Genomic DNA, 57671 nt, shown 5'->3' with positions numbered 1-57671 from the left:
GCTGTTCTTCCTGCACATATCTTTTTACAGAAATACCATGCCCCCAGAGAATGACTTTCTGTTTCAGGAAAGGTTTCAATAAAAGGATCATCCAGGTAGACAAATGCGCGAAGTTCAGCATCAGCACCAGCACCTTATAGTCGCGGTTAAAAAAACGCAAAGGGTTATATAACACAAACGGCCCTACGCTCCACGCTGGCAACTGTTTGATAGTAGTACTACCGGCAGCCAGGTTTCTTTTCTGCAGTGCATCTGCCCCATCATAACAATACAGGTCAAACGGCGCCTGCTCCTGCAGACGGTTAAAAAAATGTTCCCTGTAATGCGGCACCAAAGGCTGCAGAATCGCTATCATACCAACACATTTTTATTTGCATGAATAATACTGCTCACATCATAACCATAGATGAGCCGGTTACCTTCATGAATAGAGTCAAAAGCTACCAGGCTACCATCCCGCTTCCAGCGCGGATGCAGATCGCAATGCAATCCGCTGCGCGTAAAAGCCATCTGCTCCAGTGAGAATGCTTTCAACACTCCTTCGTCTACTCCTTCCAGCAGCACATCTGCCAGTTGCAAATCCGGTTTGGTATCAATCATACGGTAAGTACCCAACGTAGTTTTCTGTTGCGTGCTATATTGAAAAAGAAACAGTTTCCGGATGCCCTGCTGATTGGGATAGGTATCACAAATCATCCAGTCGCGGTTGGCCGGGCAAAACATAGGATGACCATCTTCCGTAATAATGTCTTTTGCCAGCATAGCAGGGACCGCATCGTTCACGTCTTCCAGCAACAGCCAGTTAAAAGGAGCTACCGCCTTTGCGCCCTTCTGACCATTGTATAATAATTTCTTCAACACCTTTTTGCCGTTGGCGATCAAACCTGCAGGCATCATTTTGTAGAGAAGGGAGCCGCGCAGTTTTTCAATACCACTGCCGGTTCTGCCCCAGATAGCAATATGCGTATCATCTTTCCAGTCGAAGTGACTGAGAAATCCGGTGGCCAGGCATCGCAGGTCATTGCCATCCGTACTGATGCTCATCAGCCGCGTAGTTTCGCCGCCGTCTTTCAATTTATACCGGTGTAAAAATGCCAGTCTGTTCTGCGAAGGATTCAGCAATAAATGCGTGATGTAATGATGCTGCCCCAGCGAAGGATTCATCCTGTAATTAGCCACTGTGCCGATAGACAGCAACAATGACTGTTCACCCGTATATACATTATGTTTTATAATGCCGGAGTCCACAGGCGCATGGAGATGCGCCTGCTTGTCTGGGAGTCCGGTATAACCATATCCACCTACACGGAAGAGTCGCGCATAATCAATGCTGAAAGCGATGCCCTCATCCGTTATAACATGTGCGGGGAGTGGCAGCGTTGACACACACTTATCCACACTCGCATCATAAATCCTGGCGCCCCACTTATCTCCCACGCGATCGTTCACAATAAAAGTATCCGTATCCCCAATCCATTGCTGCCGGGCACCCTGCGGATAATTGTAAGCATATGTTTTGCCCAGCTGATGAAATTGTTGCGCGGCATCAAAATAGCCGATGCCACAGGCTACGCGGGGATCCGGCGGCACTGTAATATCAGGTGACTGCAAGGCCAGGAGTTTATCGCCGGCAAAGTTCCACGCCACCAGGTCATGAAAACCAAAAAAGAAATCCCCTTCTCCCGCTGATAATATAAATTCCTGTTGCATAGTTAATGTGTTGTAATGAACGATGAGGTGTCCAGGCTTTTTTCTTTGCGTAATAAAAAAGTATGATCATGAATCTTATTATCAATACGCCGTATCACATCTTCTTCTGATAAATAAAATTCTGATATACCATGTAATGTTTTCAACAGGTCTGCCTTCACGATATCCGGTGCCAGGAACTCTGCACTGATACGGTTTCCGGAGAATGATTTTATTTTCTGATGCAGAAATGATTTGCGGTACAACTTCACCACGGTAGCATTGATATTATATAACTGAATGGCAGCCTGCCAGTCCATCCACTTAAACTCTGATACGCCGCTACCTTCCGTATGTGGCGTAGACAACACAAACCGATGCCAGGGCACCCGCAGTGCATCTGCCAGAATAGCGCCGTGCATGGCCTCTGCAATCACAAACTGCGAAGAAGCGATCTCCTGTAACGTATGCTCCACGCCGTTTTCAGACCTTGGTGAAATATAATTGAACCCCAACCGGTAACACAAACTCTCCCAATCGAAATAAGGCACTGACTTAAAATAGGGGATYACACTCACTTTATGCTTTTTCTCTACGTGCAGAAATTTGTCAAACTCCGGCAGTTGGCGAATAGCATAAGCAGCATCCGCTACGTAAGGAAACTGGTTATTGAAAGCATAGGCAGATAAAGGCCCGCGCAGGAAACGGATATCCCAGCTATTATCCAGATGAAATGTTTTATGAGCAGGTCTTACACCTGTACCAAATACAATCTTTCGTTTGTCCGTCAGATCACGGAACAACGGGGAGCTGTCGTACAGTATGGAACCTATGCCCAGGAAAGCTTCCGGGTCAGTTATATTGCCTGCACCAAATAACTTCGGCCATAGCCATCCGTTCAGGTCATCGCCGAAATTACCTTTCGGATCTTTATAATAAACATAGTTCACAGTGCAATCATTTACAGGTTAGCAATACGTAATACCTTGGCAGCATAATGGCCATTGATCCATTCCGTAAAATCAACTGCTCGTTTCTCCCAGCTATGTGCTGCCTTATTCACCTTTACAGGCGCCAGTTTACCGGCAGCCAGCTGACTGATCAGTGCGGCAAGTGAGGTCGGTGCATTGTTGTTAAAATAATATCCCTGCTCTCCAAATATTTCCAATGGTTCCCCTATTCTGCAGGTGAATACCGGTTTATTAAAAGGAATGTACATGTAGATCTTACTCGGACAACGGGCCCAATCCTGTATCGTGTCATTCAACGGAGAAATAAAAGCATCTGCAGCGGCGAAGTAGGAACTCAGTTCTTCTTCCGCTGTATACCCCAGGAACTGTACCTGCAAGTCCAGCTCCTTCTCTTTCACAAATGCCTTTGCTTCTGCCAGGTGCCTCCCCTGTCCCAGCAACAGCAGGTGAACATCCTTGCGTTCTTTACTGATCATTTCCATGGCCTGCAGCATGGTAAACAAACCATAATTGCGTGTCATAGTACCCATATAAATAAGCATGGTTTTACCGCTGTAGGTATCCGCCAATTCTTCGAAGCGGATCCGGGGTGATTCTACCACCTCATTATTAAATGCGTATGGGGAGTAAAGCACCGGTAACTGCTTGCGGAATAATTGTGCGGCCCTTTTAGTATATGTCTTACAGAGATACTTACTGGCACACAACAACCCATCAGCATATAACACAGACCAGTATTCCAGGGCCAGCATAGCATATTTACGCAGGCCCTTATTATCGGGAATACCAGATGGCAATTCTGAGTGTTCAATGAGTACCGTGGGTTTTAGCTTTAACTTATTTTTTAAGATGCGGTTGCGGAAGCTGAAAGAACAAAACAAAATATAATCAGGTGCAATCTCATTCACCAATGCTGTTTTAGTACGTACTTCCTCCCCTGCCGTACCTTCGGGATAGTAGTATACTTTTACGGCATCACTACATTCCATGGCAATCCGTTTTCGGTTCTCTTCACTGTCCTGCACAATGATCGCCACTTCCCAACCCATTGACAACAGCGGATCCGCCATACCGATGGCTCTTTTCATGGTGGCAATGAATTTAATATCGCCGAGTGTGATGAAGCATATTTTCATAGCTGTTCTTATTTTACCATTTATATTTTCCCTTCGGGAGAAATGAAAGCAATGGAGTCATTTATATGGTCCGTATCCCGTACTTCGTTTTCCTCCTCTGCTAATTCATAGTACGCGCGCAACAGGATAGCACCGATCGCCGGAATATTAAATCGCAACTGCTGTATAGGTGAAAAAAGGAAAGTCCAGATCACCCCGATGGTCATCAACACCAGCACCGGATACAACGCCGTGTCAGCGGCATGCCGGATGAGATAAAAACCCATTCTCAGCAGGAGAATAAATACCAGCAATACGGCCACAAATCCACCTACACCAGCGTTTACCCAGGCCCCCAGCAATATGGAATGGCTGGGAATCAGGTGATCCGTTGAGGTAGCCAGTTGTTCATTCATCTCCTCATTCTGGTACAACAACAGGATGCGGTAATATTTCAGGTTATCATCTTTGGCCCAGGAACCATGGCCAAACAAAGGCGCATCACCAATCGCTGCAAGCGCAGCAAATGTTTCACCTCTACCAGTCATCAGTAACTCCAATGGATTATAAGGATTGTCCAGCCGGTCTATTTGCTCCGAAGCATGCTCTCCACCAATCTCATGATTCATTACTCCATTCACGTAACTCACATATGCAAACTGAAATAAGATAGCACCGGCCAAACCGAATACCAGCAGCCGGTCACGGGTGAGGTACATGCCACTGTTGAAGCAATAAATAATAATAGCTCCGATGAAAAACACCATTCCGGTGGACCGGGAGTCACGCGCAAAGCACAGCAAACTATAACCTAACAGTAACGCCAGTACGGCTTTCCACTGCCCCTTGCGATACAATAAAAAGGACAGGATATATACGCCATATGACAGGATAGGTACCATCTTGAATTTGAAATACGACATATCCGTGTCGGCGTTCTCATCTGTCCAGATAATATTTTTGATGAGGGTCATACAGAGAAAGAAAAAAATGGCTTCATCATCTTTCAATGTTTTAAATAAAAAAAGGAAAGACAGGATAGACATGATAATCGCCGCCCAGCCCCGCATAAAGTTTTCGGAGGAGCTTTTTACAACAAACAAATCTGTGATCGCCTGGAACACAAAGAGTGCTACCAGGGCAACAATAATTTTCCGGAATAGTGGATAAGCTTTGAAATCACGGGTATCAAATACAAAAGGTGCAGATAACAGTACCATGATTTCATTGAGCTTCAATTGCCCTACCAGTGCTACGTTAACACCGCTCAACAAGGTGTACATGGCGATTTTAAGCCGGTTGAACATAGGCAGGTGTTTTACCGCGCACGGCGTAGTTAACAATCTGTTGCAGTCTTTGCTGGTTTACTTCCAGGCTGTATTCCTGCAGGAAGTCTTCCCGCAGCCTTTCGCCCTTGTCTGTTTCATTATCAAAGTTGAGCAGTGACTGTTTAAATGCTGCGGGTTCATCAGCCACAATAAAATGTTTGCTCTTCACCCCTTCTACTCCTTTAGCGGTGCTGATAATGGGTGTTCTCAGGGCCATTGCTTCCAGGCATTTCAAGCGGGTACCACTGCCATGTACCAACGGAATAATCACCGCGCTGGCCACCGATATATACCACTTTACATCATCTACCTTTCCAAAGGCAACTATGTTCTGATATTCTTCTTTGCCGGTAATACGTTTCAACGCTTCCTTCGATCCTCTGCCCACCAGCCACAGGTCATACTTTCCGGCCAGCTCCTGATCCCATACATTTTCAATGAACCATTTCAGCCCCGCAAAATTCATATATACGCCGAAGTTAGCCGTCATCACCAGCACCCGCTGCTGCTTTTTGCCAAACAGGTGATAATCTTTCTGGTCCAGGAAATTAGGTACAGTGAACACCTTTTGTTTGGCCAGGAACCGGGTATGATAAACATGATCATCCTCACTCACTACCAACACTGCCGCCGCCTTTTTAAAATACAGTCGCTCATGTAATTTTTCCATGCTGAACAGTTGCAGTTTCCTCAACTTATCCAACAGGTTTTTAGAAGGTAATTGCCAGGTGATCATGGGTTGTGCATTATGCGTACCCAGTATCACCGGTATGTTCCTGCTACTGAAAAAAGAAATGTAATGACCTACAAAGCCGTAATCCAGTATGGCAGCAGCCACAGGATATTCGCGGCATATTTCCTCAAACATCCCCAGTACATCTCCCGAACGCTGGAAGTATTGCTTACCGGTAATCCGGGTCAGCAGATCAAAAGGCTTTGCTTCATAGGTATAAAAAGTAACATTAGGGAGATGATATTGCTCCAGATCTACTTTTTCCACATTCCGCACAACGGCAATTACCTCATAGCCCAATTGTGACAAAGCTTTGATCAGGTAATAACTTCTGATTCTTTCCCCTCCGTTCTGCGGAAAAGGCGATATATCTGTGAAGAAGAGTATATACATATACGTTAGTTCGCTTTTAGTACTACCAGTCTCGCCTGTAGTTTTGAAAAAATCCGGTTGAATAGTTGTTCCATCTTAGCTGTTTCATCAGGTGTTAATCCTATTAGTCGTATCCATAAACACATAGACAGCATGCCGGTCAGCGCAGTAATGCCTAACCTTATAAACCCCTCCGGCATCAGCAACTGTGGTACACCGGCCAGTGCTACTGATAAAAACACGGGTATTACTGCCTTTACAATCACCTGTTTGGTAAATACGGCTGGTGACAAACCCGTAATATTTTTAGCGGCGATCATGCGATAAATGCCACTCACCACCTCTATGCCGATGGCGCTGGTTAATACAGCCGACACCGGGTAACCCATTTTCAGCAATAACCAGGCAATAGGTAAGTTGAGTAGCACCATGGTACTTACTACTACCTGGTACTTTTTAATTTTCCCGACAGATTGCACCGCGACCTGTATGCCGGCAGATAGTTGGTTGATGAGTGTGGCAATAATAATTAAGCGACACATCATGACTGTGTAGGCAGGTACTTGCTTGAGCCAGCATTGCAGCACAAAAGGCATTTCTATCATCATGGGAATGGCAAAAAAGCTCAGCAGGTAAAAGGAAAATTTACTGGCAATCATGGCCAGGCGCAACATTCGCGCCCGGTCTCCGCTGCCTTCGCTTTTAATGATCTGCGGATTCAATGCCCTCAGCATGGTCACAGAAAAATAACTCAGTTGTGCATTCACCTGGTTGGCAATACCATAGGCGGCATTCACGATGGTTCCAAAAAATACGTTGAGTAATAAAGCAAGTCCCTGGTTACGGGCTACTACGCTGCCCGCACCAAACATATTCCAGCCGGCATAGGCGAACATCTCTTTCAATAAATGCCTGTCGAAATAACTACGGATCCTGATCCTGCTTTCTTCATACTTCATGGCGCAGTATACCTGCTTAAAAAGCAGGAGTAGTACGGTTAGCAAGGCCGTCAATCCGCCGTATACAATCAGCTTATCGTAAGCGGTGTATTGCAGCATCACGGCAATCAGCAGTTTACCCAATGCTTCCACAATTCCGAGGATGGCTACCATCACCATGTTTTCCTGCGCAATCAGTGTAGCATCATAGGGCACAGAAATAATCGTAAAGAAAGCGCTGACTACCATGAACTGAAAAATGAGTTTAGCGGCAGTGGTACGCGATGCAGGAAAGTTCAGCACATGATCAAACAGGTAGCTGCCGGCTACTTCAAACAACAACACCAGCGCCAGCCCCAGTATAAAATGCAGCAACACACTGGAATTGAATACCAGCTTTAGCTTGTGATGGTCTTTTGTACCCAGGTGAAAAGACATATACCTTTGTGTGCTGATGGTCATGGCAATGTTCAGAAATGATAACATGGCAATCACGCCGCTGATCAGGTTAAACAAGCCATAATCCGCCGCTCCCAGCAGGTTCAATACCAGCCGGGTGGCATATAACGAAATAAAAACGGTGATAAGCATCCGTCCGTAGAGCGCACCCGTATTCAATATCACCCTGTTTGCTACCTGCATCTTTAGTATATTATCCGATTAAGTGTTCCAGTTGTGTTACTTCTTTTTTGGCAAATAATTCCACATCACTGGCCATCATTTCTTTTACCAGTGCCGGTAAATCATAAGCAGGTTCCCATCCCAATACCGTCTTTGATTTGGTAGGATCTCCTATGAGCAATTCTACTTCCGTAGGGCGGAAATATCTCGGATCTATTGCCACTACTTCCTTTCCTATCGGCAACGCATACACTTCATTGGTGCAGGCAGTGATTACGCCAATCTCTTCTACGCCATTTCCCTGGAAAGTAACCGTGATGCCCAGTTCCGCAAACGCCATGCGTACAAACTCACGCACGGTAGTGGTGATGCCGGTAGCAATTACATAATCATCTGGTTGTTCCTGTTGCAGGATACGCCACATTGCTTCCACATAATCTTTGGCATGTCCCCAGTCGCGCTGTGCATCCAGGTTGCCGAGGTATAATTTTTCCTGCAGCCCCAAAGCGATAGCAGCGGCACCCCTCGTGATTTTGCGGGTTACAAAGGTTTCTCCGCGTAACGGGCTTTCGTGGTTAAACAGGATACCATTGCAGGCAAACATGCCATAGGCTTCCCGGTAGTTGACCGTTATCCAGTAAGCGTATAATTTGGCTACCGCATAAGGACTGCGGGGATAGAAAGGCGTTGTTTCCCGCTGTGGTACTTCCTGCACCAGTCCATATAATTCAGAGGTGCTGGCCTGATAGATGCGGGTTTTCTTTTCCAGCTTCAGGATGCGCAGGGCTTCCAGTAACCGCAATGTGCCGATACCATCTGCATTGGCGGTATACTCAGGTGTATCAAAGCTCACACGTACATGGCTCATGGCCGCCAGGTTGTAGATTTCATCAGGCTGTGTTTCCTGTATAATGCGTATCAGGTTGGTACTGTCTGTCATATCGCCATAGTGCAAGCGGAAGCGCACATTTTCACTGTGTGTGTCCTGGTACAAATGGTCAATCCGTTCTGTATTGATTAAAGAGGCACGACGTTTAACTCCATGTACCATATATCCCTTTCCCAGCAGTAATTCTGCCAGATAAGCGCCATCCTGGCCGGTAATACCTGTTATCAGGGCTACTTTCATACGATCGATATTTTAGTGGTAAAAGAAATAATTTGTTATTGCATCAGTGCATTGACTGCCGAGGCTGCGGCATTGCCAATACCGTAATAAGTGAATCCCTGTTTGACTAATTGTACATCGTCATAAATATTTCTGCCGTCAAAAAGCAACGGCGTTGCCATCAGGCCATGCAGGCGTTTCCAGTCGGGCATCCGGAAAGCATTCCACTCTGTTACCAGCAGGATAGCTGCCGCATCTTCTGCAGCGGTATACATATCATCCGCAAAGGTGACACTGCTGCCCAGGTAAGGCAATGCTTCTTCCATCGCTACGGGATCATACACACTCACAACAGCGCCCGCGTCCAGCAGGTGGCGGATCAGCACCAGGGAAGGTGCTTCCCGCATATCATCGGTGTTAGGCTTGAACGACAAACCCCATAGGGCGAACTTTTTATCTTTGATGTCGCCGTCAAAGTGACGCAACACTTTATGGAAGATGACTTTCTTCTGGTCTTCATTCACTGCTTCCACCGCATCCAGGATACGGAGCTGATAGCCATATTCCCGTCCCGTTTGCATGAGGGCTTTTACATCTTTCGGGAAACAGGAACCACCGTATCCCATGCCCGGATAAAGAAAGTGTTTACCGATGCGTGGATCACTGCCAATACCCTTGCGCACCTGGTTGATATCAGCACCTACCAGTCCGCATAAATTGGCGATGTCATTCATATAGGAAATCCGCGTGGCCAGCATAGCATTGGCAGCGTATTTGGTCATCTCCGCAGAGGCGATGTCCATAAATAAAATAGGATGACCATTCAACAGGAAAGGGCGGTATAATTGCTCCAGTGTTTGACGGGCCTGGGCGGTATTAACGCCAATGACTATACGATCTGGCTTCAGGAAATCATTTACAGCTGCTCCTTCTTTCAAAAATTCCGGGTTAGATGCTACATCATAATCCAGGATCAGTTGCCTGGCAGATAGACTTTCCTTTACCGCACGATTCACCCTGGCTGCAGTACCTACCGGCACCGTACTTTTTGTGACTACCACCAGGTAGTCCTGCATCAATGCGCCTATCTGATGGGCCACCTGCAATACATACTGCAGATCAGCACTACCATCTTCCCCCGGCGGCGTGCCTACCGCAATAAATACTACCGCTGCCCCCGGCAATGCAGTGGCCAGGTTGGTGGTAAAAGACAATCGCCCGCTTTGCTGATTGCGCATCACGATCTCCTGTAATCCGGGCTCATAAATAGGTAGTACACCGTTTTGTAAACGGGCAATTTTAGCAGCATCCACATCTGCACAAATCACTTCTGTTCCTACTTCTGCCAGACAGGCGCCGGTTACCAAACCAACATATCCTGTACCTACGATCACTACTTTCATACCTATAGTATTTAAGATTGTAATTTGAACTGATCCTGCTGCAGGAAATCTCTGTAAGCCATCACCAGACCTTCTTTCAGGCTGATACTATGTTTCCATCCCAGCCGATGCAGCCGGGATACATCCATCAGCTTACGAGGCGTACCATCCGGTTTGGAGGCATCAAAAAGGAGTTCTCCTTCATAGCATACCACTTCTTTAATATATTCTGCCAGCTGCTTTATCGTCAGGTCTTCTCCTTTACCGATATTCACCGGCTCCTTTTCATTGTAGTGTTGCATGAGGTATACGCAGGCATCGGCCAGATCATCAGCGAACAGGAATTCCCGTTTAGGCGTACCCGTTCCCCACACTGTTACTGATGGTTTGTTATTTACTTTTGCTTCATGAAACCGGCGGATCAGCGCAGGCAACACATGTGCATTTTCGGGATGATAGTTATCGCCAATGCCAAAGAGGTTTGTTGGCATCACACTGATGAAGTTGCAGCCATACTGGTCGCGGTAAGCCTCACATAATTTGATGCCGGCAATTTTAGCGATAGCATAAGGTTCATTGGTTTGTTCCAGCAAGCCTGTCAGTAAAAAACTTTCTTTGATAGGTTGTGGTGCCATACGGGGATAGATACACGAACTACCCAGGAATTGTAGTTTAGTCACTCCGTATTTCCAGGCAGCATGTATCACATTGGAGGCGATCATCAGGTTATCATACAGGAACTCCGCCCGGTAAGTATTATTCGCATGAATACCGCCTACTTTGGCCGCTGCGAGGAATACATATGCCGGCTTTTCCGCCGCAAAAAAATCATCTACTTCTGCCTGTTTGCGTAAATCAAGACTGCCGGAATTACGGGTAATGATGTTATGATAGCCCAGTGTTTCCAGTCTCCTTTTGATGGCGCCACCCACCATACCGCGGTGCCCGGCTATATATATCGGATCATTTGCTTCCATATTTATTCATTATTTGTGTCGGTGTTTATAGTAATTCCGGGCGATTTTCTTTCACCCATTTATGCAATTGCTTGATATCCTGTCCCCGGCCCCGTTGCATGATCAGCAGCGCGCTGGCAGTATTTACCACCACCATATTCTCTACTCCTACCAGCGCTACCAGTTTATCTTTTCCGATGACCATATTTTTTTTCGGGTCGCTTTCAATAAATACTGCCTGGTGATTACGGTATTGATAATGCTGAGAAAGCGCATCTGCCAGGGCTTCATAGCTACCCACATCACTCCAGTCCATTTTTGTGGGCACCACTTTTACGATGCTGCTTTTTTCCAGTACAGCATAGTCGATGCTGTCTGATGGAATGGCTTCCATGGTTTCTCTTGACAATGCGCCGGTGCTTTTCCATTCTGCTGCTGCAATGGCAGCGGCTTCATAAATAGCAGGTGCATGTTGTTGTAATTCCTGCAGCATAATGCGGGCCTTGCAGCAAAAGATGCCACTGTTCCACAGAAAGCCACCTGCAGCCAGCATGGCCTCTGCTACGGGACGATCCGGCTTTTCAATAAAGTGCAGTACATCATGACCGGAATAGCTGATATAGCCGAATCCCGTTTCCGGATAAGTTGGTACCAGGCCGATGGTCACAATATGATTGCCAGCTGCCAGGATGCCTGCCGTTTCAATAGCCATGGCGTATCGGTCCGGCGTACCGATGAGGTGATCGGCAGGAGTGATCAGTAAAATGGCCTCGGGATCGGCGGTAAAAGCAGCCAATGCGATGGCTGCGGCTGTATTACGGCCCACTGGTTCTGCGATGCATACGGGTGCCGCAGCTCCTGCCTGCTCCAGTTGTTCGGTAACAATGGCTGCCTGTTGCTCATTTACGATAGCCACTACTTTGCTGCAGGCAAAACGATTACGCCGGAAGGCCAGTTGCAGGAGACTGTAGCCATCGAACAGGGTTAATAACTGTTTGGGCGTTTGCTGGTTAGACAAAGGCCATAACCGCGTGCCGGAGCCGCCGCAAAGAATAATATGCTGCATCATAAATAAGGTTGGTTGTTTTATCAGTAATGATGTCCGTTCACGATTTTACTGCCAGCAATGACGGTGATCTCTCTGGAAGGAACGGTGGCCTCCAGTATGCACCCTAAACTGCTCAATTCTACTTTCACCCGGTTTCTGCTGATGGCTATAATTTTACCCCCGGAAGAGGTTCGTTGCTCTCCTTCGCCAAGTATCGGTACCTGTGCCACAGATACATCTTCATAATCCCTCAGAAAGTGCCGGATCAATGCAATTTCATGGTCAGGTATGACCGCCGGTTGGCCCAGCCAGTATACAAAGTTGACCACATTATCTGTTTCACGGACCACCCAACTTCTGCTTTCAGGAATATGTACAAATACATAAGAGGGGAACAATGATTCCTGCACGATTTTACGCGCACGTACCAACTCTTTAACAGGATGGTAGTGTTCCACTTTTTTACGCGCGAACAAGTCCGCTACTTTCTTTTCGCATTTGGCCCGGGTATACACCGCATACCAGGCCGATGGTTGTTCATTAAACATAGGAGCCGGTTTTTAGGTTGTCGGATAGTTTTGTAGAATTTATAAGGGCAGGACCGGGCATAGCTACACCCGTTATATTTATAAGATATGGTGGTATCGATATATAATTTACAGTCGCCGTTACTTTGTAGTGCGCCTGAACAAGCCTGGTTTCTTTACTACTTCCGTGTAGCCGTATCCGTTAATATCACCGTATCCGGATCCATAGCCGTATCCTGCTACACCTTGTCGTTTTATTCCGTTAAATACAACATTCAGTTTTCCCAGTTCCCTGTTCTGATACAACTCTTCTACCAATTTCAGGTAGTGTTTGGGGGTTCGCTGATGCCGCACCACATACAGGGTGGCATCACAGAAGGGCGCAATTAACCTCGCGTCTGTCACCAAACCTACGGGAGCAGAGTCAATGATGATATAATCAAAACGTTCTTTCAGTTGCTGGAGCAGGTGTTCCAGCTGACCATTCAGAATAAGTTCGCTGGGATTAGGCGGCATAATACCGGCAGACAGGAGGTACAAAAACTCATTGTCTCCTACCTTTTGCAGGATTTCCTGCAGCGATGCTTTTCCTACCAGGTAGTTGCTGATGCCCGGATCTACGCGCATGCCCAGCATTTTGCTGATCATCGGTTTCCTCAAATCAAACTCCAGCAGTGCTACTTTCTTTTTCGCAAGAGAAAGGCTCATGGCCAGGTTCAGGGATACAAAACTTTTCCCTTCACCGGAAATAGAGGAAGTAACCAACAAAGTTTTACGATCTCCATTCAAACCAATATAGGACAAAGAAGTTCTTAAGGCCCTGAACTGTTCTGCCACTGCGGTTCTGCTGTTATTACTCATCACCACCGGATCCTTTCCATCGTGGTGCATAATTTCAGCAGCGATGGGCGCCGTGGTTACTTTTTCAATATCTGCCCGGAACATTACCTCCCGGTTCATCATATCTTTCACGGAAACAAATCCTGCTACGAGGGCCATTGCACCCAGCACGGAAATGGCCAGCACCATCGGTTTCTGCGGACTGAAAGGATAGGCCGCTGATTCAGCAGCATCCACTACCCGGCTGTCTGATACGGCCGCGGCATAAGCCAGGGCTGTTTCTTCCCGCTTCTCCAACAGAAAAGTGTAGATGTTATTTTTAATTACCTGTTGCCGGCTTACTTCCAGCAAGGCTTTTTCCTTACCTGGTACACTGCGGATAATGCCCATGTTACGGCTATTCTCTGCCTGTAATCTCACCATACCTGCCTGCAGGTTAGCACGCAGACTACCAATATTTTCCATAATAGCCGGCTTTAACCGATCGCACTGACGATTCAAACTGGCCAGCAGCGGGCTGTTTTCACCGGTTGTTTTGCGCAGCCGGTCCAGCTGCAATTCTGTTTCTGATAACTTCGTTACCAGCTCCAGCAATACCGGGTCAGAGAGACCAATAGTACCGGGCACTATATTACCTCCGGGGTTTTGACTGTTCACATATTTTTCAATCGCATCCAGCACAGATAATTGCATATTAGCTTCGCTGATTTTACGATCATTTTCCTGTACACTGGCGAGGAACAGTTTACTCTGCTCGCTGATGTCCACAATACCTTCCTTAGTTTTAAAATGTTCCACCTGTGTTTCTGCCTGTCCCAGTTCCGTGCTTACAATGCGCAGGCGTTCTTCCACAAAGCTCATGGTGTTGGCGGAGGTTCTGTTTTTATCTTCTACTGCCGCCTTGTTATATACGCTGATCAATTCATTTACAATCGCTTCTCCACGTTCAGGGGCAGCATCTGTATATTCCAGATCCACTACGCTGCCGGCTTTGGCAGCAGGCATAATTTTCATGGTGCCCAGCAGGAGCTGCATCCATTGTTTTTCTGTCATCAGGTGCAGGGTGTAACTCGCTGCAGTATCAATATGCCCGCCCTGCGACTGTATAACTAATTTGCCCCATCTTGTTTGCACCGTATCTCCCACCGGATAACGCTTACCATCTATGACTACACTTTTTCCTGATGCCTGGTAAGTAAATGGCCACATGCCTGTTGCGGCCATTTGTATGGCATCGGGTTCCAGGAAAACGAATTTAAGCGGGCTATCTTTATATAGTACTACATCTCTTATTTTCCCTTTCTCAATCACTTCACCGTAGAGGTTAAGGTTTCGTATAACCGCTTTCGTTAGTGTGCGTGATTTCAGTATTTCAATTTCATTTTCCATGACTGTTTTAGCACCGCCCAGCAGGTCGAGTGACTGTAGCATATCACTGGCGCCAAGACCGTTAGATGATTCCTGTACCAACAGCACACCAGAAATTTTATATAACGGTGTAGCATATCGGAGGTAAAGGAAAGCACCTGCCAGTGCAGCAACAACAGCAGCTGCAAACAGCGGCCAGTAAGGCAGATAGCGGGAGCGAATGAGCGTAAGTATGCTCAATGGCGTTTCACTTTGTTGCGTTTTATGTCCGTTTACTTTTTGCATACACTACTTATTAATGACTAAACGGTCCAGGATAATAACGAGCAATGACAAACTACTGAGAACAATGGGCAGTATTTGCCGGGACCTGTCTGCAGTTGCTATTTTTGATTTACTGGGTTCCACATAAAGTATATCATTTGATTGCAGAAAGTAGTAAGGAGAATTCAGGATACGTTTATCATTCAGATCCAGGCGCCGTATAATCCGCTCCCCATCTACCTCCCGGATTAGCAATATGTTATTTCGTTTACCAAACACCGTTATATCACCTGCCATTCCCAACGCTTCCAGTACTGATATTTTTTCGTTGGTAACATTTACAACCGTTGGTTTACTGACCTCTCCGAGAATCGTTACCCGGTAATTAAGAAATCGTATATTGACGACCGGATCTACCAGCAGTTTACGTTCTATCAATTGATCGTGGAGATTTACGGTGAGCGCCTTTTTTGAAAGGCCGGCTACTTTTATGGGCCCTAATACYGGATACTGAATATATCCTTGTTCATCTACCAGGAAGCCTCCCAACATTGCGCCTGCACCGGCGTTGGCTCCTCCTGCACCAGCAGCAGAGGTCATGTTGGACACATTATAGATGATTACATCCTCCGGATTAAGACTGCTTACATTGATCTGCAGTATATCATTCTTTTGTATCCGGGGCTCAAAATTGCCATCAACTGGTGATAATATGGTGTCTTTTACATCACTGAAATAAACAGCATTTTTTGTTGACACGCAGGAAGTAAACAAACAATTTAAGCATAGCAATCCCAATCCCATCCAGGTTAAGCAGGTTTTCAATATCATATATGGCATTTTACATCATCACTTACACACTCTTTACATCTCCCTACAATATTACGCTGGTTCGCACTTGGATTCAATTACTTACTACAGTATAAATTGCCTTATTACACGGTATCTTACTACTCATTAAAGTAAGCTGTCTGTAAAACCAGTGAACATATCTGATAAATTAAAATCTGAAGAAAAATTATTGATTGTAGTAAAAATGACGAGTGAGAATAAATTATTTGACCAGATTTTTGAAATCAATTCTGATTTGGTGGATACATTCAGCTTCTGATACACTTTTTTTAGGTGTTGGTTCACAGTGAACACGGTAACAAACAACTGCTGCGCCATTTCCTTATATGAGTAACCTTCTTTCAGCAACTCCACCAATTCATACTCCCTGCGGGTAAGCTTATCCTTAATACTTTCCAGCGGATCTTTATTCAGATGAGTGATCAGCAGATGCGCTGCTTTGGGTGATAGTGTAGCACCACTTTGTATTGTATCCATGATAGACTGGTAAATATCACTTAAACGGCTTGTTTTGATAATATAACCGTTGGCGCCTTTTTTAATGGCTTCAATAATATACTGCTTGCCATCATGTCCGGATAACACAATTACTTTCGCTTCCGGATAAAGTCGCTTTACTTCTGATATGCCATCAATGCCTGACATACCAGGCAAAGTAATATCCAACAGGATTACTTTTACATCCGGATAAATCACCGGCAGGGCAATAAATTCCTCTATAGACTTGCAGGCAAATACAACTTTGCACTCCTGGAAATCTTCCAGAAATTCACGATAGTTGTTTAATAGAAAATGATTGTCTTCAATGATTCCTATGTTAATCATACACTAAAGGGGGGTTAGGTTCTCGGTTGATATGGTACAATAAAATAATCTTATAGTAAATATAACATGAAAAAGAATAGGCAGATAGCACAAAAATATATCTATCTATTTATTAATTATTTATACATTATTAATACTAACATTCTAATTCATAAAACACTTTATAATTATTTATATATTTATAATTATTTACGATAATGCCATTTTATTCATAACAACATTTTTATAAAACAGCAATCAATATTCAATCAAACTACTTACTATAAAGCTTTACAAGCTAATTTATAAATACATTATTAATAATATAATGTATTCTTTAAAAACTTCCGTATATTGCATGTATAACCATATTTATCCCGCCCGCCGATACCATCGAAATACGAAACCTTATTTTCTATTCAACCAAAAACCAACGTATGCTAAACAACGCTAAGAAGCATGCAGTCAGAGAAAAATCTTTACTGGAAATGAGATCGGAATATATTTCTATGGCAACACATGAATTTAAAACACCGATCATCGCCATTTCTTCTTCTATTGAATTACTCGAAACAAAAATGCAACTGGATGAATTAATGTTGCCTTTCTATGAACGGAATATTTCCCGTATCAAAGAAGAAATCATTGTACTCCGTAACATGGTGGATGACATACTCACCACTGGTAGTATGGTGGCAGGTAATCCCGTTACCCAACCGGAAGAAACAGATGTATGCAGCTTCGCTAAAATGATAAAGCAGCAATACTTTCACAAACGCAGTGATAAGCGTCAGTTACGGATAAAAGTCTCCGGCAGTCCGCGGCCTCTTCATATAGACAGGAGCCATCTCACCGGTATCCTCACCAACCTTATCAGCAATGCCTTCAAATACTCTTCCGGCCCTGGTCCGTTACTCAGTCTTCATTATAGAAAAGATCAATTACGCATCAAAGTAAAAGACAGTGGCATTGGTATACCGGAAAAGGATATACGATTTTTGTTCACCCCTTTTTTCCGCGCGGGAAATGTAGGTGGTAGAGAAGGCACAGGACTCGGACTGGCCATCGTAAAATCATTTGTAACGGCTAACAACGGGGAGATCACTGTCAGCAGCGGGTTAAATGGTTCCGTTTTTACAGTCACTTTTCCATTATGAACATCAACGCAACAGCATTACACTTCCTTTTAACATGCGCGGTTGTTGCGAGCTATCCGTATACGTACATACGTATACATAAGCCTGCACATCCGCAGGTATTCCTTTAAAACTACCGTCCCATCCCACTTCAGGAGACTGGCTCATAAATATCAGTTTTCCCCACCTATCATATACCTGTAACCGGTAGTCGTGTATTGCATCATATACTTTGGGGCGGAAAACATCATTCTGTCCATCATGATTAGGTGTAAATGCTGTAGGCATGACCACCAGACAGTTTTTCCAGGGCGATGCTACCGCAGCGGCAACTGTTGCTGTAAAATGATGACTATCCTGTATCTCAGCGGTATGTGGCCCTGCTGCCAATCCGGGAAATATACTATCCGGTTGCCATCTCCCATTATCCAACCTATACTGAAAAGGAGGTACCCCACCGCTTACATGCAGCGTAATACTTCCATCATTGACGGCTCCGCAGCTACAGGGTTTCACAGATGCCTGGAGCGCAGGTAACACCAAACGATCTATTGCGGACAAATTATCCAGTAGCAAAGCAATCCCATACTGACTTTTGTTACACGGTGCAGTGGGATACGCCACCAGGGAAATATAACGATATGAGGCAGCTGCATGAAACACGGCATCGTAGCGTTGCCAGGTTTCGTGCGTAAAATTGCCAGATGACCACAATAACGCTGCCGTATCTCCGGGGGTATTACCGCCATAAATCCCCAGGTTGCCATAGCAGGCCGGATAAAGATAATAAGGGGTGTAGGCCAGGTCAACACTCAACACATAATCCACATTTGCCTGCAACGGCTGCGGCAATTCCTGCCCAATACCTTCCAGGAACCCCTTACCGCTATGCATCCCCACATAGCTATTGCCGGCTGCCGGCGCCAGCTTTATCTCAAAAACACCGGGCTGCGTATCCGGCGTACCAAAAACAACATGCCAGGAAACAGGCAATATCCCCTTACCAGGACGACCTTCGAGGGATGGGTTGCTGAATGGTATCTGTTGCGCTTCTACCTTAACAGAAAAGGATAAAAACAGCCAGCAGCAAAGCATTCCGTAAATAATACCCGGTTCTGAAAACATGCAGTTGATTTGCCGCATTAAAATTACCGGTTATTACAGTGATGGCATATAACTCATTTAAGTAGTTTGTGCACCTTACATTTCTTTTGTTTTGTGTACCTGAAAAAATATCTTTGCCCCGGAAATTACCCCTGCACGCAATTGTGCAATTGCCTAATCCGAATTTAAACACCTTAGCATCATGAAAAAATCTATTCTGTACATTCCCCTTGGCTTCATGCTGATAGCCACTGCTATGTCATGTGATAACACCGGGAAATCAGGTAGCAACACAGCCTACGATGAAAAACCAGCTGCCGCTGCAAACCAGGTCATTGAATACACTAACCTGATCGTTGACCTCTCGAACAAAAACTCTGACTACGTAGTCCGCCTCGTGAAAAATGCAGACCGCGTGGAAGAAATACTAAAAGAAAAAAGCAATCCTGTTTTCCTGGGCAGCATCATTAAACCTATCATGATCCCTGCTTTTAACCATGGCAAAATCACGGTAGACAAACCCGTAGATGCTCTGAACAAAGCAGATCAGGCTTTCTTTAAAGAAAAAGTAGCCAGCTTCACCAGCTCCTTCGACAAAATAAAAGCGACCTATGCCAAACTGGATGATTACCTGAAAGCACAGGACTTTAAAGATGACAAAGGCGCCAAAGGACTTGCCCTGGCAGATTCTATCCGCAAAGATGCGCAGGTATTCTTTGATCAGAAAGTAGTACTGATGAAAAGAGTGAATGAAGTTGCAGATGCCAGTGAGGTGATTATCCTGAAAGACAGCCCGCTGAAAGATTATATCATCGCTATGAAAGCAGATATGCAGGCCGTTCGTAATTATATCAATCTGCTGGAAGAAGGCGGCGAGGATTATAACAAAATAAGTGCAGCTGCACAAACAGCTTATGATGGCCTGGAAAAAGATCAGGCGGCGCATGCGGCCCTTGACCTGGCGAATGCAGAAAAAGAAAGCAAAGGCTCCTCCTATAAATCGTTCTGCGATAGCTACCATGAATTTCTGCTGATGGCCAAAAGGATGATGCGCGATGCCAAAGAAAAAGGCACGATGACAGAAAGCCAGCTGGAAAGCCTGAATAACTCACTAGATACGATGATCGGAAGGTATAACAGCTTCACGAAATAAAGGCATAAAAAAGCCGCAGCCAGGAATGGCTGCGGTGCTTTTCTTATCCACTCGTTTATCGTTGTAAACTCAACTCCGCTTTTGTTGCAAACTGCTGCAAAGTCACCCCTATCTCTTTCTCCAGTGCCTCTCCCGTCAGTTCCTTACGGAACGCTTTCTCTTCCAGCACCATCATCACTTTATACAGCGGTTCATTATTCACTTTCTTCTGCAGGTTAATGACGCTGTTGGCACCATACACTTTATCCCAGCCTTTACGAACAACCGCCCAGAAAGCCTTGTTCTGCTCCCACCATTCTTTTGCCTGCCGGCATTTCCCTTCGTCTGTCCGGTTATAGGTATTCAATCCTTTTTCTCCTACGATCACTTTGTCTTTACCATTGGCTCTGACCACTTTCTGGTTATCCTGTTCATGAATGGAACCGGTGGCGGTAATTTCATGGTGATTCGTACGGTGTAATACGTTATAGTCCTTGCGGGTAGTATACTCCCTGCGCGGCAAAGGTGCATCGCTGGAAGATTCCCAGTAGTGGCGGCCATCGGTATGTACCCAGGTTGCAGACCCTTCATAGCGCGGCTCATCGTCTACGCCATATACTTTTTGTGTCCACTGTCCTTTTACCTGTGCAGCCGGCAGGGTTACTTTTTTCCATTCGTTGTCCTGGTTGTAAGCCAGCAGTTGCTGGTTTTCATATTGCCAGTCTTCCGTCCAATGCTTGATTACATTGCTGTCTGCTATCAGCAGATGCTGCAGAACAATGCGGTTGCGGTCTTCCGCGGCTACCGTCACGTATTCTACAGCGTCTATTATTTTATGATACCCTTTGGGTTTATAGCTGCTGTCAGCAGGGAAAGTTTCAGTGTATTCAAAAGTAACTTCCTGGCAACCACACATGCTTTTAATAGCGGCTTTATCCTGTGTCACTTTATCGTTGCCCTTCTGTTGAGCGGTAGCGCTCAATGCCATAAAGGTGGCTGCGATGGTTAATCTGGTAATCTGCTTCATGAGAATATACGATGGTTATTATTATTTGAAATTGCGGGAACCGTCTGCCTGGTATACATACCGGAATGAATAGAAACGGCTCGGCGAGTTAAGATCCGGTGTAGCAGGTGCATCTTTATAGTAACTGCTTACTTCCAGCTTGGCATATTTACCACTGGCAGTTTTCAGCACAATAATAGCGCCGGCAACAGGAGTAATAATATGTGTAGTCATGTTATAGGAATACCAGCCGGCGACAGCTTTGGTAGCAGCGGCGTCTGATTTGTAGCCTGTTTCCGGTGCTACTGCCAGGTTATTATATACGCCGGTAATCACCTGTGCTTCTCCTTTACCCGGGCCGCTGCTGCCACCATTAATGATAATGGTAGTTGCTTTAAAGGCGATATCCCATTTGGCAGAGGCAGAGTCGCTGTTGGGAACAATCTTACCATCTGCCAGGCTATAAAAGGTAAACAGGTCTTTTTTGGCGGCATCAGCATCCACATTGGTCACTACTTTGGATTGCAAGGTAACAACAGGTGTGGGGCGTGCTGGTTCATCATCATCTTTACTACAGGAAGACAGTGCGAAGACGGACATCAGCAGCATACCTGCTGTAAGAAATTGTATTTTCATATAGGTGCTTATTGTTTATTTACAGTATGATAAAAATTCCAGGTAAGCCCCAGGGAGTAAACCCTACCAGGCATGGTGGAAATATGTTGTGGATCAGTATAATTAAAAAGATTTTCCAGGGTGGCCTGTACGCGCAGCTGCCTGCTGAACAAGGTTTTGGCCGTAGCCAGGTTCACCGTAGCATACCCGGGTACAAATTCGCTTTTCAGGTCGGGTGTGTTATTGCCGTTTTCATCTGTAAAACCATATTTGCTACGGTATAATACCCGGGCATTGGCATCAATGCCCAAACGGGGATGGATATACGCGATTTTCAGATTGCCTGAATGGTGAGAACGGTTAAATAGTCCAAAGTATTCGCTTTTACGGAGTTCACGGGTTTCTCCGGTGCTGGCATCTTTCGTATATACTTCCCCGTTCTTAACTTTCTTGAACAGGTCATTATCTCTTGAGCGCAGGTACTGGTATCCGCCGGACAACTGCCAATAGTTGCCAATAGGCTGCGAGAGCTCTGCTTCTACGCCGGAGGTAGTAATACTTTTTAGATTCACATAACTATATACCGCTGCATCATTGGTTTTCACGGCAATAACGCGGGTATCGATCAGGTTCTTCACATCGTTATAAAAGAAGTTCACTTTAACACCGGTATTGGAAAAGGTGATTCCCTGTATACCCAGGTTATACGACCAGGAGCTTTCTGCATCCAGGTCTTTCATCTGCGCAGGATCTATTTTCACCTGCCTGATTTGGCCCTTCTGCTCCATTTCTTTCAAAATATCCGCAGCCAGCTTTGTGCCTGCAACGGTATATCCTACTGCAGCATTATTAAAGTGCAGGTATAACTGTCTGAAATCAGGCGCACGGTAGCCGCGGCCAACGGCACCGAGTATACGCCATTTGGGGGTTATATTATATGCTACAGATATCTTGGGACTAAATTGTGATGGGTACTGGTTATGTGTATCAAACCGACCTCCTATCAATATATTCCAGGCCTCGGCAGGCTTCCAGTTTTCCTGCAGGAACACATAGCCGGTATTAAACGCCATCTTATCATCGTAGCGGGTGGCTTCCAGTGATTCATGCACATATCCTACGCCACCCGTCAGTTGATGCTGCGCATTCAGCTGCCAGTCGGCCTGGTACTCCGGCTTGATATATTGCTGCTTAAAAAACGAAGCATCATACACGGATTTATCCTGCTGGTAATGCATATCCTCCTCCGTTGAATACCGGGAATAATATAACCGCAACACCTGTTTGAAGTTTTTTCCCGGCGTATGACTCACCTGCCAGGAAGCATTCATATCCTTCTCCTTTCCAATATCATCTACCCGGCCTTTGGTGTCCGCAAAATAACTGTTGTACCACTGCTCATAATACCTGCCGGAAAGGATGGTATGCCATTCAGGCGACCAGTCCTGCTGCCAGCGTGACTGCGCCGTATAGGTTTTAAATGGCGACACGGTAGGCGCAGTGGCATTATCTCCCAGTGTGTATCCATCACTGTTGTAAGTGCTGATGCTGGCAGAAAATGACCCATTCCTATAAGGGATACGCGTATTGCCATCCAGCGTATAAGTATTATTGGAACCATACCTGCCGCCAATGCTGGTCATCCCCTGTTGTTTATTGTTGCTGGTGATGATATTAATGACACCTGCCAGCGCATCACTTCCATATAATGAGGAAACAGGGCCCTTAATAATTTCTATTCTTTCTATATTACTCACTACTATCCTCGACAAGTCGAAAGTGCCGGCTGTTCTGCCTATCATTGGTTCGCCATCCAGCAGTATCAGGGTATATTCTGCTTCCAGTCCCTGCATCTGTACACCGGTACCATGATTAGATGTAATGAACAGTCCTGTTTGTTCTGCCAGTACCTGCTGCAACAGCACCGCGCCCATAGATTGCAGCTGTTGCTTTGTAATCACCGTAACGGGTACTGGTACCTTACTTAATAACTGCTCGTTGCGCGTGGCAGTCACCACCACCTCAGGCAATATTTTGTTGCCGGTGCTGGTATCTGTTTGGGCAAAAAGGGTCCCTACCCGCATGATGCAGGCAAACAGGAATAAATATTTATACATCTTAAAGCTTATCTGAATTGTCGGGCAAAAGTAAGGGGTTAGAAAAATTAATCTTTACGAGTTCGGGAAACATATTTACGAGATGCGGAAATTTGATATTAACTTAGTTCACCCTGATTTCAAACAATTTTAAACTTCCTACTGTTCCTTATTATATGAAACTGCAACACTTCCCCGCAAGCGAAAGAGGTATTAAAGACATCGGCTGGCTGAAAAGCAACTTCTTCTTCAGCTTCAGCGATTACTACCATCCTATGCGCAGCGCATTCGGGTCGCTGATCGCTTTTAACGATGACTTTGTACAGGCAGGCAAAGGCTTCGGTATACATCCACATGTGAATATGGAAATCATTTCAGTGCTGCTGAAAGGAAAAATGAACCATAAAGATACCATGGGATACATTACTGAAATAGAAGGACCGGCAGTACAGATCATGAGTGCCGGCAGCGGACTACGACATGAAGAATATAATATTGGTACGGAAGAAGTTAACTTCTTACAGATCTGGATTGCGCCCAAACAGCAAAATATTGCGCCCCGCTATCAGCAGCGCAGCTTCCCTAAAGAAAACAGGAAGAACAAGCTGGTCACCATCGTATCCGGTGAAGAAGGAATGCAGCATTGCTGGATCAATCAGAATGCGAAATTATCACTCGGCTATTATGAGCAACCTCACCAGCTTACTTATACCTTCAACCCGCTGAATAAATGCCTGTTCATTTTTTCCATTGCCGGCGGACTCAGAGTACAGGACCAGGTATTGCAGGAACGCGATGCGATCGGGTTATGGGAAACAGGTGAAGTATCACTGCAGTGTGCAGAAAAATCCGAGTTCCTCATCCTAGAAACACCTATTAATCAGAAGTGATCAGGCATTTTTTAAATGCCGGGCTGGGTTCATCAACGCCGACCGAAGCGCATGAAATCCTACGGTAATGAGCGCCACCACTCCGGTAGCCACTCCGCCCAAAGCAAATATCCACCAGCTCAATGGCGTACTATAGGCATATGATTGCAGCCACTGATGCAGGAAATACCCTGCCAGCGGTGCTGCCACCAGGAAAGCTACACCTACCATTCCGATAAACTCTTTCGAAAACAAGTATATAATATTCGCCGGCGTAGCCCCCAGTATTTTGCGCACCCCTACTTCCTTTAACCGTTGTACCGCCATGTAGGACGACAATCCATACAAACCTAAACAGCTAAGGAAAACAGCAATCAGCGCAAATAATTCATATAGTCTGGCCAACTGCATTTCATGTGCATAAAAACCGGCAATGGTATCATCCAGGAATCGGGGATCATACGGGTCATCAGGATAGATGGCTTTAAACAGTTCTCCTATCTTAGCCACCGCTCCTGGTAAACCGGTCGACAGCAATTTCACGGAGGCCATATTGCGGGAAAGCGGATCATTGTACAACATTACCGGTGCCATTTTATCTTTCCCGGAAGAAGTATTGAAATCCTTTAACACTCCTACCACAAGTCCTTTTACAGCGCCATCCCAGATATTTATTTCTTTGTTCAGCACTTCTTCCGGGCGATGAAACCCGAGTTGTTTTACCATCGCCTCATTCACTAAAAATTCCCGGATACTGTCCGTCGCTGTCACATTCCGGCCTGCCAGCAGTGTCATCTGATAAAGCGGAAGAAATGCAGCATCCACAGATTTATAAATCGCAGAAAACGGCGCTATTTCGGGTGCACGGTTGAATTTGAATCCGGTCCATACATTATTACCATCTGCTGGTGGCGCCATACTAAAGCTGACTTCTTTCACCACTGGCAAAGCAGCGATCCTGCTATGTAACAATCCGATCTTACTTATCGCGTCCTTGCTACCCGGAACCGGCACATTCAGGATCAAACGTTTTTCAAATCCCATGGGCATGGTATTGAAATGATGCATTTGCTTTACAATAATCAGTGTGGCAATGATCAGCGCTTGTGCTACTACAAACTGGAATACCACCAGCACCTTACGCAATTGAAATCCACCCACCGGTGCCGTGAGCAATGACCCCTTCAATACCTGCAGCGTACTAAACTTTGTGATCAGCCATGCAGGATAAAATCCGGCGGCCAGTGTAACCGTTACCGTTACCGACCCGAAAAAAACCAATACCGCCGGCTGAAAAAGCAGCGGCAGCTGCAGATCAATATGCAGTAAATGCCCTACTGGCACCAAACATCCGCCGGCTATGATCAGCGATAGGATCCCCGCCACCTGCACCAATAAAAATGTTTCGAGGAGAAACTGTCTCTGCAACTGCCCGTTGTTGCCTCCCAGCACTTTACGTACCCCCGACTCTTTGGCTCTTTTCACTGACTGCGCCACAGACAGGTTCACAAAATTCACCACCGCTACCAGTAATATAAACAATGCAATGCACCACATGGCGTTTATACGTCCCCGGTTGATCCCGTTGCCCCCCATGTTAGCCATACTATCGTCCAGGTGTACCGCAGACAACGGCTGCGTTTCCAGGGTACGATGGATGCCCTCTCCCATATATTTATGCGACAATACATCCAGCATGCCTTGTAAACGTGATGGAGTCGTATGCGGCAACAACAACGCATAACACTGATGACTTTCAGAAACACTCCCCCAGTCGGAAGAACCCGGAAACATCAAACCATAAGGCACCATCACCTTGAACCGGAATTCTGTATTGGCAGGAATATCTACGACCCCACGTACTTTCATGGGCATGGCCCCTACCAGTTCCACTGTTCTGCCCATGGCCAACCGCCAGTCACCGAAGTAACGGGTAGCCGTTTCCCTTGATAATACCATCCCATCCATTTGTGATAATACCGCAGGACTTCCTGCCAGCCAGGAAAAAGAGAATACGTTAAAAAATGCCGGCGTAATTGCCACCATCCCTTTTTTCTCTTTAAACACTTTCCGGGTGATATTTTTCTCATCCGGCACGGTCAAAGGCATATCCTGGAAGGAGGCGACCGGCGCCACGGCTTTTATAGCGGCAACTTCTTCTTTCAATACTCCCGGTAAGGCAAAAGGTGTCCCCGAAGAACGGGGACTTCCATTCTCTGCCCGATCAAACCGGGTCACCAAACGAACAATACTTGATTTGTTAACATGAAAATCATCGAAGCCAGTTTCAAAACGGATCAGGATAAAAATGATCATGCATACCGCCAATCCTACTGCCAGTCCGGTGATATGGAGCAACGTGTATATTTTATTGCGGAATAAACTCCGTAAAGCCGTTTTAAAATAATTGTTGAGCATAATATGGTGGGCACGAATAAAATGCCACTACAATATGGTAATTATTTTGAGATACTTATCCATGCAATAAAAAAAACTATGTCCGTTATAAAACACTTAACGTCCGTTTTTGAACAAGCTGTACTTTATTCCACCGGGAATCATTAAATTTATATAGCACCGAAGTAAAGGGTCAATACGGGTATGATTAACACGACTCAAAATAATTACATAGGTTTCGAAGTTCTCTTTAATCATGCCACCGTTGGCATCCTGGTAGCCGATAGCAACAGCACCATACTGATGGCTAACCCCTTCCTTCTTAACCAGTTCGGCTACACGAAAGAAGAAATTACCGGACAACAGGTGAACCTCCTGATGCCCTGTGATGAAAAAGAACATATCGCGCTGCGAAAAGATGGCAGCAGATTCCCCGTAGAGACCAGCCACGGCGAACATACCACACCGGAAGGAATACTAACTATCATTTACATCATGGATATCTCCGACCGGAAAATATCCGAACAAACCCGGCAACAACTTGACCAGCAGAAAAAAGAAGCCGCCATCAAAGATGGCACCCTGCAAAGGATGAACAACTTCCTTAACAGCCTGTGGACCAACGCCGGCGCCATGATCATCGTCATTAACACCGACGGCTTTATTAAATGGTTCAATCCTGCCGCAGAAAGAATACTCGGTTATAAAGCCAGCGAAGTCATAGATATATGCACTCCCCTCATGCTGCATGACCAGGATGAAGTTGCCCTCCGGGCAGAAGAATTTTCCAGGCAACTGCAGCAACCGGTAGAACCCGGTATGGAAACACTCACCATCAAAGCCAGGTTAAATTTACTCAACGAATATGAATGGCTCTACATCCGGAAAGACGGCAGCTCCCTGCCCGTTTCACTCACCGTATCTGCCATCCGTGATGCCAACGATATTACCGGCTATATAGGCATCGCCATTGATCTTTCCCGCATAAAAGAAGCTGAATCAGAACTCCGTATTTCACTGGAAAAAGAAAGAGAACTCAACGAACTGAAATCAAGGTTTGTGTCGCTCGCCTCCCATGAATTCCGGACACCACTCAGTGCCATCCTTTCTTCCATATACCTCGTATCCAAATACGAAGGTGCGGACGATGTAACGAAGCGCAGCAAACATATTCAGCGGATTATTTCTTCCGTAAATATGCTGACAGATATCCTCAACGACTTCCTGTCTGTAGGTAAAATAGAAGAAGGAAAAATACAGGTCAGGCACAGCACCTTTGATACAGCCAAACATATCGGTAACATTCTCGGCGAAATGGACGGCCTCAAAAAGCCCCAGCAGAATATTTACTATGCCCACCACGGCGCACCACAAGCCTTCCTGGATCCTACGCTACTTAAACATATTGTTATGAATCTCGTATCCAATGCCATCAAGTTTTCCCCGGAAGGAGCGATCATTTCAATCCGCACCCAATGCAGCGATACCCTATTCCAGTTGTCTGTAAAAGATAAGGGCATAGGCATTTCCACTGAAGACCGCCAACACCTGTTTGAGCGATTCTTCCGCAGCCAGCACGTGGCCAACATACAGGGTACAGGGCTCGGCTTACATATTGTAGCCAAATACGCAGAACTCATGAACGGTACCGTGTCTTGCAACAGCGCACCTGAAAAAGGTACAGAGTTTCTCGTCTCCCTTCCTTTTCCCCAAAACCAATGACCATGGAAAAAATACTGCTGATAGAAGATAATCCTGCTATCTGTGAAAATGTGGCGGAAATTCTGGAATTGGCTAATTACAAGGTACTCACTGCGGCCAATGGAAAAGAAGGCGTATCCATGGCGCTGGAACACCTCCCCGACCTGATTGTATGTGATATTATGATGCCCGTGCTGGATGGATATGGCGTATTACATATGCTCCATAAAAACAAAGCATTGCAAACCACTCCCTTTATCTTCCTGACTGCCAAAGCAGAGAGAACAGATATACGAAAAGGAATGGAAATGGGCGCAGATGATTATATCACTAAGCCGTTTGAAGGCACAGAGCTGTTAAGTGCCATAGAAAGCCGGCTGAAAAGATGTGCAGAAATAAAACATAACTCTGCCACCGGGTTGCAGGGACTGAACATACTGCTGTCTGCCAGCAACGGCGCTGATCATCTGTCACTGTTGAAAGAAGACCGTAATACCAATCATTATAAAAAGAAACAAAGTATTTATGCCGCCGGCAACCGCCCGGAATATTTATACTACCTGCTGCATGGCAAAGTGAAAACATACAAACGCAACGACGACGGAAAAGAACTCATTATAGGCCTATACAACGAAGGCGATTTCCTGGGTTACAATACGTTACTGGAAGGGGGCAACTACCAGGAAAACGCAGAAGCCATGGAAGATACCCTGCTGGCCGTTATCCCGCATCAGGATTTCCAACAGCTGATCAGCAGCAATCCGGAAGTGCTGGGAAAATTCATCCGGCTATTGTCCAGGGAAATGGCAGAAAAGGAACAACAACTGATTGGTCTTGCTTATAATTCTCTGCGTAAAAAAGTAGCGGAAGCATTAATTATGCTGGACAGGAAATACAATACAGCGGGGAGTAAAAATTTTACGATAGATATCAGCCGTGAAAACCTGGCTGCAGTGGCCGGAGTAGCCAAAGAATCCCTCATACGCACATTGGGCGATTTCAGGGACGAAAGATTGATTGCTTTGAAAGAAGGACAGATAGCGGCACTGTCTATCAAAAAACTGATGGAGATGATTAATTGACTTTATACTTTTTCCGCAGCTATGAATATCAGGAAGGCCACTTTCACTTTTTCATGTTCCTGCATCATTCCCTGTACATCATTTTTCAATACCGAAAACGAATGCGGTGCAGCTACATTGGCTGGCTGCTTTTCCAGCCAGGCCAGCTGTTCTCCTATTTCATGCCGCAACAACACCATCGACTCTTCGCGGGCCAGCATGGACAACTGAAACTCTTCTGCTTCCTCCACAAATGAACGGCGCGCAGTTTCCTTTAACGCTGCGGCTAACCGGTTTATCAGCGAAGCATTATCTTCTCTTAAGGTTTTCAGGATCCTGATCCATGTCTTGCAAACCTCCTGGTACTCAAGACAGGGTGGATCATGCTGCAGTTCGTGCGACATGGTTTAAATGCTAGTTGTAATAGGTTTGAAGTCCGTGCAAATTCTTGTCGGTCTCCCATCTTTTCAGCAGCTGACAAAGGTTTTTCTGAATAAAATACATCTGCCTGATATCTGCCTGCAGCGCAATCAGTTGTCCCTGCGGGCCTTGTGGAAAACTATATTCTTTCTCCACCACATCTTCCAGCAAATGCACAATTGTTTTGCTCTGCAAAACAAACTCCTTTACCAGCTTATATACTTTGCTGATATGATCATAGCCCATCTCTGTAAACACATCTCCTTTCTTAGGCTTCAGTACCGGTTTCAGCTCTTCTTTCAGGTTACGTAATACCACACTGTGATATACCGTTACTTCGCGGTAATAATGAACAAACAGGTCGTTAAAATCCTGTAACGTTCCCGGAGTAATAGCGGCCGCCTCCTGCATTTTCGTATAAAAATCCTCCATTCTGGTCAGTACCTGTGCCGCCTGCGGTATAGCACGATGCGTAATATAGTCATCGATATCTTCTGCATGCCCCGTGTTAAAGTCCAATGCCCTTAATTTCATGTCCAGCAACGTTTTTACACCCGAATGCCGGTCGTATTGTCTGAAAATAAAATTCCCGTACTTGCGTAAGTGCTTGATAGGGAAAAATAGAAAACCTTCGCAAAATTTGCGTTGCCGGGAAGTAGGCGTTAATCCGCTGAACATGATTTGCATTTTTTTTAGTGCAGATAAAGAGTATCACCGCCAGTGAAACGGTGATACCTTTCAACAACACATCTCCGTCATTCATTATTTGTTTACGCTAAGGAATCCAGGTGGATGTCCAATTGCTGCTGTAAAACTATTGCTGTTTACATTACTGAACAATGACGGGCATTACCATAGCTGGTGACGGTGATCATTTTTTGAGATGACCATAATCAGTCTTTCGATAACGGAGGGTGATAATCCATGCATCGGAACACCAGGAACTTCCTTACTACACGGCCATGTTGCGTTACTACAATAGGAGGTAGCTGCTTTACGGAGCTGAAGAAGGGAGATAGTTTTTTTATAAATGCGAGCTCATCTACGGCATCATTCACATCGGTGAGTGAATTAATAAAAAGGGCATTTCTTCCTTTAAGGGCATTCATATCTGTTCCTATAAAATCAAACTGCAGGGCATTTTCTCCAATAATATTCCTGGAATACACCATATGCCCCAGGTATAAATTCAGCATCGCGCTGGTTTTGTAGTCATCTGCAGAAAAAATGAAATCATCCGGATACTCCGTTGCCAGGCTTTTTACGCCAGCGCCCAGTCCTGCCCAACCTATCATGGTGTCATCAGAGTGAATGGGTACCGGATAAAAAATGATTTCCACTGCCAGCACCAGGTGAACAACCAGTGAGCAAATCCATTGCCAACGCACATATTTAAAGCTAATCCAGGTGCTGATCCAGATAATACCAGTGATATAAGCCGGCATCATCCAGTTGATCTTTACCCAGTATATAGGAGATATCAACAGGAAAATGGCAAAAACGGGCAAAAAGAAACATAAGAGGAACAGTTGCTGCGCCGGAATACGGGTAATATGCCACTTGTATTTACGCACCAATTTATAGCAATAGTAAAACAGGGCAACAAGTAATACCGGCAACAGGATAGCCGCCTGGTGCCCGAGTACACCGAAAAAGTCCAGCGGATGAAACTCCACTCCTCCCACCCGTTCGGACGACTGGAAGCGGAAAGAGGCAAAGTTGTTATCCACATTCCAGATGACTACCGGTAAAATAGTAATGCAGAAAAACAGGATGCTGGTAAAAAACCAGGACGACCATAAATACCGGCGATGCTGCCCGGACAACAATAAGTACAACACAGCACCTGCAGGCAGAAAGATAGCTGTATACTTACTATCAAAGGCCAGTCCCATCGCAATACCGGCCCATATCCAATAGCCTTTGCGTTCTTCAAATACTGCCCGGTAAATGGCGATCAGGGAAAGAGACCAGAAAAACAACAATGGTACATCCGGCGTTGATACCAGTGATAAGATGGTCACCATCAGTGTGGCAGATAGCAGCAGCAAGCTATTCCAGGCCCTTGGCAGGGACAGGAAGCAGCGCGATAGCCGGTAAAAGGCCAGCAATGTGCCAATGGTTACCAGGGTGTCTGCCAGCTTGATCACAAACACGTGCCGGCCAAACAGGTCTGTAAATGCCCTTAAAATCCAGGCGATAGCCGGAGGATGATCAAAATAGGAAAGTGCGAAATGCTGCCCGTAAAAATAGTAATAGGCATCCTGGGGCATAGCGCCCATCAGGCCAATAAAAGAAAATCTTAATAAGAGGATGAAAGCGATGGCGAAGGCCATCCACTTATTTGCGGTGATATAGGCAATAAAACGGTTCCCCCTCGCTGATTCCTCCATATGAAATGCTGACAGTTAGATTTGTGACAGATGATGTGATAAAAAACAATCTCACAATCTCTGTGCCGCTTGACAAGCCGGCACCCGTTGTTTAACTATAATTAACACACCCCGCACATTTTCTGTTAGCATTCCGGGAAAAATCAATCCGCTCTTAAACTGTGAGCCGGATTAGCGCTGGCGGCCTTCAGCGCCTGTAAACCCACGGTAGCAAAGGCGATCAACAGTGCGCCGGCAGTTGCCAAGGCAAACAACATCCAGCTGATTTGTACATGGTAAGCGAAATCCTGCAGCCAGCGTTCCAGTAAATACCAGGCCACAGGTGTGGCAATGATCGCAGACAGGATCACCAGTATGAGGAAATCTTTTGACAGCAAAGTCACAATACTGCCCACACTCGCCCCCAATACTTTGCGGATGCCGATTTCCCTGGTGCGCTGCTCTGTGATATACACCGTTAACGCGAGTAAGCCCATCACAGCAATAAAAATAGAAATCACGGTAAACACGTAAATGATATAACGCACCCTGTTATAACTACTGTATAACTGCTGGAAATTATCATCCAGGAAAGAGTAGCGCAGGGGGAACCCCGGTTCTACTGTTTCCCATAGTTTATTGATGGCGCCCAGGGTCTTATCGAGGTTAGCGGTGTTTACTTTCACCAGTAATGCACCTCCCGACTGATAAGTACAGTGTGCATTGGAGATGCTATACAAAGTAGGACGGATATAACTGTCGAATCCCTGCACCTGGAAATCTTTTACTACACCTACTATTTCATAAGGCACACTGTCGCAGGCAGCAAAGCTGATCTGAGAACCCACCGGCAACTTCACGCCCAGCGTTCTGGCGGCCGACTCATTAATAATGGCGGTATTGTCCTGGTCTTCCGGATGATCGTCACTGAAAGTTCTTCCCATTAACACCTGTATGCCCAGGGTAAGAAAAAAGTCACTGCTCACGCGCACAGAAGTCAGTGATTTATGCTCACCACCATACCGGAACTCTGTAGAGGAGGTGTCTACATTTTGATTGCCAGGGAGAGCGGTTGTTTTGGAAACGGTTTCCACTCCCGGAATCCGTAACAGCTTTGTCCGGGTTTGTCCGAAATCATTTTCACGGGTTTGTTGATTTGCTTCTATCTGCACCACCTGCTCCGGATTAAAACCAATATCCCGGTGTTTCATAAAATCCATCTGATGCGCCATTACCAGCACGGCGATGATGAAAAACACCGATACGGCAAACTGTACAACAATCAATGAATGACTAAACCGCTTGCTGCTGGCCCCCATACTAAAATTGCCCTTGAGCACATTCACCGCACCCTGCCGGGCAAACACCACAGCTGGATATAAACCGGATATCAGCACAATCGCTACCAAAGCAGCAGCGCATTGCCATAACATCGTGTAGGATTGTATTTGCCGGAAGAAAGATAACGACAGGTCGAACGTTTGGTTAAATACAGGCAACATGATAAGACATAAACCGATGGCCAACAACAGGCTGATACCGCATTGCATAGATACCTCCAGCAGGAATTGTCCCAGCATTTGTTTTCGGCTGGAACCAAGCACTTTTCGTACGCCTACTTCCCGTGAGCGCTGCAATGTTTTCACGAGCGACAGGTTACTGGAATTCAACGCACCGCTCAGGAGCAGCAACCCTGCCAGCAGGAAAAGAATCATGGTAGTTTTAAAGGGGCTTTTGCCAAAGCGCGGAAAATTATGAATATCCTTCACTGCATCTGTGAGCAGTGTAGGAGTATGTCCGGCTTGCAAAAAAGCAGCATAACTCAGATTGCCTGTTTTTTCATGGTAATCATAAAAAGTACGATTCACTTTATCTTCCAGTGCCGCGGTAGCCATGGGCTTACTCAAACGCACATACGAAATATAGGAAATATTGGCCCATGAGTTATCCACTCCGGCTGTCATTGCGTTACGGAGAATCATGGCCGCTTGCAGATGAGAAGGACTTTCAGGCATGGCTATTACACCTGTAACCGTAAAAGGCATCTTATTGAAGATCTGTATCACCTTGCCGATCGGATCTGCATCACCAAACAACTTATGACTTACCTCTGTAGAGATAAGGGCGGATGCTGGCTCCCGGAATGCAGTAGCAGCATTGCCTGCCAGCAGCCGATAGGGAAACACCTGCAGAAAGCCGCTATCGGCCATCACCACATCTTTCTGATACAATTTTTTAGTTCCATAACTAATCAGCAGCTCATAACCACCGGAAGGTTGAATACGTGTATACGCCGTTATTTCCGGCATATGCTGCTGCAATAAAGGAGCCAGTGGCGCCGGCGCCGGATTGTTTGCGTAATTGCCGGACGACTGTTGAGATACCCGGTACACCTGTTGCAACGAAGGATCCCACTGATCGTAACTCAGTTCATAATTCAGGTAAAGTAAAATGATCAGGAAGCTGGTCAGGCTGATCGCCAAACCACCGATATTAACGAGTGAGGTAAATCTATTCTTTATCAGACTTCTGATCGCGATTTTACAATAACTCCTGAACATTGCATAAGGATTTGTCTACCATAAATAAAAAAAGTGCCGGATTACGGCACCTTTGATAATCAATTATTTACACATCTAAACAGGAGGCTCCCTGTCCATTTTCAGTATAGCTATTGTCCATAAACGAACAAGGCGCCGGCACCGTTTATTGCGCTGTCCATTTTTGCTCCCACGAGAAGAAGTCAGGCATAGGGGTATCTTTACCCTGCAACTGATCTGTAAGGGCAGCAATATACATCTTCCAGCGTGGCAGGTAAAAGCTGCGCATTAAGCCACCCCATTCCTTATTGGCATATTCATGCAAATCTGTGGCTGGGTTATCCGGTCCCCAGTAAGTGATCTGGGTTTTAGCGTTCTTTATCAGCAGCGCTTTCTCCGCCGGTGTTTGCCCCAGGCTTTGTGCCGCATTCACCCAGGTATCCAGGCGGAAATGTTTGTTGCCGCTGAGCAATAAATCCTGTTGCTGCATGAGCGACAAAAAGCTGCCGGAAGTTTGCTTAAAAGCAGCAAGATCTTTTTTCTCGAAAGCCGCCACCATATTGGCATAAATCTCTTCACCACGATTTGCATTCACCTGCCGTTGAAAATCGATCGCATCAATTTCATAAGTGGTGTTATTCTTCATGGCAGGAGCTGCCTTCATAAAAGTGGCCACTGCGGCTGCAAAAGCTTTAGTATCATAATTACGTTTACGCGTGCCCCAGGAAGATACCGGCACATCTTTCAAAGTAGGACGTGCACAGAAAACAGATTCATTGGGGCCTTCCTGGTATTGTGGAAAGCTGCTGTAAGCAGTAGCCACTAATCCCTGCCAGGCAGCCTGGATCTGCGCGTTATCGGTACCATAACGGTAACGTACATATGATTTTATCCAGTCTGTTACTTCTACTTTTTCCGGATGCCAGGCGAGTTCCAGTATCAGGTCGTAGATAACCGGGTTATTGTGGATCCCTTCCGGCATAATGCCTACGCCTTTAAACAAGGATCCATAAGAACTATGTGCAGCACGCCATGTTTCATCCGCAAAGCGCTGCAGCTTACCATACAGTCCCGCCTTTTCTCCGAAGTTATTCACACTGCACCAGATAAAGGGGGTGCCTTCATATCCTTTACGTGTTTCCCAGTTCGCAGTATTTTCACCAAATAGTTCCTGCACCAGCACTTTAGACTTATCAAGACCAGCTAATAAGGTTCCGGAAGGATTGGCCTGCCAGCCCTGCAACACCCAGGTACTACCCGGAAAATGTTGTTGCATGGTTTGCTGAATAATGCCGGCAGCTGCTGTTACATCTACCCCTTTGCTGATACCCCCTTCATGAAAAGGATCTCCCGCAAAAAAGCGGATGTCACTACCATATAATTTTTTGAGCTCTTCATAGTAGATGCCCGCAATGTTCGTGAAGTTACTGTCGCCGGGGATCAGGAAATCCGGGCGCTGGAAGCCACCAGCCCACTTACCCTGCTCTACTACTTTAACCCTCATTTTCTCTTTCAGATTCACTGGCACCATTCCGTAAAAGCCTTGCAGCACCGGGGCTATGCCCAATCCTTTCATACGCGCCAGTATTTGCTTTTCCAGCGCGGTCTGCTGATCTATCATCTCCTGTGTAACCGGACCACCCCATCCTTCGAGGTTGCCCATGAGCCACCAGGCGGTAAAGCCCGGTCCTGCTACGAAACGGCGGGCTTCCCCGGCGCTGTAGCCCAGGCGCTCCAGGGTATGCTGCCATACCGCTTCGGTACCCATAGTAGCCAGCATCACGTTCACCCCATTGAGTGCCATCCAGTCCAGCTCATGCTCCCAGTCCTTCCAGCTGTAATAACTCATCGTATAGCTGATTGTGCAATAGTTCAGGGCATAACGATAATCATAAGCAGTATTGATATGTACGGGTGTTTTTACAGCAGGCAGCGGAGATACGGGAGCAAGATTATCTCCCATATGCGACATAGAACGGTGGCAGTAATACTTCAGGTACCAGTTCAGTCCGGCAGCAGCGGCACTCGCACTGGAGGCTGCAATACGCACTTCTTTGCCCGGGGTAGTAATTTCAAATATATCCTTGTTATTCTCAGCTGCTATACTTTTTAACACCAGCGATTTTGCCAGCCAGGGCACCCGGCGTTGCGCCAGCTGCTGCACAGCGGGAAAGTCCTGTGCAAACACAGTCGAAGACAGGCATAGGAGTAGCCCTGCCAGCAATTTTTTACTTTTCATTTGTTTCACTGTTAGTATTATAAAGAAGGTAAATGTAATGATCAATTACATAATTCGTAAATTTAGTGAGGCACTATTCACCGAAACTACTCACATGGCTGGACAGACTAATCTACCGGAGCACATTAAAGGGTTGGACGACATGGAGGTGGCAGCTTCCAGACAAAAGTACGGCAGCAATACTCCTCCTGCTCCTGACAACAATCCGCTCCTCCTCCTGTTAAAGGAAATCCTGGCAGAACCTATGCTTATGCTGCTCATTGCCGTCACTGCTATTTATTTTATTATGGGCGAACTTGGGGAGGCCTATTTCATGCTGGCTGCCATAGCACTGGTATCCGGCATTTCATTTTACCAGGACAGTCGCAGTCGCAAAGCACTGGATGCATTGGAAAAAATGAATGAACCTCTGAGTAAGGTAATCCGTAACGGCTTGTTAAAAAGTATTCCTACCAGTGAAATAGTCACCGGCGACATGATGCTGGTGTCCGAAGGCAATACCATCAATGCTGATGGAGTGATTGTACACAGCAACGACTTTTCTGTTAATGAATCGGCGCTGACAGGTGAGGCATATGCAGTTTTCAAACAGTCAGACGCAGAGGATAATCGTGTATACAGCGGCACTGTTGTTGTTTCGGGTCTCGCTATCTGTGAAGTAAAGCAGGTTGGCTCCCAAACCAAAATCGGTCAGCTGGGAGAAGCGATCCTCCATATCAAAGAGGAACCAACACTCCTGCAGTTACAGATCCAGCAATTTGTGAAATGGATGGCCATCGCCGGTGTGGGCGTTTTCCTGGCAGTATGGCTATTTAACTATATCCGCAGCGGCAGCTTAACCGACAGTCTTCTGAAGGGATTGACACTGGCCATGTCTATTTTACCGGAAGAAATACCGGTGGCCTTTACCACCTTTATGGCATTGGGTTCCCGGCGACTCATGCAAATCGGCATTATTGTAAAAAAGATCCGTACCGTAGAGGCATTAGGGAGTGCCACCATCATCTGCACAGATAAAACAGGCACTATCACTGAAAATAAAATGAGTCTGCCCGCCATCTATCGTGGGGCAGATCATACGTTGTATGAAGCAGAGAACCTACCGGCAGATGTGGTTACCATGGCCATGTGGGCCAGTGAACCAGTGCCTTTTGATCCGATGGAGAAAACACTGCATGGACTATACGAAAAAATGACAACAACAGACGAGCGAACACACTACAAAATAATTCATGAATATCCGTTAGAAGGCAAACCGCCTATGATGACGCATATTTATGAGAACGAAGCCGGTCAGCGTATCGTTGCCGCAAAAGGAGCCCCGGAAGCTATCATAGCAGTTTCACATCTCCCGGAAATAACAAAAAAACAGGTCAGCGAACAGGCAGATGCACTGGCGCAAAAAGGCTACCGCGTATTAGGTGTGGCTACGGCCGATTTTTCCGACAGCAATTATCCGCTTACACAACAGGAATTGCTGTTTACCTTTGTAGGCTTGCTGGCTTTTTATGATCCTCCCAAAGCCAATATCGGAGAAGTATTCAGCAAATTTTACCAGGCGGGCATTGCGGTAAAAATCATCACCGGCGATAACGCCGTGACTACCTGTGCCATCGCACAACAGGCCGGCCTGGCGCATGCCGATAAAGCCATCAACGGCGATATGCTGATGCAGATGGATAGTATACAAATGCAGCAAACTTTGCAATCTGTCAACATTTTCACCCGCATGTTTCCCGAAGCCAAACTGGCCGCTATCAATGCACTCAAAGCAGATAATGAGGTAGTTGCCATGACAGGTGATGGTGTAAACGATGGCCCCGCACTTAAAGCAGCACATATTGGTATTGCCATGGGTAAAAAGGGTACAGAGATTGCCAAACAAGCCGCGGCACTGATCCTCGTTAATGATGACCTCAGCGGCATGGTAGATGCCATTGGTATTGGCCGGAGAATATACACTAATATCAAAAAGGCCGTCCAATACATCATCTCCATTCATATTCCGATTATACTCACCGTGTCGCTCCCATTATTCCTGGGCTGGATATATCCAAATATATTCACGCCGGTACATGTTATTTTCCTGGAAGTTATTATGGGACCTACCTGTTCTATTGTATATGAAAATGAACCCATGGAAGAAAATGCGATGCTGCAACCACCCCGTCCTATTACCCAAACTTTTCTCACTTTCCGTGAAATGAATATCAGCATCCTACAGGGCCTGCTGATAACAGCAGGCGTGCTGGGCGCTTATCAGTGGAGTATTTCACAGGGTTATAGCGAAACAGCCACCCGCAGTATGGTGTTCACTACGCTGGTACTCGCCAATATTTTTCTTACCCTGGTTAACCGTTCTTTCTATTATTCCTTTATACACAGCATGCGTAACCATAATAAATTAATGGTAGGCGTTATTGCTATTACACTGTTGCTGCTGGCAGCCATGCTATATATTCGACCAGTGGCAAATTTCTTCAGCATAGCGGCATTACAACTACCTCAATTACTGATATGTGCCGGTATCGGAGCCGCTTCCGTACTATGGTTTGAAATATGGAAATTATGGAAACGAAATATACATTTCCCGAAACAACACACTAAAGTGCTGGCCACAGCGGGCGCCGGCAATAATTAATCAGACATCTCAAAAAGAAAATATTATATGAAGGTATTTACAACAAGGGTTATTCCGGAAGAAGGACTGCTACTCATGCAGCGTGCAGGCATCACCGTTACACAGTGGACAGAGCAGAGAGAACTTACCCTGGAAGAAATGATCGTGAAATGTAATGAAAATGATGCGTTGTTTTTTGCCGGCGGCAGAAAAATAGACCGCCCTTTTATGGAACAATGCCGGCATTTAAAAGTCATCAGCCTGTTATCAGTGGGTTATGATAACGTAGACGTAAAAGCCGCTACTGAACTGGGATTACAGATTACCAACACACCCGGAGTGTTGAGTAATGCCACTGCCGATACCGCCTTTTTATTAATGCTGTCGGTAGCACGTAAAGCCTTCTATCAACATAAGAGAATTATAAAAGGAGAATGGGGATTCTCTAGTCCTACGGCTAACCTGGGTATTGACATAGAAGGGAAAACACTGGGAATATGGGGGCTGGGTAACATTGGAACGGTCATGGCTAAACGCTGCCGTGCGGCATTTGACATGAAAATAATTTACTGCAACCGTCACCGCAATGAGGCCGCTGAAAAAGAACTGGATGCCACTTTTGTTTCATTCGATGAACTGCTTCAACAAAGTGATGTGATCAGTGTACATACTTCACTCACAGAGGAAACAAAGGAAAAATTCAATAAGGATGCCTTCAGTAAAATGAAACCCGGCGCTATTTTTATCAACGCAGCACGGGGTGGTATTCATAATGAAACAGACCTGCTGGCGGCATTACAGCAAGGACAGATATGGGGCGCAGGACTGGATGTGACCAATCCTGAACCCATGAAAGCAGATAATCCATTGCTGAACATGCCAACCGTAGCGGTATTGCCGCATATAGGCTCCGCTACACTTGAAACAAGGAATGCGATGTCACGGATAGCAGCGCAAAATGTCATCGCTGCTTTTGAAGGCAAGCCAGTGCCAAATCCTGTTAATCATATTTACTCACTATAAGCCCCACCCTGGTAATCACTACCAGGGTCTTTTTTCGGAGGCTTTATCGGATTAATTTCCATCCCATAAACAAATACCGGGGTGATTGTTGGCTTACTACAGATTCATTAACTTTAGCTAAAGCGCTTCACTATGAAAAAGGTCGCTATTATCGGCGGACTACGCATCCCTTTCGTTAAGTCCTTCAAAGAATACAATCATATCAGCAACCAGGAAATGCTGACTACCTGTTTAAACGCACTGGTAGACCGYTATCAGCTGTCAGGAAAACGACTGGGGGAAGTAGCCCTTGGCGCTTTGCTGAACCGATCTACCGAATGGAACTTTGCGAGAGAATGCGTATTAGGCACTAAACTGGATCCTCATACCCCTGCTTATAATTTACAAAGGGCCTGCGGCACCAGTCTGGATGCCACCATACAACTGGGTCTCCGCATTGCCTGTGGACAAATAGAGACCGGCATCAGTGGAGGCAGCGATACCAATAGCGACATCCCGCTGCAATTCCAGCAGCAGCTGGCCTGGAAGCTGGTAGCCCTGCGCAGCGCCAAAACACTTGGTGAGCGCCTGAAAGTACTGGCTTCCATCCGGTTTAAAGACCTGACTCCTGTATATCCATCTATCGTAGAACCCAGAACGGGCATGTCTATGGGACAACACACCGAAAAAATGGTGAAGGAATGGGGCATCACCCGGGAAGCACAGGATGCATTCGCCTACCAGAGTCATATGAATGCCGCCAAAGCTTATGCAGATGGCTTTTTCAATGACCTCGTCATTGAATACAAAGGCGTAAAAAAAGATACAATTATACGCGCAGATACGACTCCGGAAAAGCTGGCCGCCCTGAAACCTGCATTTGACTTCAGTGGTAATGGCACACTCACTGCGGGCAACAGCACACTCTATACCGATGGTGCTTCTGCTTTACTGCTGGCCTCAGAAGAATACGCACAGCAACAAAACTGGCCGGTACTGGCGCACCTGGTAGATGCTGAAACCGCTGCCGTAGATTATGTAAATGGAGAAGGACTGTTGATGGCCCCCACTTACGCCGTAGCCCGGATGCTGAAACGCAATCACTTAAAGTTGCAAGACTTTGATGTATATGAAATCCATGAAGCCTTCTGCGGACAAGTGCTTTGCACCCTCAAATCCTGGGAAGATGCCGCCTACTGCAAAAAGCTGGGCTGGGATACGCCCCTGGGCAGCATTGATCGCAGCAAGCTCAATACCAAAGGAGGCAGCGTTGCCATCGGGCATCCCTTTGCTGCCACCGGTACCCGGATACTGGCACAAACGGCTAAAATACTGCAGGAACGTGGCAGCGGACGCGCACTCGTATCTATCTGTACCGCCGGTGGTATGGGCGTAGTAGCCATACTGGAACGTTAAAAAACGCGTCAGCAGTGCTGACGCGGTAAGATAGCTACTCACTCCAACGCGAATGCAGTATACAGTCGCAGAAATTTTTACTCTTAAATCCAGGGATCATATATGCACAAACATCTGCTTTAATATTACCAAAAGTAGTATCTGTTTTGTGCTCAAAACCGCTGAAAAAAGCCGGGATAATTTTCTTCTTAAAATCAGTACGCGGGAAAGCCGCCAGGATAGCAGTTCTATGCTCATCAGACAAGTGTTCATACCCTTCTCCCATTACATCCAAACCAACACCGCTATACATCAATGCTACTTCCGGCTCTTTGTATTCCGCAATACCAATAGTCGTATGCAATGCAATGGTATCCCATACCAGTTGCACGGCGGCAGGCGGTACATCATTGCTCTGCAGAAAAGCACGGGCAGCATTGGCGCCATCTACTTCAAATCTTTTATCCTGGCTGCTGTAATGTGGTGTAAGTCCCAGATCGTGGAAAGCAGCACTGATATACAGTAGCTCCTGATCAAATTTTAATCCGGCACGCTGCCCGTTTAATACGGAAAAAATAAAAACACGGAGCGAGTGATTATACAGGAATTCATTGCCATGCTCGCATAATAATTCTGTTGCCTGCACAGCCAGCTTACTGTCTGGAATTTTTACACCAGCTATTGTTGTTAAGGTTGTTTTACACATATCATTTGCTTTTATACTGCAAATGTAGCTGCATGACTATCCACAGGGAATACCAAAAGCGGTGAATCACATACCAATTTGTACAAACCGGCTTCTGAACTCCAGGGGAGCCATGGTAGTTTGTTTTTTGAAGAAGTTACTAAACTGGTATGGTGTGGAAAAATTAAGTTGAAAAGCAATTTCTTTTACCGGCGTTGTGGAAAACTGCAGTAAACGTTTAGCCGTAGCTGTTAGCCGTTCACTGATCAGCATCTTGGGTGTTTTATTGCCATACAACTGGCATATATCCATCAGCTTACGGGGCGAAATATGCAGTTGCTGTGCAAATATATTTACATGATGGGTATGATGAGCATCGTCCTGTAAAAGTGTTATAAACTGCTGGTATATTTTGTAGTGATGATTGTTGGTATCCGAAGATAATGCGGCGTCAATATTGGCGATTTTAATGATCAGTATTTTCAGGTAAGCAGCCAGTACATCTGCTTTATTGGAATAGTCCGGCGTTTGATATTCCAGCAGCATGTCCCGGAGCAGGCGGTAAATATTTTCGCCCTCTTCGCCAGCCGGCGTAAAGTGTTGATGCGCTTCAATGTTTCCATACAGTGTAGCTTTACAATTGCGTGCGCTCACCGGTGTTTTGTCCCAGAAGCAATCCCCGAAAACCAGGTGAATAGCTTTCAACGGAGGCCGTTTAACGGTACGCCAGGATTGCCCTTTCCCTATCAGCAATAAACTACCAGGTGTTACCGGGAAAGTGGTACCGGCAATCTGCACGGAACCACTTCCCTCATAGATCCAGAGCATTTCATTGTCTTTGGCAATATCCGTCCTGCCGCTGGCAGTGATCGCTGCGATAAAAAAGCCTTCAGAAATTAACGGATGTGTTGCTGACAATGCCATGACGCCTCAATTAAAATGACAACACAAACTTACGAAAAAAGTGATGGACTACTTTTTCAGCGAGGCCAGGTATTCCACCAGGTCTACCAGCTCCTGCTGCGACATGGCCGTAGCTAAGCCCGTAGGCATCAGGGAATGTTCATATGCCTTCCTGGACACGATATCATTTTTCTTTAGCTTCACTCCTTGTCCGCCTGCGGTTCGCACATCTACTTCTTCTTTCGTTTCACTGGCTACATAACCCAATACCTGTGATCCATCTTTCAACTTAAAAAAATATCCTTCAAACCCAAAGCTAATACCTGCATCCGGCTGAATAATGGCATCGTAGATAGCACTTTTGGTGAGCTTGCTGCCTATTTCAGAAAGCGCCGGGCCAAAGTTTACACCAGTATTACCTGCTATGTGGCAGGTAGCGCAATAACTGGCAAATACTTTTTTCCCTCCGGAGATATCCCCCTTCCTGGTGACCAGTTTATCTACGGTTGGCAGGTCGTGGTGTGTGGCTGCAGGCTCATAATAAGCTACGGCCTTGGCTTTGATATCCTGTCGCCATGCGTGTGTGAGTACTGCCTTTGCTACGGTATCCAGGTCGGCCGGCAAAGATTTATTGGCCACCATGCTCCACAAATCGGCGTAGCCATCCCAACCGCGGCCCAGGTTGCGCGTAGCCAGTTGCCTTAACGGTAAAGTATATACGTTGTTTCGCATCAGCGCCGACAACAGTTCCCGGTTACTTCGGTCCTGCCCTTTACCCAGCGCAGCTACCAATGTAAATGCGGTGGCAGAATCGGAATGCTGAAGGGTTTTGATCAGCAGTGGTTGACCGCCGCATTGCAGTAGTGTTTTCATGCTATAGCCCTGCAGATCATCCCTGTGCGTATCGAGTACCATTTGCAGTAATGTTTCGTTCTGATCACGGAGGTGATACTTAAGCACCAGGTCCACATATTCCATCTCGCCTTTAAATACGGCCAGACTGTTGTGCAGCAAAGTGGTCATCGCCGGCGTTTTTGGGAGCGCCGCTGCATCCAGTTGCATCAGGGCAAGTGCATTTATCAAGTATTGTTTCGGATCGTCTTTAAGCAGACTTAATAACACCGGGGTGCTTTCTGCTGCGGGGTAAAAATCGAAGGCACGGAAATAACGTTTATCCTGCCGGACATCGTTACCTGGTTCCTTAATCAGTGCGGCTAACAAAGGTAATGCAGCGGGTGTTCTTGCCCGCCATATGATATCATGGTCGGCAGACGGATACCTGGTATTAGGTGATAGCTTCCTCCATGCGTTGAAACAGGCTTCCCAGTTGCCATCTGCGCCAATGCCCAGGGCTTCCAGGTACCAGCGGTCTTTTCCGTTATACTGTGCAGCCAGCAAGGCCCAGTTATCCGGCATATCTGTCTCATGGCTATGGTACATGGCCAGCAATGCCTGCCGGCGCACTGCTGCAGAGGTATCTGTTACGAGCATATTGCCGTAACTAACACCACTCTCCTTAGCGGCCCGTATCGCAGCGATACGGATATCTTCGTCTTTATCCTGCAACGCCGTTTTAATATATCCGGCACCGTTAGGCAGCTTACTTAGTAACCAAAGCGCACGTGCCCGGTAGCGGGGATTGTTGCTACGATACAACGACTGCAATTCCTTTTCTGCAGCAGCACCCATACTGCGAAGTTTTGTCCAGGCCAGATATCGGGTACTGCCGTTAGGATTCTTCAATGCCTCAACAGCGCTGGCAGCACTATTGATCGCCGGTGGCTTTATTTTATACGGGCTACCGGCCGGGGCTATACGAAATACACGGCCACGGTCCAGGTCGGCCACCTGGTGCCCACCTACTCCCGGATCGTACCAGTCAGCCACAAAAAGAGAACCATCCGGTGCTACGCAAACGTCGGAAGGACGGAACCATTGATCCGCCCCACTTTCCAGTATATTCTCTATCGTAGCCGTATAGCCGGCACCGTTCTTTTTAACAGGGTAAGATCTCACTACATTGTGTCCCGGCTCTCCATGGATCATCTGGTTACGGAACAGGGCCGGTAGCAGTTCTCCTTCATACACCACCATACCGGTAGGTGATCCGGAACCCGTTTGCAATAAATTAGGTACTACACCCGGATCGTTGAGATGCCAGTGCCGGTAGGGAATAGAATCTTCCATATTCATACGGCGGGATGACCAGCCTGCGCCGGTCATCTCATCCGTATATCCATAGTTGCCATGTTCGAGAATATAATTAATACGAACGCCCCGGTTGCCATCATCATCATTATCACTCTGCCACATATTACCAAAAGCATCTACCGCTACTTCATAGTTGTTGCGGAAGTTATGCGCCATTACTTCCAGTTCGCTGCCATCCATGTTGCAGCGAAAGATCATACCCTGCCGGTATGGTTTGCCTTTGTTGGCAATCAGGTTCCCATCCACATCTTTTATCACTGTTCCATTCTTATCAAGTATGCTATCACCGGCATTTCCAAAATTGAAATACAGCTTTCCGTCCGGTCCAAACGTAAACGCATGGATGGCGTGATCGTGCTGTATTCCGCCAATGCCGCGAAACAGTAGTTCTTTCTTATCAGCTTTATCATCACCATCTGTATCTGTGAAAATGAAAACGTTGGGGCTGCAGGATACAATCACCCGATTACCAAGTACACAGATTCCCAGCGCAGCATTAATGCAGGTATCCTGGTAAAAAACTTTGGCGGTGTCGGCCTTGCCGTCTCCGTCCAGGTCTTCCATTATCATGATGCGGTCACCTTCCTTTTTGTAAGGATGTCCCGGGTTTAGTTCATTACGGTAGTTATAGGCCTCTGTTATCCACACCCTTCCTTTTTCATCAATGTCCATATTTGTAGGATTCATGATAGCCGGCTCGCTGGCGAACAGGGTCGTTTCCAGTCCATCCCGGGTTTTCAGGCCACCAACGGCGTTTTCAGGTAAGCGTAGCTGCGCTTCCGTTAGTGGTACGGTGGTCGCTGTTGGAAGGTTGGAGTGGCAGGCACCCAGGATCACAGACGCCATTAATAATAACCGGTGGATGTTCTTCATACGCGGAATAAATTAAATGTCAATATAACACGTATTAAAAGTAACAAAATAAATCATATAAAAAAACCCGTCCCGGGAAACCGGAACGGGTGGTCCATTGTCATCCATTTCACCGAATAAAAATTTCGATTTGACATAGCGCATATACCATGCCGGAAATGGACAAATATGATACGATTATTACTTAATGTATTACTTTTTCAAGTGCTTCTTCCAATGCTTCACCACGCAGGTTCATCGCAACGATGCGACCTTGTGGATCGAGCAGGAAATTCTGTGGAATAGAATTGATCATATAAAGTTTAGCCACTGCACTATCCCACCATTTCAGATCGCTTACATGATGCCACGCAAGACCATCTTTTTCAATAGCAGCCGTCCATTTTGCCTGATCGCCGGTTCTATCGAGCGACACTCCCAGGATGTCAAAGTTTTTATCCTTGAAGCGGTTATACGCTTTTACCACGTTTGGATTTTCAGCGCGGCAGGGACCGCACCAGCTCGCCCAGAAATCGAGCAATACATATTTGCCACGCAGGTCAGAAAGCTTCATGGTTTTGCCATCCGGTGTGGCGGCAGAAAAATCAGGAGCGACCTGGTTCACTGCCAGTGTAGCCGATGCTTTCAGCAGTGCTTCCGCTTTCAATCCTAAAGAGGATTGACGCAGTGCCAGCGGAAATTTATCAAATACCTTTTGGGTACCTTCTACATCCATTACACGGCCACCCATTTTTTTACGCAGGGTAACAAGACTTACATAATAATCAGGATGCGCCAGCATGAATTTTTCCTGCAGTGATTCCTGTTCTTCCATCAACTTTCTGAAAGCCATGCTCATGTTGTAGTAACCAGTGGTATCTCTTGGTTCCGTCATCATCATATGCTGTGCAACAGCACGCAGGGAGTCCATGCTTTTGGTCTGGGTGGCGGTGATAGCATTCAGCTCATCCTGTTGTTTGGTAAAAGCGGAGCCTTTAATTTCAGCGCCATCCAGCAGATTCTGTGTCCCTGCATTTTTCAGCGTGAACTTCATGTTATCCGTTGGCGTGATAAACAATGCGCGGTTACCGCTCTTTGTTTTATCATCTTTCAGGCGGATGCTCAGCATAGCTTCGGCAGTATCTGCTACTTCGTAAGTCAGCTTAAAGGCGCCYTTTTCCACCAGGGCGGAGTCTAATGGCTTATACCCGTTGCCTGCAGCTTTAAAGAGAAAGATGTATTCATTATCAAAGGCAGCAGGCACCTTACCTGTGATGGTCGCCTTTTTTTGTGCAAATGCGCCGGAAACAGCCACTGTTCCCAGGCAGATGAAGAGGATTCTTTTCATTCGTTTAATGATTGGTTGGTTTTGTCCGAAAGTATAAAAACGCTACCAACCCTTCAAATGCTTAATGACAGGCGGTCATGGTAAGATGTTTACCGGTTTTCTCCCGGCAGCAACACGATCCTGCTGCCATTGGTTGTTTCCATATTCCACGCTGCTGCTACTTCGCGCAGGGGCATTTCCACGAGGTCTATTACCAGCTTACCGGCAGCTGCACGCTTCATCACTTCCGGGAACGCTTTAAAGATAGCCTCCGGCGCTACGCTACCACCACCACTACCCAGTATTTCCAGCCTGGAGCTCCGCAATGCTTCTGCCGGAAGAGAAATATGACTGCCAGCCATGGCACCTACCTGTACCAGGCGGGTACGCGGCGCTTCTTTCATCAACTCCTTACCTGTGATGGCAGCGATCAGCGCACTCACAGGCGCCCCCCAGAGGTAGTCAATCACCACATCATATGATTGGGCGGCAAAAGCTTTTATAAGGTCTTCCGGCGATTGATCCAATGCAATACATTCATCTGCTCCTAACGCCGGCAACTGCGCTAAAACTGCCTTATTACGGCCAGCTGCAATGACTTTACCAGCCCCCAGCTCTTTGGCGATTTGTACGGCCAGCTTACCTGCTGCGCCAGTAGCACCCAGGATAAGCACTGTTTCACCGGGTTGCAGTTGCCCGCGGTGACTTAATGCCAGCCAGGAAGACATCGCCGGATTAAAAATGGCCGCGGCCATACTGTCGCTGATGCCATCCGGTAAAGGCACACACCAGTTTTTATCCGCTACACCATATTCCGCCATGGTGCCATAGGGCTTGCGCAAACCACCGAAATACACACGGGTACCGTCTTCCAGCACCCCGGTGCCATCCACACCTGCCACAAAAGGCTGATCGCCTCCGGCTGAATAATGTTGCCCCGCCACAATCGCTTTTACGATGGGGTGTATAGCTGCCGCCTTCACCTTTACTATCTGTTTATGATTACCCGGTACCGGATCGGGGAAGAATGTATATTGAGGCACCTGTCCTGCTTTGGCTACTATTGCTCCGTTCATAGTGATATCTGTTTTTTGATAAGCCAAAGGTCAGCCTCCAAAAAACAGGATCACTTTACAATTGTTAAGAAATTATTTCTGGAGCTTATTCCGGATACGGCTGAGAGAAACCGGTGTGATACCCAGGAAGGAAGCGATATACTGCAACGGCACCCGCTGTATAATACGGGGCTGTTCTTTAAGAAGGGCCTCATATCTTTCCTGAGGCGTGTCCCTGATCTGGGAAACAAACAATTTGCTATAGTGCAACAGGCGCTGGAAAATAACTTCCTCCAGCTCCGCTTTAAATCCGGGGATAGTGTTTACAATCGTGGCAAAATCATCCTTTGCTATTTTGAGCAACTTTGACGGGGACAGTGTTTCTATTGTAAACATACTGGGCTGACCGGAACGAAAGCTTTCAATGGAGGATACTCCTTCCCCTTCAAAAAAGAACTGGAAAGAAGTATCCTTGCCTTTATTATTGAACCAAACACGTACACTACCTTCTACAATATAATAAGCGTAACGCGCCACCTTCCCTTCTTCCAGCAGAATGGTGCGGGCGGGTACGCTGATCTCTTCATAGAGATGCTGATATTGTTTCCAGGCTATACGTAATGATTCATTCATATCTTACTCAACTGAAAATATCCCAGGTGAAGTTCATCCGCTGCAACCGCTGTTGCAGGGCTTATCTCCAACGTATACCTTTCTTTCAGATGTGCCGGGAAAATATCTTTCACGGTGTGCACATCGTCCACATCTACCCCATATTTATCATCTACATGGGAAGTAGCTGTTCCAAAAGTAGTATGCTTAAAAAAGGTGGTTTCTTTAGAAGCCCTGATAGCTGCGCCAATGTCTTTTTGTACGCTGAGAATTTTATAATGAAACTCTTCCATTTCATTTGGTTTGTAACCGCCCAGGTTCAGAAAAAACAATTGCATGTCGGGATTAACCTCAGTGGGTTTTTCTACCACCCGGATCTGATGTCCATCCACCACATTCACTTCTCTCCAGCCGTCAATATGTAGTTTACCTTTTGCTTCCGGCCAGAAGGCCAGCATATCAGGAATAAGATCTCTCAATTGATTGCCAATCCCAAAGAATACATCATGTTGCTCTGTATGTCGGCCTTCCGGCGTACATCCCAGTAGCAACATGAACAATTTTAACTCCGCCATTTGTATTAATTTATAAGCGGAAGTTAGGATAATTTTACTTTCCTTTCATCACCTCCCGGAGCTGTTGCTCTTTTGCGGCGCTCCAATATTTACAATCGAGGTTAATAAACACAGAAGAGTAGGCAACCGTTGTATTTGTTTTCAACACTACCACTTTAAACAAGCCGGCTGTTTTATCCATCTTTGCAAAAACAGAATCGTGCAACAAGGTCTGCACCGACTGTCCCTTAAAAATTCCCTGCAACGTATCCCGGTAACCTTCGGTACCTGGCACAAATGATAACTCTTTATCCAGGTATAGTATCGGGCTTACATGTGTTCCTTTATTCAGTTGTTGGATGGTATAGCTGGCCACTTCCGGCACCGTAGCATCGGTATTGATGTATACCATGCCGGGAGAAGATTGCAGCGGAAATGCCTTGTCGGCAATAATAACCCAGTTGCGGTGTCCCAGCAGGGGCAGCAGGCTATCCAGCTGCGATTGCCAGGCTTGTGTTCCACTGGCAGCTACTGGTTTATTTTCCGGCTTACAGGAAAACAGGCATAATACGGCAACGGCTATCTGAAAATATGATTTCATCTGTTATACAATTGTAATTTTAAGAGATTGTCCTGCTTTTATACGCAGCGGTGCAGGTAGTTGCAGGGTAACAAATCCGTTGGCTTCCGTGAAGGCCACCGGGGCTTTCTGACCGGCAATAGTCACCAGTTTTACACCACTATGTGCAAAGCGCAACGTTTGCAGGGACAGACTTCCGTACTTCAACTGCAACATATGATGCCCACCTTTTTGCGTATATGTGCCCCAACCTTCTGCAGTCACAAACGGCGACTTGAAATCGTTCTTGTTTAATGCAGGTGCAAAAGCAATATATCCCTTGGGACCGTGGTACTGAAAACCAGTAGCCGTAATGAAAGTACCGTAGCTGGCCATAGCACGTGCATAGTGATCACTGCATTCTATTTCATTAAACGGATTCCGCTTAAACGCATGATAACGATCGTGCACCGCACGTGTCAGTGTGAGTGCTTCATCGGTCATACCTTCTGCCATCATATGCGAAGCTACCTGGTGCTCAAACCCTGTCATACATTCATTGAAATATCCGAGCTGCCACGCATCTTTCACACCGAAAGGATATTGTTCATTCCGGGGATTGGTATTCAGGATCATGCCTCCTTCTCCTGCCAGTGCGTACGGCCTGCCGCCCGGATGTGCTGCGATATAAGGACCTACATCCTGCTTGTAATTATATTTATACAAAGCCTTTAAAGCCGACAATGTTTTTTCTTTATCTATCACCCGGTCCATACCTAACTGGAATGCCCAGCTCTGGCCATATACCTGGTCTATATGACAGGTATTGTAAGATCCAATCACAGAACGCCCTTTCACCTTATCCGGCTGATGGATAAAGTATTCGCCGTTAAACAACTGTGTTTCCATATTCCGTCGACCCTTTTCCGTATAGTCGTTACAGATAGCTGCAAAGGCGGTGTCATTTACTTCGGTAGCCATCAGCGCAGCGGCTTTTACAGCTGCAATACACAATCCTACTATCCAGGCAATTTCTCCATCCCAAACGGCATCCAGTGTATTTTCCATCGGCGTATCCTCCATACCGTCACCATTGCGGTCCTGGTGAATAATGAACAGCGTTGCCTTTTTAATATTGGTCCAGTTATGTTGCAGGAAGCTAGTGTCTTTGTTCATCTGATGCTCCCGGTAAATCCGTAATACCGTGCCTGCCTGTCCGTCTATAGCCGGGCGCWTCTCTGCTTCTCCTCTGAAAAGAATGCCTCCATCCGGCATCTGCCCGATGCCCAGATCTACACGTTGCCGGGTATCTCTTTCCAGTGCCGGGAAAATACGGCCTACTGCCTGGGCATACTGCCATACGTGCGTGCAGGTACCTTCACAGGTCCCGACTCCTTCCCAGGCATAAAAACGGCCGGAGCGGAAACGATGAGCGGTAGTAGTGGCCAGCGTAGAGATATTCAGAAAAGTACGCTCCATAAACCACCACGGTAAGGTGGCATCATACCAGGTATCTTTCCACAAGCGGCTTTCATGGCTTAAGCGGATATAATTTTTCTGCACATAGTTCATCACCGCTACGGCATCGGTAAACTGGTTGGTATAATAACGGCCTTCTCCCTGTATACCATTAAAATACAGGTTAGGTGTATACCAACTAATGGCAAAATCATTTCGTATAGTCTTACCAGGTAGTATTTTATTCTGAACAGCAACACTGCCGGTTAGTTTGTCTGATACTGGTTTAATCGCCTGTTTGGCAGACATGAGCCTAAAATCAGCAGCCGATAATTCACCGACCGGTATCATTGGATTCACCATTACCTGGGTACCAAAAGCGGCCAGGCAAAGATTACCATAATCATACTTTTTGCTGAACTCCTCATTGCTTCCGGTTTTCACCCGCACCGTGGCATGCACCCCCTGCCAGCCCGGTTGATTTACGACGGTATTTACCCGCTCATGTGCATCACCCGCACTGTAAATGGCCGCTTTATTTTCCAGCCAACCAAGTATGGTAGCAGTTACCGGCGTAGTACCCTTGTTGATAATTTTGTAAGATAAGATGGTAACGGGTAAACCGGAATCATCTTCATTCAGCGGAATAAAAGGAGAAAAGGCTTCTAACACTATTTCCACAGGAAGCGCAGGATCTGTATACCGGATAGTGGCCATCGGGTAGGTAGCTTCAAAGCTGATCTCCGGCCAGCTCTCCTCGTCAAATTTCCGGATAATGGTTTTATGATCGTCCGTTAGTTGCAATGCAAATCCCTGATCCAGCGGACGAATATTTTTTGAAGGCGCAATATAACAGGCGCCATCACGGGAACGGACTTTTTTTCCACCGTCCAATACATTCACGCTATAGTCTACCACCTTGGGTTCTATGCCTTCCTGGTTTTTATTGAAAATATCCCATAGCCACAAACGCCCGTCACCACCCAGGTACAGGGTACCACACATAATACCACCTACAGGCATCCCAATATATTGCAGTTCATTTTTGCTTTTGAGATAAGTGGTAACAGTGCCACGTTCATACAAAGAAGCGATCCACGCCGTATCTGGCTGACGGGTAGTGAGCAGGTAATGAGGATTAGCCGATATGGCGTTGCCTACTACCGGCAAACGCACGGCCAGTGCACCAGCCATGGTTAATCCAATATTTCTTAAAAACTTTCTCCTTTCAATACCCATAAATGAAATCGTTTATTTCCATGAAACCGTTTGTATGAGATTTTTATTTTTATCCAGGGCAGGGAATCTTTTAAAAAGGAGTCGGCGAATTTAGACAAGCCAGATATCAAATGCAGGCATAATGCCTCGGAAGCATTACTATCATTGTTCAATGCCATATTCTCCTGCCAGGTGCTGATCATAACGAGCGTGTAAGGCAATATATACAACCTTTGGGAAGGTTGCACCTGCATGTTAAACCAGTGTCACGATATGTGAAAAAATCATTACCGCATAAAAAAAGGCGACACCCTCAACCAGGATGCCGCCGTCTTCCGCCAAAAATATGGTTTATTGTACGATCATTGTGCTGATGGAATGCGGTAAGCTCCTGGTAGCTGCCGCCTTCCCTGCTATCCACAAATGGAAAGGAATTTCTTTATCGGTAGTATTCATCACCACTACCGCAAGTTTACCATCTGTATTCACAAAAGCGGTGGTTTGCAGCATAGAACGGCTGGAGGAACTCGCCACCCGCTTAGCACCCGGACGAATGAATTTAGAAAAATGTCCGAGGTAATAATATGCGTTGGTATAAATCAATTCTCCTTTTTGAGTGTCGGCATGCACGGGTGCAAAGCAGAAATTACCCACGTGATTAGGGCCCCCATGTTCATCCAGCAGGATGTTCCAGTCTGTCCACGCTACTGTACCAGCGTTAAAATCTCCGATCAGCGAAGTGCCATATTTTTCTCCTATAAACCAATCATGCACTTTGGCCATGTCAAATTTCTCTATACAGCCCTCTGTAAACACCAGTGGTTTGTCAGGAAAAGCTTCGTGTACCAGGCGCTCATTCTGAAATTGCATCTCGCTGCCCGTCCAGGTTTCATACCAATGGTAACCGATGCCCCAGATATATTTAGCCGCTGCAGGATCATGTAATAGTGTACTGGCACGTTGATACATCAGGTCACGATTATGATCCCAGGCGATGAGCTTTTTGTTGCCCATACCCGCCTTTTGCAAGGTGGGGCCCAGGTAACCTTTGATGAAATCACGCTCTTCTTCTGCGGTATAAATACAGGACTCCCATTTCTGTTTGGCCATTGGTTCATTCTGTACAGAAAGTCCCCATACCGGGATACCCAGTGCTTCGTATGCTTTGATAAACTTCACATAGTGATTGGCCCATGCCTGGTAAAATGATTTTAACAAATGGCCACCCTGCAATACATTGTTATTGTCTTTCATCCATGCAGGAGGACTCCATGGGCTTACAAATAACGGGAGCTTCCCGCCAGCTGCGGCGATGGCCTCCTTGATGAAGGGAATGCGGTATTGTTTGTCGTGGTCTACATTAAAGGTTTTCAATGCCGAATCATTTTCTGCGGTATAGCTATAGGTACCACTGGAAAAATCACAGCTCTGTATATTTGTTCTTGAAAACGTATATCCGATGCCGTTATTAATATCATAATATGCTTTCAGCAACTCCTGCTGTTTTGCTTTAGGCAGTTTGGCATATGTTTCTGCCGAAGCATCCGTGAGGGCGCCACCAATACCGATAAAAGTCTGAAAGCTTTTTTTAGCATCTACAAACACGCAGGGCTCTGTTTCCAGTGGCTGCGGCATGTTGGCAAATTCAAGTGTAGCGGTTTGCGTTAGCCGCAGGTCAGTATTTTCTGCGGTGGTAATCACCGTTACTTTTTTCTGCTGACTATATCCGCTACCGGCTATGGCAAGCAGACAGGCGCCTGTTAAAAATATCTTCTTCATAAATTATTTTACTGTCTTTTACCAAACATAAGTCGCTACTTCTCCACTGTTCAGAGAAGCAGTGGCCAGTTTATTATTTACTTTAATCTGGAAAGTTTGTGGCGTTGTTTCGTTATTGACAACAATCAATACTTTCTTACCTGCAGGCGTTTTAAACGCCACATTATCCAGTTTACCGGGAATATTGGAAGCAATCCTTACCGCACCTGCCGGTACAAACTTAGACGCATGGCCTATTACATAGTAGGAGGAGTTACGTGATACCGCATTGCCATCAATGGTGATACCCCCCAGACACTGAGAACAACCACCTTTATCGGTATGTGGATTCCACCGGGCATCCGCTGCCAGATTCCACTGCAGTACATTGCGGCTCCAGTTGCGGGTAGCACCGATAATGAGTTTACCCGTATTATTTTTCACTTCATTGGCATAACTGCCTTTGCCGTCCGACCATTGTTCTGTGAAGTACAGGTTCTTGGCAGGAAATTGCTCATGCACCGTGCTCAGTGCGTCAATGGTACCGCCATACAAATGAAAGGCAGAGCCGTCTATAAAAGGATAAGCGGCAGGATCTTTTAATATGCTGATAGGGTACTCCGGTTTATCGCAGTTATGATCATACAGTATGATCTTTGTTTTTATTCCGCCCTTTTTAAAAGCGGGTCCCAGATGATCTTTAATAAATACGGCCTGCTCTGGCGCCAGCATCAGCATGCTGGGATTATTTTTTGGATGCAACGGTTCATTCTGAATGGTGATCGCATCAATGGTAATACCAGCAGCTTTCATCTCCTTTATATACTTCACAAAATACTGCGCATAAGCAGCATAATACTCTGGTTTCAAACTGCCGCCGATAAAGGAGTTATTGGTTTTCATCCAGGCCGGAGGTGTCCAGGGAGAACCTAATATTTTAATAGCCGGATTCAATGCCACAATTTTTTGTAACACCGGGATCAGGTCTTTTTTTTCTTCGTTGAGATTGAAATGCTGTAATTCCGGATCTGTTTCCCCATCAGGCATATCATCATAGGTAAATACGGAAGCACTCAGGTCGGAGGCGCCGATGCTGAGGCGGAGGTAGCTGATACCAATGCCATTACCTTTTGTCAGGAAGAGTTCCTGCAACAATGCTTTCTGCTGTGCTGCCGGCAGTTGGTTAATCAGGGTAGCACTGCCGCCGGTGAGGGTAAAACCAAAACCATCTATCTGCTGGAACTTTTTTGCTTCTTCTACTACAATGGTAGCAATACCTTTATCTGTAGCGGTAAAGGGCAGCGTATTGGTTTGTTGCTGCAGGGCAATTGATTTTTCGGGAGAAGTTAACCAGTAACTGATCTCATTTGATTTTTTCTGCTGACTTTTAACAGTGGTGGGAATACCTGCCACCAGGGCGAGGCAACACAAAAACTGACTGGTTCTCTTCATAGCAAAAAGGAATTGTTAATGGACAAAAGTAATCCCGAATTCCGGAAATTCCCATCGTAGTTATTTTGTCTGGCAAGAAATAAAATAACTACGATGGGAATTCTCAAAATCCGGGAATACCGGCGGGGTTATTGTCCGCCCCACTCAGGAGTTTGCTTCAGTTTTGTATTTTCCAGTTCCAGGTAAGGAATAGGCAATATTTCATTTTTCCCTGTCTTAAAGGTTCTGTTAGGAATAGCATTCAGCACCGCTGCTGCCTGACCGCTTCTCACGAGGTCAAAGAAACGGTGTCCTTCTCCTGCCAGTTCCAGGCGTCTTTCTTTAAAGATATTATCATAAGTGGCATCTATAGCAGTCAGACCTACACGGGCACGCACAGCGTTCAGCAACTGGTAAGCGCGTGTAC

The 57671-nt window shown here is 46.1% G+C and carries 45 protein-coding genes (2 of these 45 cut by a window edge); 8 read left to right on the top strand and 37 right to left on the bottom strand.

The genetic code is table 11. The features are described 5' to 3' along the window. The 15 genes from AC1DP6_RS06005 to AC1DP6_RS05935 all read right to left on the bottom strand — a co-directional run. On the bottom strand, positions 1-355 hold the start of the coding sequence (locus tag AC1DP6_RS06005; RefSeq protein WP_477054009.1) for a glycosyltransferase. 722 nt of this gene lie to the left of the window's left edge; 355 of the gene's 1077 nt are visible here — the first part of the coding sequence; the start codon lies at positions 353-355; the stop codon falls past the left edge of the window. Continuing rightward, positions 352-1710 (bottom strand): hypothetical protein, encoded by a 1359-nt coding sequence (locus AC1DP6_RS06000; RefSeq protein ID WP_477054008.1) that lies wholly within the window; start codon positions 1708-1710, stop codon positions 352-354. Before AC1DP6_RS06000 ends, AC1DP6_RS06005 begins: the two co-directional genes overlap by 4 nt. Before the next feature lie 2 nt (positions 1711-1712). After that, entirely contained in the window at positions 1713-2639 is a 927-nt protein-coding gene (locus AC1DP6_RS05995) for a polysaccharide pyruvyl transferase family protein (RefSeq protein ID WP_477054007.1), read from the bottom strand. Positions 2640-2650: 11 nt separating this feature from the next. Beyond that, positions 2651-3796: a glycosyltransferase family 4 protein gene (locus tag AC1DP6_RS05990; RefSeq protein ID WP_477054006.1), complete on the bottom strand. Its 1146-nt coding sequence runs from the start codon at positions 3794-3796 to the stop codon at positions 2651-2653. 20 nt (positions 3797-3816) lie between these two features. Then, complete coding sequence (locus AC1DP6_RS05985; RefSeq protein WP_477054005.1) at positions 3817-5082, bottom strand: hypothetical protein; 1266 nt, start codon at positions 5080-5082, stop codon at positions 3817-3819. Then, positions 5066-6229, bottom strand: a complete 1164-nt coding sequence (locus AC1DP6_RS05980) for a glycosyltransferase family 4 protein (protein WP_477054004.1) — start codon at positions 6227-6229, stop codon at positions 5066-5068. The genes AC1DP6_RS05985 and AC1DP6_RS05980 overlap by 17 nt, the downstream gene beginning before the upstream one ends. Before the next feature lie 5 nt (positions 6230-6234). After that, positions 6235-7788: a lipopolysaccharide biosynthesis protein gene (locus tag AC1DP6_RS05975; protein WP_477054003.1), complete on the bottom strand. Its 1554-nt coding sequence runs from the start codon at positions 7786-7788 to the stop codon at positions 6235-6237. 10 nt (positions 7789-7798) lie between these two features. Continuing rightward, complete coding sequence (gene gmd / locus AC1DP6_RS05970) at positions 7799-8896, bottom strand: GDP-mannose 4,6-dehydratase (protein WP_477054002.1); 1098 nt, start codon at positions 8894-8896, stop codon at positions 7799-7801. A gap of 35 nt (positions 8897-8931) precedes the next feature. Continuing rightward, complete coding sequence (locus tag AC1DP6_RS05965) at positions 8932-10278, bottom strand: UDP-glucose dehydrogenase family protein (RefSeq protein ID WP_477054001.1); 1347 nt, start codon at positions 10276-10278, stop codon at positions 8932-8934. 11 nt (positions 10279-10289) lie between these two features. Continuing rightward, positions 10290-11234, bottom strand: coding sequence for a GDP-L-fucose synthase (gene fcl, locus AC1DP6_RS05960; protein ID WP_441572151.1), 945 nt, complete (start codon positions 11232-11234; stop codon positions 10290-10292). Positions 11235-11259: 25 nt separating this feature from the next. Further along, the gene (locus AC1DP6_RS05955) at positions 11260-12282 is read right to left on the bottom strand and encodes a mannose-1-phosphate guanylyltransferase (protein WP_477054000.1); all 1023 of its coding nucleotides are present in this window, start codon (positions 12280-12282) and stop codon (positions 11260-11262) included. A 20-nt stretch (positions 12283-12302) separates the two neighbouring features. Beyond that, positions 12303-12809 (bottom strand): transcription termination/antitermination NusG family protein, encoded by a 507-nt coding sequence (locus AC1DP6_RS05950; RefSeq protein ID WP_477053999.1) that lies wholly within the window; start codon positions 12807-12809, stop codon positions 12303-12305. 120 nt (positions 12810-12929) lie between these two features. Further along, a complete protein-coding gene (locus AC1DP6_RS05945; RefSeq protein ID WP_477053998.1) occupies positions 12930-15281 on the bottom strand; it encodes a GumC family protein in 2352 nt (783 codons plus the stop codon). A gap of 3 nt (positions 15282-15284) precedes the next feature. Further along, positions 15285-16091 (bottom strand): polysaccharide biosynthesis/export family protein, encoded by an 807-nt coding sequence (locus AC1DP6_RS05940; RefSeq protein ID WP_441572155.1) that lies wholly within the window; start codon positions 16089-16091, stop codon positions 15285-15287. A gap of 126 nt (positions 16092-16217) precedes the next feature. Further along, entirely contained in the window at positions 16218-16937 is a 720-nt protein-coding gene (locus AC1DP6_RS05935) for a response regulator (RefSeq protein ID WP_477053997.1), read from the bottom strand. A 416-nt stretch (positions 16938-17353) separates the two neighbouring features. Between AC1DP6_RS05935 and AC1DP6_RS05930 the strand changes: the two genes are divergently transcribed. Then, the gene (locus tag AC1DP6_RS05930) at positions 17354-18073 is read left to right on the top strand and encodes a sensor histidine kinase (protein WP_477053996.1); all 720 of its coding nucleotides are present in this window, start codon (positions 17354-17356) and stop codon (positions 18071-18073) included. Positions 18074-18076: 3 nt separating this feature from the next. On the opposite strand, the gene AC1DP6_RS05925 is transcribed toward AC1DP6_RS05930, so the two are convergent. After that, a complete protein-coding gene (locus tag AC1DP6_RS05925; RefSeq protein ID WP_477053995.1) occupies positions 18077-19177 on the bottom strand; it encodes a T9SS type B sorting domain-containing protein in 1101 nt (366 codons plus the stop codon). Between the two features lie 181 nt (positions 19178-19358). Between AC1DP6_RS05925 and AC1DP6_RS05920 the strand changes: the two genes are divergently transcribed. Next, on the top strand, positions 19359-20309 hold the full coding sequence (locus AC1DP6_RS05920) for a YiiG family protein (RefSeq protein WP_477053994.1): 951 nt from the start codon (positions 19359-19361) through the stop codon (positions 20307-20309). A 55-nt stretch (positions 20310-20364) separates the two neighbouring features. Here AC1DP6_RS05920 and AC1DP6_RS05915 read toward each other — a convergent pair whose 3' ends face one another. The 3 genes from AC1DP6_RS05915 to AC1DP6_RS05905 are packed head-to-tail and all read right to left on the bottom strand — an operon-like array spanning position 20365 to position 24026. Then, on the bottom strand, positions 20365-21315 hold the full coding sequence (locus AC1DP6_RS05915; protein ID WP_477053993.1) for a DUF6607 family protein: 951 nt from the start codon (positions 21313-21315) through the stop codon (positions 20365-20367). Positions 21316-21336: 21 nt separating this feature from the next. Beyond that, positions 21337-21930 (bottom strand): HmuY family protein, encoded by a 594-nt coding sequence (locus AC1DP6_RS05910; protein ID WP_477053992.1) that lies wholly within the window; start codon positions 21928-21930, stop codon positions 21337-21339. An 8-nt stretch (positions 21931-21938) separates the two neighbouring features. Beyond that, on the bottom strand, positions 21939-24026 hold the full coding sequence (locus AC1DP6_RS05905; protein ID WP_477053991.1) for a TonB-dependent receptor plug domain-containing protein: 2088 nt from the start codon (positions 24024-24026) through the stop codon (positions 21939-21941). A gap of 155 nt (positions 24027-24181) precedes the next feature. Here AC1DP6_RS05905 and AC1DP6_RS05900 point away from each other — a divergent pair, with 155 nt between their 5' ends. Then, the gene (locus AC1DP6_RS05900) at positions 24182-24895 is read left to right on the top strand and encodes a pirin family protein (RefSeq protein ID WP_477053990.1); all 714 of its coding nucleotides are present in this window, start codon (positions 24182-24184) and stop codon (positions 24893-24895) included. Here AC1DP6_RS05900 and AC1DP6_RS05895 read toward each other — a convergent pair whose 3' ends face one another. After that, positions 24896-27232 (bottom strand): ABC transporter permease, encoded by a 2337-nt coding sequence (locus tag AC1DP6_RS05895; protein ID WP_477053989.1) that lies wholly within the window; start codon positions 27230-27232, stop codon positions 24896-24898. A 243-nt stretch (positions 27233-27475) separates the two neighbouring features. On the opposite strand from AC1DP6_RS05895, the gene AC1DP6_RS05890 reads away from it, so the two are divergent. Together AC1DP6_RS05890 and AC1DP6_RS05885 are read left to right on the top strand one after the other, a co-directional pair. Further along, entirely contained in the window at positions 27476-28993 is a 1518-nt protein-coding gene (locus AC1DP6_RS05890; RefSeq protein WP_477053988.1) for a sensor histidine kinase, read from the top strand. A 2-nt stretch (positions 28994-28995) separates the two neighbouring features. After that, positions 28996-30054: a response regulator gene (locus AC1DP6_RS05885; RefSeq protein ID WP_477053987.1), complete on the top strand. Its 1059-nt coding sequence runs from the start codon at positions 28996-28998 to the stop codon at positions 30052-30054. Positions 30055-30056: 2 nt separating this feature from the next. On the opposite strand, the gene AC1DP6_RS05880 is transcribed toward AC1DP6_RS05885, so the two are convergent. The 5 genes from AC1DP6_RS05880 to AC1DP6_RS05860 form a co-directional block, all read right to left on the bottom strand. Then, complete coding sequence (locus tag AC1DP6_RS05880) at positions 30057-30437, bottom strand: hypothetical protein (protein ID WP_477053986.1); 381 nt, start codon at positions 30435-30437, stop codon at positions 30057-30059. A 10-nt stretch (positions 30438-30447) separates the two neighbouring features. Beyond that, a complete protein-coding gene (locus AC1DP6_RS05875; protein ID WP_477053985.1) occupies positions 30448-31131 on the bottom strand; it encodes a hypothetical protein in 684 nt (227 codons plus the stop codon). Between the two features lie 215 nt (positions 31132-31346). Further along, positions 31347-32846, bottom strand: a complete 1500-nt coding sequence (locus AC1DP6_RS05870; RefSeq protein ID WP_477053984.1) for an ArnT family glycosyltransferase — start codon at positions 32844-32846, stop codon at positions 31347-31349. A gap of 143 nt (positions 32847-32989) precedes the next feature. Continuing rightward, positions 32990-35386, bottom strand: a complete 2397-nt coding sequence (locus AC1DP6_RS05865) for an ABC transporter permease (protein WP_477053983.1) — start codon at positions 35384-35386, stop codon at positions 32990-32992. 145 nt (positions 35387-35531) lie between these two features. Beyond that, entirely contained in the window at positions 35532-37604 is a 2073-nt protein-coding gene (locus AC1DP6_RS05860; protein ID WP_477053982.1) for an alpha-N-acetylglucosaminidase, read from the bottom strand. A 94-nt stretch (positions 37605-37698) separates the two neighbouring features. Between AC1DP6_RS05860 and AC1DP6_RS05855 the strand changes: the two genes are divergently transcribed. The 3 genes from AC1DP6_RS05855 to AC1DP6_RS05845 all read left to right on the top strand — a co-directional run bounded on the left by AC1DP6_RS05855 (position 37699) and on the right by AC1DP6_RS05845 (position 42642). Then, positions 37699-40245, top strand: coding sequence for a cation-translocating P-type ATPase (locus AC1DP6_RS05855; RefSeq protein ID WP_477053981.1), 2547 nt, complete (start codon positions 37699-37701; stop codon positions 40243-40245). 27 nt (positions 40246-40272) lie between these two features. Beyond that, entirely contained in the window at positions 40273-41247 is a 975-nt protein-coding gene (locus tag AC1DP6_RS05850; protein WP_477053980.1) for a 2-hydroxyacid dehydrogenase, read from the top strand. Between the two features lie 132 nt (positions 41248-41379). Further along, positions 41380-42642: an acetyl-CoA C-acetyltransferase gene (locus tag AC1DP6_RS05845; protein ID WP_477053979.1), complete on the top strand. Its 1263-nt coding sequence runs from the start codon at positions 41380-41382 to the stop codon at positions 42640-42642. A gap of 34 nt (positions 42643-42676) precedes the next feature. Here the strand turns inward: AC1DP6_RS05845 and AC1DP6_RS05840 are convergent, their stop codons facing one another. The 12 genes from AC1DP6_RS05840 to AC1DP6_RS05785 form a co-directional block, all read right to left on the bottom strand. Continuing rightward, the gene (locus AC1DP6_RS05840; protein ID WP_477053978.1) at positions 42677-43327 is read right to left on the bottom strand and encodes an HD domain-containing protein; all 651 of its coding nucleotides are present in this window, start codon (positions 43325-43327) and stop codon (positions 42677-42679) included. Between the two features lie 66 nt (positions 43328-43393). Beyond that, positions 43394-44230 (bottom strand): helix-turn-helix domain-containing protein, encoded by an 837-nt coding sequence (locus tag AC1DP6_RS05835; protein WP_477053977.1) that lies wholly within the window; start codon positions 44228-44230, stop codon positions 43394-43396. Between the two features lie 48 nt (positions 44231-44278). Next, entirely contained in the window at positions 44279-47293 is a 3015-nt protein-coding gene (locus tag AC1DP6_RS05830) for a PVC-type heme-binding CxxCH protein (protein WP_477053976.1), read from the bottom strand. Positions 47294-47477: 184 nt separating this feature from the next. Next, positions 47478-48620 (bottom strand): redoxin domain-containing protein, encoded by a 1143-nt coding sequence (locus tag AC1DP6_RS05825; RefSeq protein ID WP_477053975.1) that lies wholly within the window; start codon positions 48618-48620, stop codon positions 47478-47480. 89 nt (positions 48621-48709) lie between these two features. Further along, positions 48710-49675, bottom strand: a complete 966-nt coding sequence (locus AC1DP6_RS05820; RefSeq protein ID WP_477053974.1) for a quinone oxidoreductase family protein — start codon at positions 49673-49675, stop codon at positions 48710-48712. Between the two features lie 72 nt (positions 49676-49747). After that, positions 49748-50287, bottom strand: coding sequence for a Crp/Fnr family transcriptional regulator (locus AC1DP6_RS05815; RefSeq protein WP_477053973.1), 540 nt, complete (start codon positions 50285-50287; stop codon positions 49748-49750). Next, the gene (locus tag AC1DP6_RS05810; RefSeq protein ID WP_477053972.1) at positions 50284-50841 is read right to left on the bottom strand and encodes a DUF1543 domain-containing protein; all 558 of its coding nucleotides are present in this window, start codon (positions 50839-50841) and stop codon (positions 50284-50286) included. The genes AC1DP6_RS05815 and AC1DP6_RS05810 overlap by 4 nt, the downstream gene beginning before the upstream one ends. 34 nt (positions 50842-50875) lie before the next feature. Then, positions 50876-51421 carry a hypothetical protein gene (locus AC1DP6_RS05805; RefSeq protein ID WP_477053971.1) on the bottom strand — a complete coding sequence of 182 codons (546 nt, stop codon included), beginning with the start codon at positions 51419-51421 and terminating at the stop codon, positions 50876-50878. Between the two features lie 3 nt (positions 51422-51424). After that, positions 51425-54076 carry a GH116 family glycosyl-hydrolase gene (locus tag AC1DP6_RS05800; RefSeq protein ID WP_477053970.1) on the bottom strand — a complete coding sequence of 884 codons (2652 nt, stop codon included), beginning with the start codon at positions 54074-54076 and terminating at the stop codon, positions 51425-51427. Positions 54077-54406: 330 nt separating this feature from the next. Further along, on the bottom strand, positions 54407-55834 hold the full coding sequence (locus tag AC1DP6_RS05795) for a glycoside hydrolase family 30 protein (RefSeq protein ID WP_477053969.1): 1428 nt from the start codon (positions 55832-55834) through the stop codon (positions 54407-54409). Between the two features lie 18 nt (positions 55835-55852). Continuing rightward, a complete protein-coding gene (locus AC1DP6_RS05790) occupies positions 55853-57265 on the bottom strand; it encodes a glycoside hydrolase family 30 protein (RefSeq protein ID WP_477053968.1) in 1413 nt (470 codons plus the stop codon). 128 nt (positions 57266-57393) lie between these two features. Further along, positions 57394-57671: the final stretch of a RagB/SusD family nutrient uptake outer membrane protein gene (locus tag AC1DP6_RS05785; protein ID WP_477053967.1), read on the bottom strand. The gene runs 1294 nt beyond the window's last position; 278 of the gene's 1572 nt are visible here — the last part of the coding sequence; the start codon falls outside the window, past its right edge — the gene reads right to left on this strand; the stop codon is at positions 57394-57396.

The sequence above is a fragment of the Chitinophaga sp. 01L420 genome (assembly GCF_056399985.1).
The sequence above is the reverse complement of the archived record's forward strand: the minus strand, read 5'-3'. Positions and strand labels throughout refer to the sequence as shown.

Bases quoted from the DNA above. Each gene is read 5' to 3' on its own strand.
- AC1DP6_RS05910 (WP_477053992.1), bottom strand. From the start codon at position 21,930: ATGAAAATACAATTTCTTACAGCAGGTATGCTGCTGATGTCCGTCTTC.
- fcl (WP_441572151.1), bottom strand. From the start codon at position 11,234: ATGGAAGCAAATGATCCGATATATATAGCCGGGCACCGCGGTATGGTG.
- AC1DP6_RS05920 (WP_477053994.1), top strand. From the start codon at position 19,359: ATGAAAAAATCTATTCTGTACATTCCCCTTGGCTTCATGCTGATAGCC.
- AC1DP6_RS05990 (WP_477054006.1), bottom strand. From the start codon at position 3,796: ATGAAAATATGCTTCATCACACTCGGCGATATTAAATTCATTGCCACC.
- AC1DP6_RS05885 (WP_477053987.1), top strand. From the start codon at position 28,996: ATGGAAAAAATACTGCTGATAGAAGATAATCCTGCTATCTGTGAAAAT.
- AC1DP6_RS05850 (WP_477053980.1), top strand. From the start codon at position 40,273: ATGAAGGTATTTACAACAAGGGTTATTCCGGAAGAAGGACTGCTACTC.
- AC1DP6_RS05975 (WP_477054003.1), bottom strand. From the start codon at position 7,788: ATGCAGGTAGCAAACAGGGTGATATTGAATACGGGTGCGCTCTACGGA.
- AC1DP6_RS05795 (WP_477053969.1), bottom strand. From the start codon at position 55,834: ATGAAGAAGATATTTTTAACAGGCGCCTGTCTGCTTGCCATAGCCGGT.
- AC1DP6_RS05985 (WP_477054005.1), bottom strand. From the start codon at position 5,082: ATGTTCAACCGGCTTAAAATCGCCATGTACACCTTGTTGAGCGGTGTT.
- gmd (WP_477054002.1), bottom strand. From the start codon at position 8,896: ATGAAAGTAGCCCTGATAACAGGTATTACCGGCCAGGATGGCGCTTAT.
- AC1DP6_RS05840 (WP_477053978.1), bottom strand. From the start codon at position 43,327: ATGTGTAAAACAACCTTAACAACAATAGCTGGTGTAAAAATTCCAGAC.
- AC1DP6_RS05790 (WP_477053968.1), bottom strand. From the start codon at position 57,265: ATGAAGAGAACCAGTCAGTTTTTGTGTTGCCTCGCCCTGGTGGCAGGT.
- AC1DP6_RS05900 (WP_477053990.1), top strand. From the start codon at position 24,182: ATGAAACTGCAACACTTCCCCGCAAGCGAAAGAGGTATTAAAGACATC.
- AC1DP6_RS05855 (WP_477053981.1), top strand. From the start codon at position 37,699: ATGGCTGGACAGACTAATCTACCGGAGCACATTAAAGGGTTGGACGAC.
- AC1DP6_RS05925 (WP_477053995.1), bottom strand. From the start codon at position 19,177: ATGTTTTCAGAACCGGGTATTATTTACGGAATGCTTTGCTGCTGGCTG.
- AC1DP6_RS05955 (WP_477054000.1), bottom strand. From the start codon at position 12,282: ATGATGCAGCATATTATTCTTTGCGGCGGCTCCGGCACGCGGTTATGG.
- AC1DP6_RS05870 (WP_477053984.1), bottom strand. From the start codon at position 32,846: ATGGAGGAATCAGCGAGGGGGAACCGTTTTATTGCCTATATCACCGCA.
- AC1DP6_RS05965 (WP_477054001.1), bottom strand. From the start codon at position 10,278: ATGAAAGTAGTGATCGTAGGTACAGGATATGTTGGTTTGGTAACCGGC.
- AC1DP6_RS05880 (WP_477053986.1), bottom strand. From the start codon at position 30,437: ATGTCGCACGAACTGCAGCATGATCCACCCTGTCTTGAGTACCAGGAG.
- AC1DP6_RS06000 (WP_477054008.1), bottom strand. From the start codon at position 1,710: ATGCAACAGGAATTTATATTATCAGCGGGAGAAGGGGATTTCTTTTTT.
- AC1DP6_RS05890 (WP_477053988.1), top strand. From the start codon at position 27,476: ATGATTAACACGACTCAAAATAATTACATAGGTTTCGAAGTTCTCTTT.
- AC1DP6_RS05810 (WP_477053972.1), bottom strand. From the start codon at position 50,841: ATGGCGGAGTTAAAATTGTTCATGTTGCTACTGGGATGTACGCCGGAA.
- AC1DP6_RS05875 (WP_477053985.1), bottom strand. From the start codon at position 31,131: ATGTTCAGCGGATTAACGCCTACTTCCCGGCAACGCAAATTTTGCGAA.
- AC1DP6_RS05860 (WP_477053982.1), bottom strand. From the start codon at position 37,604: ATGAAAAGTAAAAAATTGCTGGCAGGGCTACTCCTATGCCTGTCTTCG.
- AC1DP6_RS05915 (WP_477053993.1), bottom strand. From the start codon at position 21,315: ATGAAGCAGATTACCAGATTAACCATCGCAGCCACCTTTATGGCATTG.
- AC1DP6_RS05835 (WP_477053977.1), bottom strand. From the start codon at position 44,230: ATGGCATTGTCAGCAACACATCCGTTAATTTCTGAAGGCTTTTTTATC.
- AC1DP6_RS05935 (WP_477053997.1), bottom strand. From the start codon at position 16,937: ATGATTAACATAGGAATCATTGAAGACAATCATTTTCTATTAAACAAC.
- AC1DP6_RS05930 (WP_477053996.1), top strand. From the start codon at position 17,354: ATGCTAAACAACGCTAAGAAGCATGCAGTCAGAGAAAAATCTTTACTG.
- AC1DP6_RS05945 (WP_477053998.1), bottom strand. From the start codon at position 15,281: ATGCAAAAAGTAAACGGACATAAAACGCAACAAAGTGAAACGCCATTG.
- AC1DP6_RS05905 (WP_477053991.1), bottom strand. From the start codon at position 24,026: ATGTATAAATATTTATTCCTGTTTGCCTGCATCATGCGGGTAGGGACC.
- AC1DP6_RS05805 (WP_477053971.1), bottom strand. From the start codon at position 51,421: ATGAAATCATATTTTCAGATAGCCGTTGCCGTATTATGCCTGTTTTCC.
- AC1DP6_RS05815 (WP_477053973.1), bottom strand. From the start codon at position 50,287: ATGAATGAATCATTACGTATAGCCTGGAAACAATATCAGCATCTCTAT.
- AC1DP6_RS05865 (WP_477053983.1), bottom strand. From the start codon at position 35,386: ATGTTCAGGAGTTATTGTAAAATCGCGATCAGAAGTCTGATAAAGAAT.
- AC1DP6_RS05820 (WP_477053974.1), bottom strand. From the start codon at position 49,675: ATGAACGGAGCAATAGTAGCCAAAGCAGGACAGGTGCCTCAATATACA.
- AC1DP6_RS05950 (WP_477053999.1), bottom strand. From the start codon at position 12,809: ATGTTTAATGAACAACCATCGGCCTGGTATGCGGTGTATACCCGGGCC.
- AC1DP6_RS05980 (WP_477054004.1), bottom strand. From the start codon at position 6,229: ATGTATATACTCTTCTTCACAGATATATCGCCTTTTCCGCAGAACGGA.
- AC1DP6_RS05830 (WP_477053976.1), bottom strand. From the start codon at position 47,293: ATGAAGAACATCCACCGGTTATTATTAATGGCGTCTGTGATCCTGGGT.